We start from the raw sequence: 57671 nt of genomic DNA on the forward strand, positions 1-57671 counted from the left end.
GACCCAATGCCGTGGGCTCCAGACGCCGTCCAATCTGGACCAGCAACGGATCATTGAAATGCTCACGCAAACGTCCGAGCGCCGAACTGGTTGCCGACTGCCCCAGGCACAATCGCTCGGCGGCCCTGCTGACGCTACATTCGCTCAACAAGGCGTCCAAGGCGACCAGCAGGTTCAAGTCAAGACGTCGATAACGCATGTTGTATCCAGTTTAAGTTTTTCGGTATTTGAACTACGCCCTTGATCGCACCCAGGGGCAATGTTTCAGGTGTCGCGGTGAAACGCCCCTACCGCTTCACCAAGGCTGACGCTCAGGCGCTGCAAGTCGCCATTAGCTGTTTCCAGCCGAGCACACTCCTCGGCATTTTGCTCTACTACCCTGTCCACCTGCCCAAGCGCTGCATCGACTCGACAGGCTATGTCATGTTGCGATGCCGCGGCGTGGGCAATTCTCTGTCCGCTGTATTGAACACGCGAGATGGCCTCGGTAGTCGCATCCAGGACCTGACTTGCGCGCACTGTCAGCTCAACGCCTTCGGCGGTCAGTCGCTGACTGTCGAAAAGGCTGGCTGCGGTGTCGCCGGTTACCTTCCAGAGGCGTTGGATCATGCTGTCGATCTCGCCTGTCGATGCTCGCGTTCGGCTGGCGAGCACCCGAACCTCGTCGGCCACTACAGCAAAACCGCGACCCTGCTCACCGGCTCGCGCGGCTTCGATGGCGGCATTCAAGGCCAATAGATTGGTCTGTTCGGCGAGTGCGCTGATCACATCCAGCACACCGGTAATAGCCTGGCTTTCGCTCTGCAACAGTTGCATGGAACCCACACTGCCGGTCATTTCCCGCGATAGCTGCTGAAGGCTTTGACTCGCCTGTCGTACCAGGTCGTCGCCATGATGAATCAGCTTGCAAGCATCGCCCAGGCTTGCCTGGCTTCCCGCGACTTGCTGGTTGACCTGTGCAGCCGCCTGGGTCATATGCTGCATAGCCGCAACCACCTCGGCGGTCTGTTCGCGCTGTGCGCGCACACCCTGCCCTGTGCGATCTACCATTGCACCCAGCGAGACGGCCGCAGCGTCCAGTTGTTGCACGTCGCAGCCGATTCGCCCCACAAGATGGCACAGCGCCTGCAACATCAGGTCAATAGCACTACCGAGCTGGCCCAACTCATCTTGTCGATCAATCAGCGCGGGACGATCCTTCAGATTTCCCGCAGCCACCCGTTGCGCCAGACCCAGCATCATTTTCAGTGGCGAAACAATTGAACGCTGGATCAAAAGGCACGCGCCGATACTGAGCAACACGGCAAGCAGCACCATCACTGCAAGTTGCTGATCCAGACGTTTTTGGAGTAATTCATAAGATTGCGCAGCCCTCGCGCGTTCGCTTTCCAACACCATCGTCACTTGCTCAGCCGACACCGACATGCTCACTTGTTGCGCCATGGCCTGCTCACCGCTGCTGGCGAAACCCAGAAATGCCTCGCGATACTCGGCCAACGCTGCGCTGGCCTCATCCAGTGCACGACGACGATCGCCATCGAGCTGCGAATTCAGGCTACCTAACGCGCTGGCAAGCTCATTGACCCGGTTGACCCAGTCGTCCCGATAACGGTTTTGCGGATCGAGGGAAAAATACAGCTCGCTGTCACGCAGGTTGGCCAAGCGTTCGCGTAATGCAGCCGCCTCTTCCAACTGCTGCATTGACTGCGCTTGGGGCAGACTGTGTTGGTCAAGATTCAGGTTGATATCGTCCAATTGGTCGAGGAACACTTCGCTGAATCGCTGCCCTGTCGTTTCCGCCAGCACTTGCATGCGCAACCTCGCCCGAATCGCCTGCAGGCGCGCCTCGGCATATGCCTGAAATGCCTTCAGGTAACGGTCGGATGACTGGGCGAGCGTCTGCCTGAAGCCCCCTCCTGAAGGAGCAAGCGACGGTCCGACTTGTAGTTGACGTATAGAATCCTCGACCTGCGCAGCCGATTCTCGTGACGGCAGCAAACCAAAATCCCGCTCTGCAAGCCGCGCCTGGGCAAGACTGGCTTTCTGGCGATCCAGCTCCCGTAACTGTGTCGTGCTTGATTGCGTTACCCGCACCGAATACCAAGCGGTGAGCGCCATGCCCATCGTGCAAATCAGAACCAGACCGAAGCCGAGCGACAACTTGCCACCGACACTGAGGCGGTTCAGCGAAGCACCCAATCGATGGATTCTCACTTGCTCGGCCTGTGTGCGGCGATGGAACGATTAGCCATCGAGTGAACCCCATTATTGTTTTAATCGGGGCAGGTTGACGTGACGGAGCAAGACTGACCAATCGCATGTGAGGATGCGACCCATCGGCAATCGCGATACCTGAAAGGTACGCAGGTTTTGAGGTAGTCAGATTCAAGCGTCTTCCGGATCGTACTCGTTCACATTGGCGACCTGGGAATGCAGTCGACCCAACAATTCGACGAGGGTGTCCACTTCCGAGGCAGAGAGCCCGCTGAGCAGCCGCCGCTCACGTTCCAGCGCAACCTTCAGGACTCGCTCATGCAGGGCTTTGCCGCTGTCCGTCAGGCTGACGGTATAGCGCCGCGCATCCTTTGAATCGACCTGACTGCAAATATGTCCGGCACCTTCCAGCGCCTGCAATGAACGGCTGACCGCGCTCTTGTCGAGTCCGATCGTCTGGCAGATTCGGTTGGCGGTGATGTCATTTTCCACAGCAAGCATCGAAAGCATTCGCCATTCGACGACACCGATACCGAAATGCTTGCGATAGCACTGTGATGCCCCTGCGGAGAGCTTATTGGACAAGAAATTCAGCAGTGCCGGGACATAACGCGTGAGGTTCAGTTGGAATTCTGCGGACATTGAGCGAACACCTTGGATCGGCGGGGCCTTGGAATATTAGTTGACACCGCAACCAATTAATCGGAGGATTTCTCAACCGAACGTCACGGGCGATTCGCTGCATGATATGCCGCCGCCCTGCCTCATAAAAATAATTATCAGGTTTTGGTCATGAACCCCTTCAATCTCATCGCCTTCGTCTTCCTCGTGCCAGCACCCGGCTGATCCGTCCCCGGCCAGTGCTCTAACCGACGCTTTTTTTTCAGCAGCCACTTCAGTGTGGAGGGACAAGTCATGCTTCAAGTCAACGTCACCCGCAAAGCAGACGAAGCCGAAGGCATCTGCAGTTTCGAACTATGTGCCGCGGATGGCAGCACGCTGCCAGCGTTCGAGGCCGGCGCCCATATCGACATTCACATTGCCGATGGCCTCACCCGCCAATACTCCTTGTGCAACGACCCCAAGGAACGCCACCGCTACCTGATCAGCGTGCTCAAGGACCCGAGCTCACGGGGCGGCTCCAAAGCCATGCACGAGCAGATCCAGTCTGGGCAAACACTCAGCATCAGCGCTCCGCGCAATCTTTTCCCGCTTGATCGCTCAGCCAGGCGACACCTGCTGTTTGGTGGGGGTATCGGTATCACGCCCATGCTGGCCATGGCCTGGGAGCTGTCACATCAAAGGGCCGATTTCGAATTGCACTACTGCTTCCGTTCGAGAGAGCGCGCAGCGTTCGTCAAGATGCTTGCTCAAACCCCTTTCGCCGACCGCATAAAGCTTCATGACGACAGCGGCCCCCAGATGCAGAAGCTGGATGCGCCAGCCTTGCTCACGCCCTCCCACGCTGACACTCATCTGTATGTGTGCGGGCCGGCCGGTTTCATGAACTACATCCTCGATTCAGCGCAGAACGCCGGGTGGCCGCAGGACCGGGTACACAAAGAATTCTTCGCCGCCGACCCTATCGATCAAAGCGCAAATGCATCGTTCGAAGTTGAACTGGCAAGCAGTGGTCAGGTTTTTCAGATTCCTGCCGAACGTACGGTGTTCGAAGTGCTCGACGAAGCCGGCATAGCGATCGAGTCATCTTGCGAGCAAGGCGTCTGCGGCACGTGCGTCACTCGCGTACTGCAGGGCATACCCGAACATCGGGACAAGTTCCTGACAGTGGCCGAACACGCCGCAAACGACCGATTTACCCCCTGCTGCTCTCGCGCCAAGTCATCACGCCTGGTGCTCGACCTGTGAATTCAAACAACAACATCAACCGTGCCTCCTGGAGAACACCATGAACACCTCCACTCTCCAAACGCTTGCCGAAGAAATTCCGGCGCCTGCCTTGCCCAGCTTTCCCCTCAACCAGTGGTATGTCGCTGCCCTGGGTTGGGAGTTGAAGGACAAACCGGTGGGCCGGACATTACTCAACAAGCCTGTCGTGCTGTTTCGTAAAGCCAACGGCGAGGTCGCGGCATTGGAAGACCGCTGCTGCCACAGAGCATTGCCACTGTCGAACGGAACGCTGGAAGCGACCGGCATTCGTTGCGGTTATCACGGCCTGCTGTTCGATGACCATGGAAAATGCGTCGAAATCCCGGGCCAGGACAAGATCCCGAGCAAAGCCAAAGTGCCTGCGTATCACGTGCGTGAGCAGGACCAGATCGTCTGGATATGGTTTGGCAGCGAGGCTCAACCCGAGCCGATGTGTGAACCGCCGACTTACTCCGTCCACAGCAGCGGCAAATACCTGTTCGACGGCAACGTGTACCACTACGACGCGCCTTATCAATTAATCCACGACAACCTCATGGACTTGAGTCATTTGGGGTATGTCCACCTGCGCACCATCGGTGGCAACGCCAGCATCCATATGAATGCGCGGATGAATGTGGAAAGTGAAGACAACGTCGTACGGGTCGTGCGCCATATGCCGGACTCTGTTCCACCACCGACCTACACCGCCGCCTACCCTTTCAAAGGCAACGTGGACCGTTGGCAGGAAATCGAATTTCACGTCAGTCATCTGCGGATCTGGACCGGTGCAGTGGATGCCGGTACCGATCCACTGGATAACCCTGATCGCGGTGGCTTCCACATGCGCGGGTTCCACGGCGTAACGCCAGAAACCGACACCACCAGTCACTACTTCTGGACCATTGCCACCAACCCGGCGAGTGATCCAGAAACCATCAAGGCCAAGGTCGTTGAGCAAACCATCCTGACCTTCGATGAAGACAAGGAAGTGATCGAGGCCCAGTACCAGAACATGTGCCGGTTCGGTACGCGTCCGATGATCGACATCCACGTCGATGTCGGGGCCAATCGCGCCCGCCGAATCATCGAGCAGCTTCGCCAATCCAGCTCTTGAGTCCTTCAGACCAAACACAAGGCTCCAGGACATTTGCTGCCCCGAAGGCAGCATTTTGCAGCGCTACATAACAACAACTTCCTCGAGGGAAAAAGCATGTCTGGCAATCGTGGTGTGGTGTATCTCGGCTCTGGCAAGGTCGAAGTACAAAAAATCGACTATCCAAAAATGCAGGACCCGCGCGGTCGAAAGATCGAGCACGGGGTCATTCTCAAGGTGATTTCCACCAACATCTGCGGCTCCGACCAGCACATGGTGCGTGGCCGTACCACGGCGCAAACCGGCCTGGTGCTGGGCCACGAAATCACCGGCGAAGTGATCGAAAAAGGCAGTGACGTCGAGCACCTGAAAATCGGCGACCTGGTATCCGTGCCGTTCAACGTGGCCTGCGGACGCTGCCGCTCCTGCAAGGAAATGCACACCGGCGTCTGCCTGACCGTCAACCCGGCCCGTGCCGGCGGTGCTTACGGTTACGTCGACATGGGCGACTGGACCGGCGGCCAGGCCGAATACGTGCTGGTGCCATACGCCGACTTCAACCTGCTGAAACTCCCGGACCGCGACCGGGCCATGGAGAAAATCCGCGACCTGACCTGCCTCTCCGACATCCTGCCGACCGGTTATCACGGCGCAGTGACGGCTGGCGTTGGCCCGGGCAGCACCGTGTACATCGCCGGTGCCGGACCGGTCGGTCTGGCGGCGGCTGCATCCGCTCGCCTTCTGGGTGCGGCGGTGGTGATCATCGGCGACGTCAACACCGTGCGCCTGGCCCACGCCAAGGCCCAGGGTTTTGAAATCGTCGACCTGTCGAAAGACGCGCCGCTGCACGAACAAATCGCCGCGCTGCTCGGCGAACCGGAGGTGGATTGTGCGGTGGACTGCGTCGGTTTCGAAGCCCGCGGCCACGGTCATGACGGCGTCAAACACGAAGCCCCGGCCACCGTCCTCAACTCGCTGATGGGCGTGGTGCGTGTGGCCGGCAAGATCGGCATCCCCGGCCTCTACGTCACTGAAGATCCAGGCGCTGTCGATGCCGCCGCAAAAATGGGCAGCCTGAGCATCCGCTTCGGCCTCGGCTGGGCCAAATCCCACAGTTTCCACACTGGCCAGACGCCGGTGATGAAGTACAACCGGCAGTTGATGCAGGCAATCATGTGGGACCGCATCAATATTGCTGAAGTGGTAGGTGTGCAAGTCATCAGCCTGGATCAGGCGCCGGAAGGTTACGGCGAGTTCGATGCGGGCGTGCCGAAGAAGTTTGTGATTGATCCGCACAAATCCTTCAGTGCGGCCTGAGCCTGAGTTCACGGTCGTCCAGCGCTTCTCGCGCCTGAGCACCGTACCGCCCCGGAGTCGAGCCGCCGGCTCCCAGGCACCTTGCATGCTCCACTGACCAACAAAAACAAGAAGGTATCGACATGTACACACTGCAACCTCTGCATAGCGAGGCGGCTTCGGCTGCCCGTCGTTCAAAGCATTTTTCTACCCACAGCTTCGGAGCCTGACGCCATGAGCCAGTCGATTGGGCAACAGCTGGACGAAAAACCCATGGTCAGCTTCCAGTGGGGCGTGGTTGCGCTCTGCTTTCTGATAAACATGCTGGATGGCTTCGATGTATTGGTGATGGCTTTCACCGCCGCGTCCATTTCCGCCGATTGGGGCCTGAGCGGCATTCACCTCGGCTACCTGCTCAGTGCAGGGCTTGTCGGAATGGCGATCGGCTCGTTGTTCATTGCCCCTTGGGCCGATCGCTTCGGGCGACGTCCGCTCATTCTGCTGTGTGTAGGCATTGCCGGGCTCGGCATGCTGGCGTCATCGAAGGCGACATCCCCCGAGATGCTCGCGGTGCTGCGCCTGATAACCGGACTCGGCATCGGTGGCATCCTGGCCAGCAGCTACGTCATTGCCGGGGAGTACGCCAACAAGAAGTGGCGCAGTCTGGCCATTAGCCTGCAATCCACGGCCTACGCACTGGGCGCGACCATCGGCGGCCTCATCGCGGCGCAGATCATTCCGTCCCTGGGTTGGCGTTCGGTGTTCTTTTACGGTGGCATAACGACGCTGCTGATCCTGCCGATCCTTGCATTCTGGTTGCCCGAGTCCCTGGCTTTCCTACTGTCTCGCCAACCCCGGCGCGCGCTGGAACGTATCAATGTTCTGCTGCAACGAGTCGCGATCACGTCCCTCGAGCGGTTGCCCGAGGCGTTGCGTGAACCCAGGAAACCGCTACGAGCCACCTTCGCCGAGCTCTTCTCGCCAGCGCTGCTGCGTTCAACCTTGCTGGTGTGGAGCGCCTTCTTTCTGGTGATGTTCGGTTTCTATTTCGTCATGAGCTGGACGCCGAGGCTGCTGGTTTCGGCCGGCCTGTCGAATACGCAAGGCATCACGGGCGGTGTGCTACTCAACGTCGGCGGCATTCTTGGCACCTCGCTGATCGGCTTGCTGGCGGCACGTTTTCGTCTGTCCCGAGTACTCATGGCCTACCTTCTGGTCAATGCGGTGCTGCTGGCCGTCTTCGTGCAATTCACTGCCAACCTGAACCTGGCCTTCGCCTTGGTGCTGATGATCGGAATTTTTGTCAACGGCTGCGTCGCCGGGCTCTATGCGCTTACCCCGAGCATTTACAACGCCACCCAGCGCGTCACTGGCCTGGGTTGGGGCATCGGCATCGGTCGCGTCGGAGCGATTCTCTCGCCATTGGTGGCTGGCCGTTTGATTGATGCGCAGTGGCAGCCCGCCGACCTTTACCTGCTGTTTGCCCTGTCCTTCGTCCTTGCGGCTGGCGCCGTCTGGCTTTTGAAGCCGCAACGGCTGCTGCAGCTGAACACCGTCAGCAACGCCTGATTCGACCGTCCATAACAATAAAAGCAGGACCGATCACATGCAAAAAAACACTGAATGCCCTTGGCGCTACAGCCTGGGCATGGCGATAGCCTGCGCCTCTTCCACTGCCTACGCAGGGTTCGTGGATGAGAGCAGCGCGACCCTGACCACGCGCAATTACTACCTGGACCGGGACTACAAAGGCGACAGCCCCTATTCGGCCGCTCGCGAGTGGGCCCAGGGATTCATCCTCAAGGCCAACTCCGGTTTTACCGACGGGACCGTCGGGTTCGGCCTGGACCTCACGGGGATGCTGGGACTCAAACTGGACTCGTCGCCCGATCGGACCGGCACACAACTCCTGCCTTTTGACCCGACGACCCGAGAGGCTGAGGACGAATACTCTGAACTGGGTGTGGCGCTGAAGGCGAAAATCTCAAAGACCCGGCTATCCGTTGGAACGCAGTTCCCTGCCCTGCCGGTCATCACCGCGAGCCCTGCACGTTTGGTTCCGCAATCCTTTCGTGGTGCGTATGCGATTTCCGATGACATCGACAAACTCACGCTGCACACCGGCCGTATGGATCGAGTGAACCTGCGGGACTCCACTGACTATCAGCCAATCTCACTGGCGTCGCCCAATGGCCGCTTCAAAAGGGGCGCCAGCTCGGAGCGTTTTGACTTCATGGGCGGTGACTATCGCTGGTCTGACACGTTGACCCTTCGCTATTTTCACGCCGAGCTGAAGGACATATACACCCAGGACTTTGCGGGAGGCATCCACCAGCTTCCCCTCGGCCCAGGCAAACTCAAAACGGACGTGCGGATCTACAACAGTCGTGAGAACGGTCGCGCAGAAGCCGGCAAGGTCGACAACCTGAACGCCGGTGCCATGTTCAGCTACCAGATCGCGGCCCACACCTTGGGCATGGGCTACATGTACCAGACTGGCGACACAGCAATGGCCTACATTGCTGGCGGGGAGCCAACGGTGCTCAGCGACGGCACCATGAGTGCGGACTTCGTCAACCCGAAGGAGCGGACCTGGGTGGCGCGTTATGACTACAACTTCGCCGCTGTTGGGCTACCGGGCCTGACCGGTATGGCTCGCTATTTGAGAGGTAGCCACATTGACCTGCCCCAATTGGGGGGAACTGACCTGACAGAGTCGTCGAAGGACGTAGAGTTGGCCTACGTCATACAGTCAGGTCCGGCAAAAGGCCTCGCTCTGCGCCTGCGCCATGCCTTGTATCGCAATGAGCAAAGTACAGCCTCGACATTCAGAAGCGACAACGAAACCCGGATTAATGTCGACTACACCATTAAGCTCTGGTAATGGAAGGGATAAGTAACACTCGTCGTCAAGGCCGCCAGTTCATCAACAAGGAAACGAATTAGCTGGCGGGCCCTAAGGCGGGGACTTCTATTACATCGGTTAGCATCTAATGTGTGCTTTCGTCTCTAGTCGTTACGGCCGAAAAGTGTCTGCCCTCACGCATCCAATCGCATGCATGGGGGAAACCTGAAACCAACGCAGCTTTGCGCCGCCAGCTGTGCTGGCGACGGGCTGCAATCGGCCGATTCTGTTGAAAAAGTCGAATTTTCAGATCGCCTGAACTCAGGCACGACTACCACTGGAGAACCTACTCACGACATTGAGTGGTTTTTCGGCCATTCGTTGACCGTTGCTGCTCAGTTAGTGGGTTAGTTTGAGGTTTTTTGCTTAGTGCAGGCGCACCTATCCTGTAACCGGTGGACCTTGAGAGGTAAATTTGCCCAGCCGGCGCAGGTTCTGCACCGCAGCGGCCAGCGTGAACTCATCGGTCGCACCACTCATGCCACGTAGTCGCAAGCGATCCAGTTTCAGGATGCGCTTGAGATGGGCAAACAACATTTCGACCTTTTTACGTTCGTGGCGAGAGCGCTGATGCGCCGGCGTCGCGGCGATTCGCCGAGCCACATCACGAGCGGTTTCATGGACGCTACGAGCGATCTTGCGGAACGCAGTGTTCGGGCAGCACTTGGCTTTCATCGGACACGAGCCGGTGTGGGTTCCACATCCACAATGACGCCGTGCTCGGTATCGATCAGATAATTCGTGGAATAAGCGTAGAACGCGGGGCCACCTGGAGCTGCGGTCCAGCGGGCTTGAGGATCAGTCAGTGACAAACGCTTCGGCAGCGTTTCGGCCAGAGCCTCTTCATCGAGTGCCTCAAAGTATTCACGTACAGCGCGGCTGCTCAGCGAAGGATCGCTCCAGTTAACCTGTTCGTTACCCGGTACGCCGCGCTGCCGACTGGCATCCGCCTTGATGATGCTGGCGTCCACGGCGAAGCCTTCCCCCTTGACCAGACCAGCGTCCATGCAGCGGCGCAGCACCTCATTAAACAACCAACGAAACAGATCGCTGTCCCGGAAACGGCTGTGTCGATTCTTGGAAAAGGTTGAGTGGTTGGGGACTTCATCTTCAAGACTCAACCGGCAGAACCAGCGATACGCCAGGTTCAAATGGGCCTCTTCGCACAACCGCCGCTCGGAGCGAATGCCGTAGCAATAGCCCACGATCAGCATGCGGATCATCAGTTCGGGATCAATCGACGGACGCCCAATCGGGCTATAGAAGTCGGCGAGGTAATGGCGCAGGTCGCTCAGATCGAGACACTGATCAATGCTGCGCAGAAGGTGATTGTCTGGGATGTGATCTTCAAGGTTGAACGAGTAAAACAAGCGCTCCTGCCCACTCGATAACTGTCCCATCATGCTGTGTGATCCCCCGCCGGCCAATGCTGAGATTTTGCCGAAGGTCAGACAGGGGAGCTACTCTTTCAACAGCATTGGTTGGTTTCAGCCGGTCGCGACGGGTAGCAATAGGCTGTGGATTCAACCGGTCGATGAAATACGTGGGTGATTCCAATTTCAAATAAACACCGGGAAATACTCGGTTTGATCTAGGCTTGAATGAAATCACGCGGGAGAAAAACACCATGTCCCTCGCCCCGGGAAATCTATTGGCCCTTACTTTGGGTGTCTTCTTTTGCACCGCCGTGTGCGGACAAGGGGTAGCAGACACCGATTCCCCACCGGCAATACTTCCGTTGGAGTCCGAGACAGCACCAAAACTCATTGCCTACCCGCCGCTTGCCGAGCCACTCGCCCGCGGTGTTGTCATTATCCAGTATCAAGCAGAACACGCCCGGATCATGCCGGTATTTGGCAAAGCGGCTGCTGATGTATCACCACGTCTCGGTCACCTCCACGTGACCGTCGACGACTGGAAAGGTACATGGGCGCACACCAGCGAAGACCCGATTATCCTGGTTGGACTGACGCCCGGCACACACAAGGTTCTTCTTGAAGTGGCCGACCCGACTCACAAAATCCTCACCAGTACGACAGTGAGTTTTATAGTTCCGCAGAAGAAACCAGCGGAGGCTCCCCACATTGACGATGCTCACGCAGTAAAACCATAAATGTTGAGTGATTTCGAAAACACAGCTGACTGACTACTCAGCCAGTTGCGGACATTCGGTATTTCACGAAGTTAAGGGCAGCTCAATCCTCAGTGCAAGACACGTGAAGTTGACGCTTTTAATCACTGGTTTTCAGCAGGACTGCGCCACATCAGCACGGCCAGAATAACTGCAGCGATGATGCTGATTACCTTTTGCCTCCCGGAACAATCCAGGTGCCCGAGTTAATCGAACATCAAGCCGTTTAAATCGACCGGACTCCGAATCTCGAACTGTGATCAGGGGCACTTTACCACCGCTGAAATGAACTGCCCTGCCCTGCCACGAATTAACTCAATGTCGGCTCCACGGTAGCCATAGGAATCGACAAAAATGAGCAGAATCAACGCGAACACCCCGAGGGCGCCGAAGGTCAACCTGATCTGCTCAAATTCTCCTTTCGGCCATTGCATTTCAATTCCTCATTTTTCCCGCAGCGAGCCTGGAACCATCACTGTTCAGGTTAACGTGAAAAACAGATCTGCCCTCGCGCCCTCACTCAAAAATCCAATTATTAATTTCGTGCCACTCAACCCACTTATCTTTAACCGTTTCTTCAACTAGAAAACACATATTGCCCCTTGACTTTTCTCGGTGAAAAAAAAGCCAAATCCGGAAACAACTTCTGGCGAACGTAGAATATATAAGCAAACATTCCGAGAGCGATGGCCGAGCCGACAAACATTATAATGGACCCTGAAGTCAACCCGTCCACGTGCCTCGCTACCGAGCCCATGGATAGAACAATGTATGCATTTTAAGCGCCTGCCAGATGATTGTAGAACCCCCAGGCAAACAAGAGCGGGATAAGTGCGCTCAAACCGCCAACTACCCATCTGGCGTTAGGCCCAATAGTCGAACCTGCAATAAATCCGATGAGAAGAGCGAGTGCAGCCTGGATAAACATGATTGTAATAACGGCATTAACCTTGCGGTCATGTATATCGCAGAGATAGGGATCAGCAGTTGAAGCGATCAATCTGGCAAGCGGACGGTCCCTGACCCCTTGGCCTGAGAGCCGAGTGAATACTTCCGATTTAGGTACTCCGGACGAGATCAGGTCTTTTGCTTTGGCTTTAGCTTCTTTTTTGTTCATGTTAGTAACGACTCCGTGGCACAAGGGCCATTTGTGATGACGCCTGAAGCGAGGTGATCACGTTTTCACGAGCCTGCTGGACGGTGTTCCCCTCCAGCACGTACAGGTACCTGACCAAGCATAGCCACTAATTTGCCATCGTGATTCACGACGGCAGCCAAGGCCGTTTTTGCCCGTCTGGCCTTTGCGCTTTGGGGTGCTTGTGGCTGCTGGCGCCAATTGAGAGTTGATCAGTACCGATAGGTTGCCTGCACTGAAACTCCATTCGCACTATTGTCGTATCTGGCGCTGTATTCAGGCTGAAGACCGGAGTTGTTCGACTGTTTTACCGAAACCTTGGAATCCCAGAGATAACCATAAGCAAAGTCTATCGTCAGATCGGAATTCGGCGAATAAGCACCGCCCAAGGTCACGGCCTGGCGATTCCCAACCGGGACGCGCACGCTGCGATCGGCATTTCTAATGGGCGACGGATCATAGGCGTAGCCTGCGCGCAGTAGCCATTGTTGGTTCAATTGCCAGGAGGCGCCAACTGCAGTGGCCCAAGTGTCACGCCAGTTCATTTCTTCGGTCACACGTCCCAGGCCAGCCGCCTGCCCCAGAGGGGAAAGACCGCTATTGACTGCCTCGACCTTCTGGATCCGGCTCCAGCGTTTCCAGGTGGTCCCCAGGTATCCCGTCCAGCGACTATTGAAATGATGGGTGATGGACGTGTCCACTGATTCGGGCATAGTGAGGTCTATCTTGTTGTCATACTTTCCGTCCAGCGGGATAACGCTCGGGGAACCGGAAACCTCAGTATGCCCTTCGAGTTCATAGTCCACCTTCGAGTGATAGTTAATCCCCCAACGGGTAGCCTCAGTAAAGTCAACCAGGATGCCGACGTTGTAGCCAAGTGCCGTGTCATCGCCTTTGATGGTAACCAGTGTGTCCTCGCCGTTGTTCAGGGCGCCGGTGGCCAGGTAATTCTGAAGCTTTGCATTGAAACGGTTTATGGTCGGTCCGCCACCAATGGACACGTAATCATTGATTCGATAGGCAATGGTGGGCTGCAGGGTTATTTCCTTGGTCGTGCTATAGGAACCATGGTAGCGACCCTGAAAAGAGCCTTCGTAATCATTGATCAAACCACTCGGAGCATAAAGGCCCAGACCAATCGAAAGACGATCATCAAGCGGCGTCGACATATAGGCGAAGGGCACGACCCCCAAAGGGACCGAGTCCCCTTTATTCGTTCCTGACGCACTGCTCTGCGCATCACTAATGTCGTCGCTCACCGAGACGACCGCGGCGCCGCCGGAAATCTCACTACGCTTCAACTTGGTCAAGCCCGCTGGATTTCCAAAGATGGTGCTGGCGTCCAACGCGGAAGATGACCTTCCCGCATAAGCAGTTCCCGCACTGCTTGCGCTTTGTTCGTTAAGGGCAATGCCATTGGCGCCTGCAATAGTAGAGGCGCTGAGTAGTGCCATGGCACTGGTGAACTTAATCCAGACAGCACACTTTCGCTGAGCAGAGAGACACGGGATCACACGGCTATTCAGGTTCATTTTCCACCTCTTGTTTATTGTTTTTGTTGATTGCATGCAGGCAAGGCTTCGCCTTCCTGTGCACTTTTCAGTGCCGGTTGGAGTCGATCGAAGTTGTGTTAAACGCCCTGGCCGAACAGCGCCAGGGCACGACGCTGGACTTACGGATGTGAATCAGAAACTCAATTAAGCCACTCGACTTGAAAGCTATAGCGACCCAAGAGCGGAGCCAGGACTTCTTGGTCAGTTCCGGCCCTAATGCATGCGACATGCCCACGGCGATTGTCCTGTACGACCTCAACAGCAATATCCAAAAGCCCCATGCGTTCCACTTCCTCCTGGACTACCCTGGCAATCTCACGCTGCTGCAAGGCGGGCTTGAATATCTTGCCCACGGCAGTCAAAGGCAGCGCGTCGAGGATTTCAATGCGCTTGGGAACGGCTGCCCGCTCGCTGATGTTGAGTTGAGCGAACGACTCAAGTTCTTCAGCGTTGCTGGTGTGCCCGGGGCGCAGTTGAACATAGGCAACCGGCACCTCGCCCGAATAGGCGTCGGGGCTGCCGATCGCAGCGGCCAGGGCGACGGCGGGATGAGCCTGCAGTGCCTCCTCGATTTGCTTGGGATCGATATTGTGGCCGCCGCGGATGATCAACTCTTTCTTGCGTCCGGTCAGCCAGAAGTAACCCTGTGCATCCTGGCGACCCAAGTCGCCCGTATTCAGCCAGCGCTGGCCGTCGATATCGATCCACAGACCCTGGTTATGACGTTCCTCCAGATAGCCATTGAAGAGGTTCGGACCACTGATCGTGATGAGGCCGATCTCATCGACGTTGGCGTCGCGCAGGTACTCTCCAGAGTCATCGAGCAAGACCGCGCGCATATTCTGGTAGGCAATCCGTATCCCGATGGAGCCGATACGGCGCTCGCCATGGGGTGGATTGATTGAGGAGACGCAGGCGCCCTCGGTAAGACCGTAACCTTCAAGGATCTTTACCCCGGTCCGGCGCTCGAACTCGCGGAAAAGCTCAGCCGGCATGGGTGCGGCGCCACACATTGCAAAGCTAAGACTGGACAGGTCGCGGCCCTGCCATTCATTTTGCAGAAGTGCTGCATAGACAGTTGGCACGCCGGAGAAGAGGTTGATACCGAAGTGCTCGACCATCTCCCAGAATCGTGGAATCACCCCCTCGCCACGATACCCCTGAGGCGTCCCGAGGATCACATGGTCGCCTTGAGTCCAAGGCGTCAGTCCAGTAACCAGTTGTCCGTTGACATGAAATAGCGGCAGGCCACAAAAGATAACCTGACCACCACTGCGTGGCTGCAAATGAGCGGACACAGCCCATGCATTGAATACTTCCGAACCATGGGTACGCGCAGCGATCTTGGGGAGCCCGGTGGTGCCGCCCGTACAGATGTAGGAGGAGCAGTCATCCTGGCGGATTTGTCGACCGCTTTTCAGGTGTGTGTGCGGCTGAGTATTCATCAGCGATTGCCAATCGTGGATCGCAATACCCCTGTGCAAGTCTCGCTCCTTCAGTGCCACGGCCTTTAGAGCCCCACGCACAGGTTCGGCGACATAGGGCTCCATGCTGACCCAAACGACAGACCTGACCGTGGGTAGCTGATCCAGCTGCGAAGCCAGTTTGGGCCACAGATCACTGCCCGCAGTCGGCGCAAGCGTTACCACCACGGATACCTTTGCGGCATTCATCAAGCCGGCCATCTGCCTGGCCTCGAGCAGAGGATTGATCGCCATGACGATACCCGCCGCCTCCCCGCCCCATATCGTGAAATGGGTTTCCGGCAGATTGGGCAAGATAAAGGCAAGCACCTCGCCCGGTTTTATACCCAGGTCATCGAAGGCATTCGCAGCGCGCGTGATATCCCCGAAGAGCTGGGAGTAGTTCCACTTGTAGGTGCGTCTGAAATCCGCGGCATCGGCGAAAAAGCTAAGCGCCGGTGCCAGGGGGGAACACCGGGCCGCCTGTCGCAGTGCTTCATAAGTACTGGAAGCCAGGCCACGGTCCGCCAGGGGGACTTGTTCTAGACTTTCGATGTCACTCAGAGTCTGCACGACCATCAGACTTCCCCTACGACTCGGTTGCGTTGCACGCCGAGGTCGATCACACCATCAGCACTGCGAATGCGCGCCTCGACTACGTCACCTGGCTTGAGATATTGCGTCCGACCTTCCTGCGCCTTGAGGAAAAGCTTCCATTTGGTGGCTTCCGGCATCAGGGCCGCAATGCGCTGTTTGGCAGGCGAAGGAATCGTTAGCGCACAGCCAGCAGGAGTACCGGTGGCGATCAGGTCGCCAACGGCGAGATCTTGCACCGAGGAGAGCTCGGTAAGGGTTTCAGCGGGGCCGTAAACCAGGTTGGCCGTGCTGTCGTTCTGTCGCACCTGTTCGTTGACCGTCAGGCGCAGTTGCAGCTCCCTCAGGTAATGAATGCTCGTGGCATCCAGAAGGCAGAGGTACGGGCCGACCGGACCGAAAGTGCGGAAGCTCTTGCCCTTGTAGAACTGCATCTGAGGAATCTGAATGTCACGAGCCGAGTAGTCATTGACTATGACGACGCCGGCAATGAACTCATGCAGATTGGCGTCGGTGACAGCAACAGCGCCGGTGATCGCGCGCTTCATCACCAGCCCCAGTTCGATCTCGTAGTCGAGGAAGCGCACGGTGCGCGGCTTGATCAAGTCGCTGTCGGCCGCGACCAGGCAACTCGTCGCCTTGGTGAAGATCATGTTGAATTTCTTCGTATCCGGGTCCATGCCCGACTCGATCATATGCTGACGGTAATTGGCGCCCTGGCAGACGAACTGCTGGTTACGGGTCACCGGTGACAGCAGCTTTACTTCGCCCTCCTCCAGCTCAGGGCCTTTCAGTTGAGCGAGGTCGTCGATACTGTTCTGTCGAATGAAGTCACCGGTGGTTTCGAAAGTACCTGGGACAACCGTGATACGGCCTTGGCGTAGCACGCCCCAATGGATACCGTTCTCGAATTCAAAACGGACTACGTGTACAGCAGACATTGAAGGCACTCCTGGAGCGGCGTTTGTCCCGAGCTCGGTGGCACGAGAACTGAGGTGTTGTTCTGAGGGTGGGCTGGCGCTGCTGTAGATCAACGAGCCGCCGGCGATCAAAGCGCCGGCTTTGAGCACGTCTCGCCGGCCGTACCGGGTTGAGTTGCCCAACATGACGGCAGCTCTACCCGAACATCCGCATAAGCGTTATCAACTTGCGAATGGTTAAGTCCGGGCTGCGACGCAGGTTACGGATCAGCGCACGCACACTGCTGAAACTTATCGTGGGCTTTGTAAAACTCTTGGGCATGCGCTGCCCCCACTGGGCCATTGCCTCGGGGCTGACGGGATGAATGCCCGTAGGCTGTGCGGCTGTGAAGACATCCCCGTCGCAGTAATGCTCGTGCTTGTCACCCCAAGGGTCTTGCCAGTAATCGAAGATCTGACTGCCCAGGATGTGCCGACCGATTCCCCATGAATGCTCCCACCCCCGCTCCCGCAGGACGCGCTGCCCCATGCCCACCGCGTCGGCATCGACGACCTCGTAGGCGCTATGGCTATAGGTAGCCATGAACCCTTGCGCTATCGCGAGCGTATGGTGTGCCGCGGGAATGTCACCGAGATCAAGGCGCATGAAAGCGACGATAGGCGTGCCGTCGGGAAGCACCTGCACATCGCTGGGAATAAACCCGAAATGCTGCGTATACCAGGCACAGGTTGCCTGGTAGTCGGCCACTTCGATCACGATATGGCCAAGCCTGAGTACTTCAGGGGGAGCAATCGGCGGGCGCTGCGTGGCGTTGATTCGCGGTTGCTCGTGCGCCAGATTCCAGGCAAGCGGTGCCCGGTGTGCCAGCGTTTTACCTGGGGCCTGGTCACAGACAGCTTCCACCGTGAAACCGGAAGGATCGGTCAGTCTGACGCAGTACCCGCCCCCCGGATGGTCCGATTTCGCTACCGGTGAAGCACCCGGGATTCGGGTGAGCTTTTCCAGGTCCTCACGAGACTGCACTGCCAGCCCGAATCCGATAAAACGTGCCTGTTCTGCAAGATGGATCCGGTAACAGTATGAAGTGGGCTCGGTGGCGCGCAGGTAGAGCGTATCGGCGCCCTGCCGACTTACCGTCAAGCCGAAATCGGTCAGGAAACGCGCTGCCTCTTTCAAGTCCGGTCTCTGAAAGATCAGGTGAGTCAGCGCCTGGGCCTTGACCGTCGGCTGCGGATGCCGGGCGGGTTGTTGTGTCGCTAACCGGTGCAATTCATTTCTGTTGTTCATTGTTCTTGTTTTCCGGATTTTTAGAGCAAAGCCGTCCCCGCACCCCTGAAAATCAGGGGTGTCTGGTTGGGTCAGTTAACTAACTCAGTCGAGAGAAGGAAGTGCTGGCAACTCTGTGGTCGCCAGCGCACGAGCCTCCTCTGGTGACACACCCAATGCCCGCAGCACCAGCTCGGCCGTATCAGAGCCCGACTCTCGCCACGTTCTGTGGCCTTCCAGCACCAGGAAAATCGAGCCAAGAACGCTGCTCGATATCAGCGTCAGTACCGAGAGCAATTGCTCCTGCGCAAACGTGTAGCGCCCAGTGGAAAGTCCGTTCAGAAGATCCGTAGTCGCTTGGCTGCTGAACATTTCGCGCAACGAAGCATTGCTCATGGCGAATTTGTGGATGAACGCCCCCCACTGGGAGTCCTCATGAGCTCGACGAATGAATAACCGAATGCCATTGGCAAGGCGCTGAGCCGGATCGGAGAGGGAATTGAAGCTCTTGTTGACGCGCTCATGCATCTCCTTCGCGAGATGGCTGGCGACCGCCTCGAACAGGCTTTCCATGCTGTCGATGTTGCTATAGACCGTTCCGCGCGCCACGCCTGCCTCTTGCGCGAGGTCAAGGATGTTCACTTGGGAGGTGCCTCTTTCAGCGAACAGGCGAAAGGCGGCTTGATGAATGCGGCGCTGTGTTGGATTCAGGGATTCCACGGTTCTCTCTCCAGGATTACCTCGTGGATCGATTGAACACTCGTGTTCATTTTCAGTCAACAGTATTTTTAAGCGTGTAGGTTGTTCTGTCCAAAAATCGGCCTGAAGCCAAGTCAATTAAAGTCATACGCCATTGACACAATTGAACACGCATGTTCAATTGTGTTGTATTTCAGGCTTGCCTTCTCGGCACATCAAGCCCTGCGCGGGCTGGCCGACTTTTCATTAGCTGAAGGACAGAACATGACCAGCTCAAAGCTCTTCAAACCGCTTCGATTGCCTAACGGCACGGTGATCCCAAACCGAATCGCCAAGGCTGCCATGGAGGAGAACCTTGCCAATGAGGATCACGCTCCTGGGGAAGCACTGGTCAAGCTCTATCGGCGCTGGGCGGAGGGTGGTGCCGGTCTGATCATCACTGGCAACGTCATGGTTGACCGTCACGCCTTGACCGGACCCGCTGGCGTAGTGCTTGAGGATGATCGGAACCTGGGCAAATTCAGGCTGTGGGCCGATGCTTGCCGCAGTCGCGGAGCCCAGGTCTGGATGCAAATCAATCATCCCGGACGGCAGCTATTGGCTTCCATGGGGCAACCGGCAAGAGGCCCCTCCGCCGTTGCGGTCGATATCCCCGGACTGTCAAAAGCTTTTGTACCGCCCAGGGCCTTGAATGAGCAGGAGATCGAAGAGCTGATTGAGCGCTATGCCCAAGCGGCGGTGCTGGCAGAGCGCGCCGGATTCACTGGCGTGGAGATTCATGCCGCGCATGGCTATCTATTCAGCCAATTCCTGTCGCCCTTGACCAACCACCGTAACGACCGCTGGGGCGGCAGCCTGGAAAATCGTGCGCAAATTCTCCTGCGAACCATCGATGCAATACGTCAGCGAGTAGCACCTGTATTTTGCGTTGCTGTGAAGCTCAATTCCGCCGACTTTCAGCGCGGCGGATTCGATGCCGAGGATGCGGCTCGCGTGGTGGAAATGCTTAACGCCAAGGCGGTCGACCTGGTCGAGTTGTCGGGTGGCAGCTACGAAAGCCCGGCAATGCAGGGGCAGACCCGCGATGGCAGCCGCCTGGCTCGAGAAGCGTATTTTCTCGAGTTCGCGGAGAAAATAGGAGAAATAGCGCGCATGCCGCTGATGGTCACCGGCGGCGTGCGTAGAAAAGAGGTGGCGGAACGAGTGGTGAGCGGTTCGGTGTCGATGGTGGGGCTTGCCACCGCGCTGGCAATCGAGCCGACCCTTCCAAGCCAGTGGATGGCAGGTCAGGACACCGAAGTGGAGCCCATCGTCGTCCGCTGGAAGAACAAGGCGCTGGCATCGCTTGCAGTGGCGTCGGTGATCAAGAAGCAGCTCGGCTTGCTGAGTCAAGGGAAACGGACAAAACCCGGGACGTCGCCACTCATGGCATTGATCGGCAATCAGCTGAAGTCTCGTCGCCAGGCGAAGAACTATCGGCAATGGGTTGGCCGGGTTTAGCCGGCCGATGCTAGGGTAGCGGCTTACCGGCGATTCTCTTGGCTCTGGCAGGTGTTACGCCCAGAGCCTTGAGAATCATCTCGGCGACCCGCTGGTCATGTTCCACCACTACACGCCCTTCGACAACCGAGCGCATGGCTCCGGTTGTGCACGACACGACCATGTCCAGGGCGACCCCCTCGTCCTCGTAAGCGAAAGCCCCCGCGCGCAAACCTTCACGCAGATCGCCCAGCACATGAGCAGCCAGGCGCGAGCGCATGGCTTGATCGGAATGGATGATGCGCAGCAGTGCATTGGCCCATTGATGGTCGTACGCGGCCCGGCATACGAACATGCGCACACCAATCGAAAGCCGCTGTGCACCGCAGTGCACGCCCGAACTCAGGGCGGAAATGGCATCGGAAAACTCACTCGCCATGGCGATGCCAACCGCCTCGAGTACTTCGTCGCGCGTTCGAAAATAGTTGTAGATGGTGCCGTTGGATACCGCGGCCTCCGAGGCGACATCGAGCAGTGCAATCTCCCCCACCTCCTTACGTGCGACAAGACGCAATGCCGCATCCACCAGGCCGCGACGGGTGCGTTCACGCTTCTTGTGGCCCCGAGTGAGGGGCTCTTGCTCAGTTGCTTCTGAAGGAACAGTGGGGGAAGGCATCTTCAGGCTCTTAATCGAGGGGGCTCGTTGATGGTAATGGAAACGCTATCGGTTGTGGCGTCGGCGCTAGCCAACAGGCCCATACAGTCTCGAACGAGACTGCCTGCCTCTACGCCTGGGGCGTGGTGCATGATGATACGGTCGGGGCGAACCGCAACCAGTGTGCCTTTGGCAGCCAGCGGCAGGATGCCATGGTTCAGGTCTTCGATGAAGTCGCAACCGCCGCCGGAGCGCTGGCCGCAGGGTCCGATCTGCAAGAAGTGGCCTCCCATTTTGTCCCAGGAAACGACCTGAGCAGCGGTCAGCAGTGACAACGGGTCAACACCGAATCCAACCAGGGTCAGGTTGGCTCCAAGAGCATCGTCGCTCAGTTGGATCTGCTGTTGCATGTTGCGAACCCAGGCTTGGGGAAACAGACTGCCACGAACCAGCTTGTCGCCACGACGATGCTGCACGAACAGCCCCTGTTTGAAGATGTTCTTTGGCTTGATGTCCAGCTGTTCAAAGTACTTTCTGGTAGCGGGAGTCAACGCCAGCGTGCGCATCAGGCCATGGATGAAGAAAGCTGCGACCTTGTTTCTCGGCATCACCAGGCGGCCCATGAGTTTCGCCAGATTGATCATCGCCTGGGCATGGGGGCGACGCTCTACGTCATAGGTTTCGAGTACTGAAGGCGCGGCTTGGCCGCGAAGGACCCAGGCCAGTTTCCAGGCAAGATTGGCTGCATCGCGCAGTCCCGCTACGAGACCTTGCCCGACAAAAGGGGGGGTGATGTGGGCTGCATCTCCCGCAAGAAAGATGCGTCCCTTGCTGAATCTGTTGCAGCAGCGCGCGTGGAACCGATACACCGCCTTTCGCTCGATTTCCAGCTCCTGCGGATTGATCCATGGCGCGATCAGTCGGGCTATGCTCTCGGGGCTTTCCAGCTCTTCCCGGGACTCGCCCGGGTGTAGCATGAACTCCCAACGTTCCCTTCCGCCGGGAGCGGGCATGTGCGGCGTTGGACGCCGTGGATCACAGATAAACTCAACGTGATCGATGGCTGACTCATGCCGGTTTTTGGCATCGACAATCAGCCAATCCTCACCATAGGTCTGTCCTTCGAATTCCTGGCCAATCAGTGCCCTGACCCTGGAGCTTGCGCCATCCACCCCTACCAGGTATTGGGCGCGAACAGAATGCGTCTGACCATCATCGCCCCGTACGGTGGCGACCACACAATCTGATTCCTCGACCAGGTTCTCGAGCTCGAACCCTCCCAGGCTGGTCACTGTCTTCAGCCGGGAAACCTGGCTGCGCATCGCGTGTTCGAGGTCGGGTTGATAGAAAGTCACCAGTTTGGGATGGCCGTCGATGCATCCCGCGGTATTGGCCCGACCGAATTGCCCGAGGACCGGGGAGTGCATCCTCACTTCAGGGATAGCGATCTTCTCGAAAGCGTCTTCCGACAATCCGGCGAGTTGCAGGATGCGAAGCGCCTCGTTATCCAGAGCAATGGCGCGGGGCATCAGCAGGACCTCATGGGTCTTGTCCAGTACCAGTGTCTTTACCCCATAGCGGCCGAGCAGCGCCGCGATTGTCGCCCCTACCGGACCGTTACCGACGACCAGCACATCGACAGCGGTGGGAGGCAGTTCGGTAGCTTTCTTGTTGTTGTTCATCTCGAGCCCTTGTTGTGATTGAAGTGGTGAGACGTAGAGATCTCATCGTCAGGCAAGGTGAAGGTAAGTAATATTGAGGAATATTTCAATATTGATATTTTTGTCACTAATGTTCTGGGATCATTACTGCACCGTGATGAGGCCATGCGAGCTGTGCCGAGGGCCAGTTTCCGACCGGTGAGGCTTGGCTTCTGAGTCGATCAGCGTTGTTATTGGAGTGACCACGTGCCATGCCTCACGAGGGCACACCCATGTTTTAGACTTCAGGAATCCAACGTGGCGCGTCCGCAGCCCCATCCGAACCCAGTCCAGCTCTGTTTCGTCGAGTTCGAGCTCGACGAGGCCAACGCGTGCTTGTTACGTAATGGAGAAGCCGTGCCGTTGGCGCCAACGCCCTTCACTCTGCTGTGCGCACTTGCACGCCAACCTGGATCGCTGGTGACCAAGGATGCCTTGCTTGATGTCGTGTGGGGGCATCGGTTCGTCAGCGATTCGGTGCTGAAGACGGCCATCAGCGATCTGCGCAAGGTGCTGGGCGACGACCCCAAGCAGCCCCGCTATATCGAGACTGTGTCGAGGCGCGGCTATCGTTTCATCGCCGCGCCCTCCCCTGCGCCTTCGATGCCGCCGGCACCCGCGACGGTGCCAGCGACCGGCGCGCACCCGTCACCGCCATTCATCGGTCGCACCGACGAGATCTCAAGACTGCAACGGGCGTGGGAGCGGGCGGATGGCGGCCAGCGTGCCGTGGTCTGGCTCGCTGGAGAACCGGGGATTGGCAAGACCACGTTAATCGAAAATTTCCTCGCCAGCCTTGGCGGCATCACCTGCGCACGCGGCCATTGCGTAGAACACTACGGCACGGGCGAGCCATACCTGCCGGTGCTGGAGGCGTTAGCCGATCTGTGCCGCAGCGACCCCACCCTGCCGGCGCTATTGCGCGCCGTGGCGCCGACCTGGCTGCTGCAACTGCCGTGGCTGAGCACCACGGCGGAGCGAGACGCGTTGCGGCGCGAGCTTGCCGGCGTCGGTCCGGACCGCATGCTCCGGGAAATGGGCGAACTGCTGGACCGCTACACGGAGCAGCGACCGCTGTTGCTGGTGACCGAAGACCTGCATTGGAGCGATCGGGCGACGGTCCAGCTCATCAATTATGTGGCGCGGCGACGTGGCCACACGCGGCTGATGTGGCTGTCGAGCTTCCGCCTCGCCGAGGTGGTTGCGCTCGATCATCCACTCAGCTCATTGCGTCACGAACTACGCCTGCAACGTCTGTGCGAGGAAGTGGTGCTCGATCCATTCTCGGAAACCGAGGTCGCTGACTATGTTGCGCTGAGTTCTGCCTCGCTGGCGCGCGATGAAGCCTTCGTGCGTGCCCTGCATGAGCGCACTGACGGTGTGCCGTTGTTCGTATCGTCAGTCATCAGTGAAGTGATGGACCCAACGGACGACGATGCCACCATCGAGGCTCGGCTTGCAGATCTGGCAGTTCCCGAAAACCTCGCTGCCATCATTGATCACTACATTGCCAAGCTTGGGCCGGAGCAGCGTGCGTTGCTCTCGGTCGCAGCGGTGTGCGGGGCCGAATTCCGAATCGAGACGGTTTCACTGGCCCTCGAGCGCGACCTCGCTTCGGTGGCCCACACCTGTGAGGAGCTGATACGCGAGCAGGTATGGCTCATACGATCGCGGGCCACCGAAGTTGAGGAGACGGCAGAGCAACCCTACTCGTTCCGGCATGCTCTCTTCCGCCAGGTTCTGTACGACCGCACGCCGCGCTCATTGCGCACCCACCTCCATCGCCAGGTTGGCGCTGCCCTCGAACGCGAACGCACGGTCGGCGTACCGGTTGCTGCCTCGGAGCTGGCGATGCACTTTGACCGGGCTCGGCAGCCGATGATTGCGCTGCGTTACTACGCCGAGGCCGCGGAGGCTGCGCTGCTGCACTTCAGCCCGGAGTTGAGCTACGGCCTCACTGAGCGCGCCTTGGTCCTGCTCATGCAGGCACCAGAAGGGATGGAGCGCGATGCGCTCGAAATTACCTTGGCCACGCTGCAAGGCGTATCGGCTTTCCACACGTTCGGTGTCGGCAGCGAAGCCAAAAATGCGTTCGAACGCGCGTACATGCTGCTAGCAGATTTACCCGAGCATCCAATGCGTGGTCGCCTGCTGCATGGATTCGGCTATCTGCTCGGTCTGCGCGGCGATTATGCGCTGGCGCTGGAGGTGGCGGAACACGCCGAAGCCCTCTCCTGCGACACAAACGATCCAGCGCTCATGCTGGTGGCGTGCATCGTGCAGGGCGAGGTGCACCATCTCCAGGGTCGCACGCAGACAACCCGCCGTTGGCTAGAGCGCGCCCTCGCGATCGCCGAGCCGCTGGACATCGGGACGAACGAGATCTTTGCGGTCGATCCTCAAGTCATGCTGCACGGCATGCTGGCTATAGAACTCTTGCGTTCTGGTCTGGTCGAGCAAGCCCGAGTCCACCTGCAGCAGGCGCGGGTACGCGCGCAGGCGTTGCGCCAGCCCATGACCTGGCTGGTCGCCGCCTGGCAGGAGGTATTGATCGAGGTGCGGATGGGAAACCACGTGCGTGTGGCAGCGCTGGCTGACGACATGCAGACGCTGGTGGATGAACATTCGCTCGCACTGGGGCGTACAGCTTGCCGCTGGTGGCGCGGCTGGGCCGACGCACGCAGCGGCTCCCCGAGCGACGGATACCGTCGCATCCGTGAAGCCTACGAAGAACACACCGGGCTCGGCATGCGCTCCGGAGCCAGCGAGGTACTTGGCTACGCCGCCGAAGCGCTGCTACTGGCAGGCGATTGCAACTGCGCGCAAGTCGAGCTACAGGAAGCACTTCGGGTGGGCGAGGAACTGGGCGAGCGCGTATACCTGCCGCAGTTATTGCTGCTAGAGGCAGCGATCGCGCGAGCGCAGGGTCGGCCCGACGCCGGCAGCGTTGCGGTGCGGCGCGCGGTTGAGGAGGCTCGCGCACAGGAAGCACCTTGGCTGGAACTGCTCGCGCTGGTCGAGCTGTGCGAGCACCACGACGCCATGGCCGAGGACCACCAGGCATTGGCGACGCTGGTTGACCAGTTGCCTGAAACTGACGGAACCGAGCTGGTGAAACGTGCGCGCTCGCTGATTCAGGCTGCCAAGTCGGCTTGAAGCGACACGATTTCTGTGCGGTGCGGTTGCTGTCCCGACCGTAGTCTGACCTTTCGCTTACGACTCGACCCAGGGGGGCAGCTTACGCTGTCGTCGAACTTTCTTGCCCCCCTGGTCTGCGATGATCCTGAACCCTGAATCCAAATACCCGAGCCGCCGCTCGTACGTAGTGAAGCTGCGTAGCGACGCCGCGCCGGGGGCCCTGGTGGGCCGCCTCGAAAACCTGGTCACCGGACGACAGCGCGAGTTTTCGTCAGCCGAAGAGCTGCTGGAGTCGATTGCCTCGGACCTCGCGTTGCCAGCCGGCGAGCACGCGGCAGATGCCGACGGCGAGTGACGTCTCCCACATGAATGTGCGCTCGATATGGCGACCGAACGGCGACGCTTCGCTGACGACTTCGTGCACGCCGGGCCATACGCTGATGCCATCTCGAATCCACACGAGTCCAATGCTATGCCGCGACTTCCAGTTTCCTTTCCTCTGCCCCTTCACACCGCTCGGACAACCTTGAAACGGGCCGAGCGCCCGGCCGGGCTCGCCGTTGCGGCCGCCCTTGCCACTTCGATCGCCCTCGCCCTGTCCGGTTGCTCCACACCGGTCGTCAAGCCGTCGGTCGACCTGCCGAGCAACTTCGCTGCGAGCACGGCCTCTGAGATGGAACCCGAAGCGGCGTGGTGGGAGGTCTACCACAACCCGGTGCTGTCGGATTTGGTGCGCCGAGCCGCGCGTGAGAACCGCGACGTCAAGATTGCCGCCGAGCGCTTGCGTGCCGCGCGTGCCGGAGAAACCGTCAGCCAGTCCTGGCTGCTCCCGAGCGTCGGTGCATCTGTCTCCGGCAGCGATCGCAGCAGCGGCTACAACTCGGCCACGAAACAGGGTTATCCGGATACCAAGACCACCAGCGTGGGTCTGGACGTCTCTTGGGAACTCGACCTGAGCGGCCGACTGCGAGCCGGTGCAGCGGCGGCTGACGCCGATGCGCTAGCCGCGGAACACAGCATGCGGGGAGTGCGCCTGCTGGTGATGAGCGACGTCGTCAGCAACTATTTCACACTGGTCGGTGCACAGCGCCAAGTCGCAACGCTACGCGCTATCTCGGCGATGCAGGACGAAACGCTGCGTCTGGTGACCGCACGTCAACAGGTGGGGCTGGCATCCGCCTTTGACGTCGAACGCGCGCAGACCGACGCCTTGTCGGCGCGGGCGCAGATTCCGCCGCTGGAAACCCAAGTGGCGGTGGCACGTCACCGTATCGCAGTGCTGATCGCAGACCAGTCTTTCAACACCACAAATATCCAGCCTTCAAGCGGTGATTTGATCGACGTGCCTGAGGCCAAGCCCGGCCAGCCCGCCGAGTTGCTGCAACGGCGACCTGACGTATTGGCGCTGATGGCACAACTCGACGCCGCCAATGCTCGTCGCCAGCAAGCGAGAGCGGAGTGGTTCCCGCAACTCTTTCTCGGTGCGTCCTTCGGCCGCCAGGGTCTCAACCTGAACGGTGCCGATCTCGGCGCTGCACGCTTCACCAACGTCGCGGGCCTGCTGGCGATGCCGCTCTTCAACGCCGGGCGTACGCAAGCAATCAACGAAGCGGCCGAAAGTGCTCAACAAGAGGCGCTGCTGCGCGCGGAAGACGGCATCGTACGGGCGCTCGAGGATGTGGAAAACGCCCTCGTCACGCTTGCGCAGGAACGCCGCCGCTCGGGGTCGCTGCAATTAGCCGCCGCGTCCGCGGAGGCTGCGCAGAACCGCGCCCAGTCGCTGTATAACCGCGGGCAAATCGACCTGTTGCCACTACTGGATTCGCAGCGGGCGCGCCTGGCGGCACGCCTGAATTCCAATGAAAGCAACACCCGCCTGCTGCTCGATAGCGTACAGCTCTATAAGTCACTGGGCGGGGGCTGGCAGGTGTTCGAACAACCTTCCAACCCGACCGCATCCGCCAAAGCCGACCGGCCACCACTTTCCTAAGAATCTGTCGTTTTCCAAAGAGGAACCGTCTTGAAGAATTCCCTTACTGCGGTCGGCGCCCTGGCCGTCGCCGTCATGCTGTCCGCGTGTAGCCCCGACCAGCCCATCGTGCAGGCACCACGACCGGTACGCACCGTTGAAATCAGCTACGACAATGCCCGCGACATCAGTCGCTACGTGGGTACCGTACAATCGCGACATGAAGTCGAACAAGCCTTCCGCGTGGGCGGCAAGGTCGCCCAGCGCAAGGTCGAGGTAGGCCAGTTCGTGCGCGAAGGCGACATACTGGCTGTGCTGGATGACAGCGACTACCGCCTCGCCGAGGAAGCGTCGCAACAACAGTGGGCGGTTGCCGTCGAGCAGACGCGCCAGGCCGACTCGGACCGCCAGCGCCTGACCGACCTGAAGGCTGACGGCTCGGTCAGTGCGGCCGACGCCGAGCGCGCGCATACCAATGCCCAAACCGCGCATGCAACCGCCGAGGCCGAGGCGCGAAAGCTCGAACTCGCGCGTAACCGGCTCAAGTACACCATGCTGCGCGCCTCCCGTAGCGGCGTCGTCACGGCGGTGCGCTTTGAGGCCGGGCAGGTCGTACCGGAGGGGCAACCGGTTGTCTCGATCGCGAACCCGGATGAAGCCGAGATCGTCATAGACGTGCCCGAGGATCAGCTAGCCGTCTTCAAGGACGCGCGTTTCAAGGCCTCGCTGGCCAGTGCGCCTAACGAGACCTTCGATGTCACGCTGCGCGAGCTATCGCCGCAGGCTGCGGCGCAGACGCGCACCTATCGCGCGCGGCTTAAGCCAATGCAGGCGCTGCCGCTGGGCGCCACCTCCACGGTGATGGCCGAGCGAGTCATGACAAGTGTCTCTGTGGCGGCAGTGCCGGCCACGGCATTGACGCAGAGCGGCGGTCAGCCGGCGTTGTGGGTGGTCACGCCTACGGGCAAGGACCCGGTAGGCATCGTCGATCTGGAGCGTGTGGCAGTTTGGGGTTACCGCAATGACGAGGTGCTCGTCTCCGGGCCGCAGGCTGGCGTATTGGTCATCACCGCCGGTGTCCAGAAGATGACGTCCGGACTGAAGGTCGCGCTCCCCGGTGCGACGATCGCTGACACGAATACCACGCAGCAGGCCGCCCAATGAACAACTTCAACCTCACCGACTGGGCGCTGCGCCATCGCGCCATCGTTCTGTTCATGCTCCTCATTGTCGCGGCGGCCGGCGCCTTCAGCTTCACCCGGCTCGGTCAGCTCGAGGATCCGAACTTTTCCGTGCCTTCCATGACCGCCATGGTCATCTGGCCGGGCGCCACCGCCCAGCAGTTGCAGGACCAGGTCCTCAACCGCATGGAGAAGAAATTCGAGCAGATCGACAACTTCGAGAAAGTGGTCACCTACGCGCGGCAAGGCTACGCTGGCATGACGCTCACCGTGCGCGGCGGCACCTCCAAGGCTGACCAGCGCGAGGCTTGGTACCAGGCGCGCAAAAAACTCAACGACCTGAGCCTCGAGATGCCTGAAGGCGTGATCGGCCCGATCCTGAACGACGAGTACGGCGACGTGTACGGCCTGATGTACGCCGTCAAGGGCGACGGCGTCGGCCACGCCGACCTGTCGGACGCGGCCGAGGACATCAAGCGCCAGATGCTGAAGGTGCCGATGGTCAAAAAGATTGATGTCATCGGCAAGCAGGCCAAGCGTGTCTACGTCGAGTTCTCGCACGAACGTCTGGCAGCGCTGGGCATTACACCGTTGGCCATCGCCGAAAGCCTCAAGAGCCAGAACGCCCTGTTGCCCGCAGGCCAGATCGACACCCGCGGTGACCGCGTCATGGTGCGCGTAAGCGGCCAGTTCACCAGCGACGAGGCTATCCGCAATGTGCCCATCGCCGCGGGCGGCCGGCTGATCAAGCTCGGCGACATTGCGACCGTTACCCGTGGCTTTGAGGATCCGCCGACCTACACGGTGCGCCACAACGGCCAGCCAGTGCTGATGCTCGGCATCACGATGACCAGCGACGGCAACATCGTGGACCTTGGCAAGGCGATGGACACGGCAGTCGCCAAGATCCAGTCGGAACTTGCGCACGGCGTGGAGTTGGAGCTCGTGGCCGACCAACCCACCACGGTGAAGGACGCTATTCACGACTTCGCGCACGCGCTGGCCGAGGCGCTGATCATCGTGATCGCGGTGAGCCTGGCCAGCCTGGGATGGCGCGCCGGTCTCGTTGTCGCGACCACGGTTCCACTGGTGCTGGGCGGCGTGGCGCTGCTGATGCTGGCGATGGGCTGGAACCTCGAGCGCATCTCGCTCGGCTCACTGATTATCGCCTTGGGACTGCTGGTGGATGACGCCATCATCGCCATCGAGATGATGGTGGCGAAGATGGAAACCGGCATGGACCGTGTGAAGGCAGCCGCCTTCTCCTATCAGTCTACTGCCATGCCGCGCCTGACCGGTGCGCTGATCACCGTCGTGGGCTTCCTGCCGATCGGCCTCTCGAAGTCCACCACCGGCGAGTACGCGGGTGGAATCTTCTGGATCGTCGGCGCCGCGGTGCTGTTTTCGTGGATCTGCTCCGGCATCTTCACGCCGTACCTGGCGGTCAAGATGCTGCCCAACGACCTGGGCACGCACCAGCACGCTGATCCGTACGACACCAAGTTCTACCGCAGCCTGCGCCGCCTGATCGACACCGCCATCGAGCGCCGCTGGGTGGTCATCGGTGCGACCGTGGGCGCTCTGGTACTTGCTCTGGCTTGTATCAAGCTGGTGCCGCAGCAATTTTTCCCCAACAGTTCGCGTCCTGAACTGGTCATTGACCTGCGCGTCAAGGAAGGCTCCTCGTTCGCCGCGACGACCGAGCAGGTCAAGCACATGGAGGAGATTCTGGCGAAGGACGAGGACGTGCGTTTCTTTACCGCCTACACCGGCGCCGGCGCACCGCGCTTCTATCTCTCGCTCAACCCCGAGCTGCCGAATCCTGGCTTTGCCCAGTTCGTTGTGATGACCAAGGACCTGGATGCACGCGAGCGAGTACGTGCGCGGCTGGTGGCCTCGGCTGACCAACAATTCCCACAGGCGTGGGTGCGCGTGACCCGCCTCGAGTTGGGGCCACCTGTCGGCTACCCGGTGCAGTTCCGCGTCGTAGGCCCCGATACCCAAGTGGTGCGCAAGATCGCCCGCGACGTGGAGAAGGTGGTTGCGTCCAACCAAAAGGTGCGTGACCTCCAGCTCGACTGGAACGACCCGGTGCGTACGCTGAAAGTGGAACTTGATCAGGACAAGGCAAGCGCACTTGGCCTTACACCGGCCGACGTGTCGTTGGCGACCCAGACCGTGATGAACGGCGCAACCTTGTCGCAGCTGCGTGAGCGCGAGGACCTGATCGACATCGTGGCCCGTGCCGTGCCAGAGGAACGTTTGAACCTCGACACACTGAAAGACATCAACCTCTACACGCGCCAAGGCACAGTGGTGCCGCTGTCGCAGGTCGCACAGGTGCGCTCTGAACTGGAAGAGCCAGTGCTGTGGCGCCGTAACCGCGATATGGCGATCACGGTGCGTGCCGATGTGAGGGATGGAGAGCAAGGTGTATCGGTGACGCAGGAGATCCAGCCGCTGCTCAAGGATATCGAAGCGAAGTTGCCGTCGGGCTACCGCATCGACGTGGGCGGCGCGGTGGAGGAAAGTGACAAGGCCAACAAGGCGCTGCTGGCTGTGGCCCCGCTGATGATGGTCACTATTCTTCTGCTGTTGATGCTGCAACTGCAGAACTTCTCCCGCATGTGGATGGTGGTGCTGACCGCGCCGCTGGGCCTGATCGGCGTGGTGCCGGCGCTTTTGGTGTTCCAGTCGCCACTGGGTTTCGTTGCGATCCTGGGGATCATCGCACTGGGTGGCATGATCATGCGCAACGCGGTGATCCTGATCGATCAGGTTCAAATCGAGATCACCGAAGGGCGCGACCCCTGGAGTGCTGTGCTGGATGCGGCCATTCACCGGGCTCGTCCGGTGATGCTGACGGCGCTGGCTACCGTCCTCGCCATGATCCCGCTAACGCGCAGTGTGTTCTGGGGGCCTATGGCAATAGCGATCATGGGCGGCCTGACCGTCGCGACGCTGCTGACGATTTTCTTCGTCCCGGCGTTATACGCCGCGTGGTTCAAGGTGGGTCGCCAGACGGCCACTGGCACCCAACAGGTGATGGGGGACGCCGCGCTCGCTTCTGGGGGATGAGTGCCGTGGCACTGTGCTCCCGACCTCACCGCTATTGGAAAGGCTTGCTCAGCGCCGTTTATGAAAACAACCGAGGTCTGCCGCGAGGCTCTGCGAACGTTACGCTCTTTCGCCCCCTCGCGGCTCACAGGAAATGCTGATGGCCAAAGGAGCTGCTTAGGACAGACTGCTATCGGCCAAAAATAGCCGGTGGTCGTTGCATTACGATTGTCGCCGGCGTTTGGCTAAGCTTAAGAAATCAGGGCGAACCGAAACCTTAAGTGATATAGGCCATCAACGGTTCTGGATTGGCATCAAGGCAGGCGGCACTCCCAAGGGAGACGACTATGTATGCGGTGATAAGAACTTACCTGGGTACTGGAGCAAAGCAGCTTTTCGAGCTGATGGAAGAGCGCAAGGTCGACATCGAAGCTACCTTGCGGACAGTGCCAGGCCTCGTAAGCTACACGCTGTTGAATACGGGTGATGGTGGCACGGCGGTGACTGTTTGCACGGACAAGGCCGGCAGCGATGCGAGTCTGAAAGTCGCTCGTGAATGGGTTCATAAAAATGCATCGAATATCCACGCGAACCCGCCAATCGTGACGGAAGGTCCGGTCATTGTGCAGATCAACTAGCGACCGGTATGCAGGATGGCGAGTGCTATACTTTTTTCAAATTGCACCGGGTGTGCAACGTTCCCCAGAGTACAACTACCAACTGCTGCCGGACAGAGGAGGTCTACAGCTAACCCGAGACGGGAGGTGTGGCATGAACCGGCACTATTACATCAGTGACAATCTCAACGATCTTGAAAACGTTGAATATGAATTGGAAGCCAGCGGCATCAATTCCGAACAGATTCATGTACTCAGTGAAAAAGTTGCTGATGTAGAAGAACATCACCTCCACGAGATCAGTTCACTAATGGAACAGGATGCTGTTCACTCTGGTGAGATTGGAGCGGTGATCGGTGTGCCACTCGCGGCGTTGGTCCTGCTTGGCGCCTATTGGATGGGTTGGACCGAATCCCCCGCAGGCTGGATGCCCTTTATCTTCCTCGCCATTGTTGTATTGGGCTTCTGCATCTGGGAAGGCGGGTTTTTCGGGTTCCAGGTGCCGAACACTCACTTCCGCAATTTCAAACAAGCAGTAAAAGAAGGCAAACATATCTTCTTCGTGGATGTTGAACCGAATCAGGAATCGGTACTGGACCAGGTAATCAATCAGCATCCGAAGCTGAAGATCGCCGGCACAGGAGCGGCAGCCCCGCACTGGACAGTGGCCTGGCAGCACAAATGGCATCAGTTCAAGCGAGTGATATCGGGTTAGCGCCTGGAGACTCAAGGCCATCCGAAAAGCTGCTTAATGGCCAAAGAAAATGACCCGACTGAGGAAGACATAGTCTGCCTCGGTGGCCATCAGCCCGATGAGCACCAGTAAACACAAAGGTGGCACCAATATGGCGTAGACCATGGCCAGGCGCTCCCATGCCATATGCATGAAGATGGAGACAATCAAACCTGCCTTCAACAACATGAAAGTGATAATCAGGGACCAGCGAAGATAGCCATGGAAGTGGAAATAGTCGACAAGGTACGACAGCGTGCTGAGGACGAATAACAGCCCCCAGATCTTAAGGTACAAACTGATTGGATGTTGCTGACCCTGAGCATGTGCCATCACCCGTGCTCCTCTACCATAAATAGAAGAATGCAAAAATAAATACCCACACCAGATCCACGAAGTGCCAGTAAAGCCCGGCTATCTCGACGTTCTGATAGTTTCCGGAGCGCTCATAATCTCCGCGCCTTACTTTCAGCGCCACAATGCTGAGGTAAAGGGCGCCGATTGACACATGCAGTCCGTGAAAACCGGTAATCATGAAAAAGCAGGCGCCAAATTGCGCCGCCCCCATGGGGTTCCCCCACGGACGCACCCCTTCTGCGATGAGCTTGCTCCATTCGAATGCCTGCATGCTGACGAAAGTCACCCCCAGGGCAGCGGTCGCCAGCATCAGGGCCGTGGTTTTCGCGCGATCACGGCGATAGGCGAAATTGACGGCCATGGCCATGGTGCCGCTGCTGCTGATCAGCACAAAGGTCATGATGGCGATAAGGATAAGGGGGATTTCCCTGCCGCCGATCGTCAATGCGAACACTTCACTGGGGTTCGGCCAGGCGCTGGTGATGGTCATGCGTACCGACATGTAGCCGGTCAGAAAACAGGTGAATATAAACGTATCGCTGAGCAGGAAAATCCACATCATCGCCTTGCCCCAAGGCACCTGCTTGAAGGCCTCTTTATCCGAGGACCAATCGCTGGCGATACCCTGCCATCCCGGTGCTGGCGGCAAGCCTGGTGAATTGGATGAACTGATCTCGGCTTGGGCTTGGGCTTGGACTTGTGGGTGCAATGCCATGGCTGTTCACCTCAGGCCGCAGAATCTGGCGATGGCTTCATAGGTTTGTGGTGTGCTGGCCAGTAGCGCGAACAGCACGAACCAAAGGCCCAGCAAGTAATGCCAATAGATGGCACAGAGCTCTACGCTGGCGCTGAGTTGCGGCAGTGGCACATGACGCAGGAACTTAGCGACGATCCAGCACCACGCGATCAGCCCGCCCAACAGGTGGAGCCCATGCAGGCCGGTCAACAGGTAGAAGAAACTGTTGGCCGGATTGCTGGCGACAAAGTAGCCCCAGGCGACAAACTGCTGCCAGACCCAGAATTGCCCCGCCAGAAAGGCAATGGCAAAGACACCCCCCAATGCAAAACCAATGACCGTTGCGCCCAGCCGAGCCTTTCGGGCGGCCATGCGCGAGCACTGCAGTGCGATGCAACTCAATACCAGAAAAGCCGAATTCAACCAGAGCGGCCGGAGATTGCCTAACGGCGCCAAAGGCTCTGTCAGGGGTAGCCAGTCGGCCATCTGTGAACGGGCGACAAAGGCGATCAGGAAGAGGAAAAACAGCGAACTCACCACCACCAGAAACAAGCGCAGGCCTAGCCTTGCGGTTTGCCTTCTGACGGCATCCTCGGCGGCCCGAACACCCTCAGGGTCGCGACTCCAGCTGCCGCCGGGGTCAGCGCCGTCGACGTTTCTCAATAGCAGCCTGTTCATGTCTTGACGTCCGCTATTTTAGTTCCGGCACCGAGTTGCCGCATCTGCTCCAGCTCCTCGGCGGAGACCGTTTGCGGCACGAAATCCTGCTCGATCCCCGGCACACTGTAGTCATAGGCCCAGCGATGCACGACCGGCAACTTCTCTCCCCAGTTACCGTGTTTCGGCGGGGTGTCCGGCGTTTGCCACTCCAGGCTGGCCGCGCCCCAGGGATTGCTGCCTGCCGGCTTGCCCTTGAATACACTCCAGGACAGGTTGAACAGGAACAGCAACTGGGAAACGCCGACCGTCAATGCGACCACCGTAATGAAGGCATTCAAGTCCTGCGCGGATTGCGGGATGAACGCGTAGTTTTCGTAGGCGTAGTAGCGACGAGGCATGCCCTGGAAACCCAGGTAGTGCATGGGGAAGAAGATGGCGTAGGTGCCCAGAAAGGTAATCCAGAAATGCAGCTTGCCCAGGGTGTCGTTCCACATGCGCCCGGTGATTTTCGGGAACCAGTGATAAATGCCGCCGAACACTACCAGTACCGGGGCGACCCCCATGACCATGTGAAAATGGGCCACGACGAAATAGGTGTCCGAGAGCGGAATATCCACGATCACATTGCCGAGAAACAACCCGGTCAGACCGCCGACCAGGAAGGTGACGATAAAGGCCAGGGCAAACAGCATCGGCACGGTCAGGTGGATGTCGCCCTGCCACAGGGTCAGCACCCAGTTGTAGACTTTCAGCGCGGTCGGCACCGCGATGATCAAGGTGGTGACGGCGAAGAAAAAGCCGAAGTACGGGTTCATTCCGCTGACATACATATGGTGCGCCCAGACCACAAAGCTGAGTACGCCAATCGCAATAATGGCCCACACCATCATTCGGTAGCCGAAGATGTTTTTACGCGCATGGGTACTGATCAAGTCGGAGACCAGGCCAAACGCAGGGAGAGCAACGATGTAGACCTCCGGGTGACCGAAGAACCAGAACAGGTGCTGGAACAATATCGGGCTGCCGCCCTGGTGATCGAGCTGCTGCCCCAGCGAGATCATCGCCGGCATGAAGAAGCTGGTGCCCAACAGCTTGTCGAACAGCATCATCACCGCACTGACAAACAACGCCGGGAAGGCCAGCAGGGCCATGATCGAGGCCATAAAGATGCCCCATACCGAGAGTGGCATGCGAAACAGGGTCATGCCGTGCGTGCGCGCCTGCAACACCGTGGTGACGTAGTTCAACCCGCCCATGGTGGCCGCGACAATGAAAATCGCCAGTGAGACGAGCATCAGGACAATGCCCCACTCGACCCCCGGTGTCCCCTGGGAAATGGACTGTGGTGGATAGAGCGTCCAGCCGGAACCTGTGGGGCCGCCTGGGACAAAAAAACTGCTGAGCAACACCAGTACCGCGACCAGGTAAAACCAGTAGCTGAGCATGTTGACGTAGGGGAAGACCATGTCGCGGGCGCCCACCATCAGCGGGATCAGATAGTTGCCGAAGCCGCCCAGAAACAAGGCCGTGAGCAAGTAAATGACCATGATCATGCCGTGCATGGTCATCGCCTGATAGTAAGTACTGGCGTCCATGAACGCCAAACTGCCGGGGAAGCCTATCTGCATGCGCATCAAGCCGGACAACACCAAAGCGATAAGACCCACGAAGATGGCCGTCAACGAATATTGAATGGCTATGACCTTGTGGTCCTGACTCCAGATGTATTTGGTCAGGAAACTTTTGGGCTCGTGCAGTGCTTCTGTTTCGGCTTGCTCCGCATAGGCCATCACGTCATCCTCCTGCCGAAGTTTCAGTGTCTTCCTGGCTGCTTTACGGCTACTTCCCTGGCTCCGCCTTGTTCGCGTCAGCGTCAGCATTCGCTTTGGACTTGATGAAAGCGATCAGTGCATCCAGCTCCTTGTCACTCGGGGCCAGGGTCGGCATGACGGCGGCATAGCCCTTGACGATTTTGGCATTGGGATGAAGAACCGAATCTCTGATATAGCTCTCATCGACCTTTACGCTCGTATCGTCGGCAAAGGTTTCCGTCTTGCCATACAGGCCCAGCCAGCTGGGGCCGACGCCCTTGTTGCCATCGACACTGTGGCAGGCCAGACAGCCGAGCGACCCGGCCAGTCGCTGTCCCTGCGCCACCAGATCTTCACCCGGGCTCGACGCTTCGCCGGTCGAAGGTTCATCGACTTGCCCCGCAGCACCCAGTGATTTGATCAAGGCGATGACAGCGCCCAGTTCATCGTCCTTGAGAGTATAGGCCACCATGACCGGCGGGTAGCCCTGTACCAGTCGGGCCTTCGGATCGAGAATCGACTCTTTCAGGTAGGCCTCGTCGACCTGCACACGGGTGCCATCGGCAAGCTGTTCAGTGCGGCCGTACAGCCCCTTCCATCCCGGGCCAAGACTGGCACCGCCATCCTGGCTATGGCAGGCCTTGCAGCCGAGTTGTTCGACCAACTGGCGGCCTTTTTCCAGCACGCTGTCTCGACCGGGTTTGGCAGCCGTCGTCAATGTCTGCGCAAAAGTCGGCTGTTCTTTGAGCCATTGATCGAAGACGCCCTGCTCTTCCACGATCATATGGCCGCGCATGTTGTAATGCCCTACGCCACAATACTCAGCGCAAAGGACTTCGTATTTTCCGGTTTTAGTCGGCGTAAACCAGAAGTACGACACCATTCCCGGCACCATATCCATCTTGCTGCGAATTTGCGGTACATAGAAATCGTGCAGGACATCTTTAGCGCGCAGCAAGACTTTCACCGGCCGATCGAGCGGAAGGCGAACTTCATTATTCATGACAAGCACATCGTCCTGCCCTGCAGGATCCTTGGGATCAACACCGAGGGGATTGGCGGAATCGACAAACCTGATATCCGACTTGCCCAACTTCCCGTCCTGGCCGGGAAAACGAAAGGCCCACTGCCACTGCTGGGCGATGACTTCAAGTTCGTAAGCCTCTTTCGGCACCCGGACGAAGTCGTTGTAGACAACCAGGCCTGGCGCCAACATCCCGGCAATGCCTATCGAGGTAACGATAATCAACCACAGTTCCAGCTTTTTGTTTTCTGGCTGGTAGGCCGCCCTGGAACCCTCCTTGTGACGATACCGCATCACCGCGACTGCCATGAATACCGTGATGGCAATGAAGAATATTCCGCTGATGATCAAGGTGATGAACAGGGTGGTGTCTATGGACCCCCAGTTGGATGCTGCCGGTGTCGCATGCCAAGGCGCTAGTATGTCGAATAGCACTGATGCAATAACGATTAGTATCAGGACAATTGCTATTGCCATTTCCTCTTCATCCTATTCCTGTTGTTCATTGGTTATGCAAAAGCATCGCCACTGACGTCCAAGCAGGGCAGACAAATACCACCCGTCCGGGCGGCAAAGTCAGTAAGGAGTATAGAGCCATCGGTTTGTACCGTGAGGTTGGCAAAGGAGGTCCGGTTGCCGGCTATACTGAATTTTTGATGACGGACGGCAGAGATCGACCGGAAGCGGTCCCAAAGGACGAACCCTGCCCTTGTTTAGTCGTCAAACGTAAGTGATGACCTTGAGCAGGGACGATAGCTACACAGTCCAGCAATCCACATGGGAGGTTTCGTCATGAGTGCCCTGACGATCGAAGGCTGGTGCAAACCCAGCAGCGCCCAAAAGTCCACCCCGATGGGGGAAGTCCATTTCTATGTCGATGGACCTCTCCATGTCCGCCTGGAGCAGGCCGAAGAGCGCTTGCAGAAGACCCACGAGCCGGAAGCCATGGTCGATGTCGACATGGACTCGATGGATTTGATCATGCCCGAGGGATACGCCCCCTTGTCCGACTGCCAGATGCGCGTCTACCTGCAGCACGAACGCGGTCAGTTCCATCTGGTTGGACACCGAGCGAGTGACGGCAGTTTGATCTACACCAACGCGGTGTTGATTGATCAACTGCTTGAGTAACGGTTACGCAATTCCCGGCATCGGAGTTTCTCCGCGGGATAATGTGCGGTGCCGGAAACTCACCGGTCTTTTAAACAGAATTCACTGTGTTACTTCGACCGGTTGAAACTACAGACAGAAGCGGCCCTTCCCGTCCTGTTAAAACCACCGCGCCTCAGGGACAAGTAACCCCAACCAAAAGCGATCGGTGAAACAGGGCCGCTACTCTCTCCATAAATGGGGTACTACACCCACCCAACCAGGTGTTTGCCACCAAATTTGAGGAATATTCCCCCCTCCCCCTTTCTCTCGCTTGAAACCCTCGCAAACAGCTTGTTAATTCATTTGAGTTTTTTCTTCGCCCTATTGAAATGGCTCATTAGTTGCACCACCCCTGGTACCCGCAATAGCTGTCGTCCCCGACATCATGGAGACGGCGGGGCTCGCCAGATTCGGCATGACGCGAGGGGTGAAAAATGAAACGAGCGACACCACCCTGCAGCTCCATCGCCTTGTTGCCCAGGTCAAGCCTGTGGTGCGTGTTCCACGCAAAAGTGAGGATGGGTGATGGCTTCCACTAATAAATCAATTGCTCGAATCACCAAGCGACCGATGCCCCTTTATAAGCAGCTCGCTGAGTTGGGCCTGTTGTTTATCGCGTTGGTGATGACGCTGGTGTTGTCCGTTGTACTGGCGATGGAGTTCACCCTTGGAGTGTTTTGACGGATGCGTCTTTCACTCAAATGGCTTGATGATTGCGTGTTGTTCATGGGAGCGCCCGTTTTACCAGGCCCCATGTAAAGAAAGCGGTTATGGGAGGTGTGTCATGTGGAATCAGCCCCTGATGATTGTGGCGATCTACCTTGCCGTCACCCTCTGCATCGGCTGGATGTGGTCCGCAGCTATCCTGTATTGGCTGTGATCCAATGGAAGAAGTGAATCACCACCTGATTTTATAAACACACGCGAGCGGCAGCCATGTGTCGGTCAGGTGGGAACCGATGCTCAGCCTGTCAAATGGCCCATGGAGGCGTTGACGCCTGCAATCTCTTGCTCAAGCCAGACCTCGCCCAGGCCTGGCGTTTGCTCGCTCAGTGTCTCCAGGATCAATACTTCAGGGTTGCCGAACTGGTTAAACCGGATCGCAGATACCAGGGTCATTTCTCCATCAGTCAGAAGCCGTTATCAAATGAGTGGCCTCAGTGTGAGAACTGATCTGGCAATGAACAAGACAGATTGGTTGCAGGACATTAATGCACCGATTGCAGCAATTTAATCGCGAATAACAGGCGTTACTCTGTGGAGCCTGCGGGGTTCATTGTGATTATGGAGAAACCAAGGGTTGTAGCCGTGAGTCTGCCCTGGGTTGGTGGCTGCCTTTTGCGTGAGGCAACAGTCGGCCAATAGCGACCGTTCACAAATTACCGCTTTCGCCCCCTAACTGCGGTTCCCGGCAGGAAGATACCGGCCAGAAGCAATGGGATGGACTCCTCCTCACTTCGGCATCTTGAGTGCCAGACTGAAGGTGCAAACCACAGTCAACCGTGAGAAGGAGTCCACACATGAAGCTTATGCGCATTGGGGTCGACCTGGCCAAGAACGTGTTTCAGATCCACGGAGTGGATTGTCATGAACAACCAATCTGGCGGCAGTGCCTGCCGCGCGATCGCTGGCTGCAAACGGTGCTGGAGAAAATCGAACCCGGCTGTGAAATCGGTATGGAGAGTTGCGGTGGAGCCCATCATTGGGCGCGACAACTACAGGCACGCGGATTTCGGGTGAGGCTGATCGCGCCTCAGTTCGTCAAACCGTACGTCAAGAGCAACAAGAACGACGCCAACGATGCCGAAGCAATCTGTGAAGCCATGAGCCGCCCCAGCATGCGCTTCGTCGCCATCAAGACGATTGAGCAACAGGATATCCAGGCGACGCATCGCATCCGAGCCGGCTTGATCGAACAGCGGACGGCCAAAGCCAATCAGATCCGTGGGCTGGTTGCCGAGTACGGCCTCGTCGCTCCGAAAGAGTTACTGATGCTACGTCGTGCCATACCGTGCTGGTTGGAAGAGGCGGATAACGGTTTGACCGTACGCTTTCGTCATTTACTGGATGGCTTGTGGGGCGACCTTCGCACACTGGATGAACGCGTGGGCGAACTCGACAGCGAGATCTCGGCAATCGCGGCAAGTGAACCAACGGCCGTCCGCTTGCAGCAGCTACGCGGGGTCGGCCCGATGATAGCCACCGCACTCGTTGCTGCCATTGGTGATGCTCGACAGTTTGCCAATGGCCGGCAGTTAGCCGCCTCGCTAGGCCTGACGCCGAGGCAACACAGCTCCGGCGGTAAAGATCGACTGCTGGGCATCAGCAAACGTGGCGATGCTTATCTGCGAACGCTGATGATCCACGGTGCACGATCGGCACTACGCACGGCCAAATTCAAAGACGACCGGCTCAGCCAATGGGCCGTTCGTTTAGCCGAGCGCTCACATCCCAATGTGGCGGCTATTGCGCTCGCCAACAAAACTGCACGCATGGCTTGGGCGATGCTACGCAACGGCACTGATTACCAACCGGATCGGGCAGCGGCCTGACCCATTTATCCAAGGAGAAGCACCTCTACACCACGATTGCGAAGCAACCCGAACAATGGCAAACCGGTCGAACCGGCGTTGGCAAAACCCTCTAATGACCAGGTGCGTAAAGCACGTAGAAGCAATTGGGAGCCGACGCGCGAATAGCCCATCATGGCCCTGCATCGAATCGATGCTGAAATCAGAGGCCGAATATACGTGTGCAGTCGGCACGGGCGCCAAAGCGAAGGGGGCTTGCAATGAGGAGGAGTCCATATACGGTCATTCAGAGCGCAAACTGCTGTAGACCAGGCTGGAAATTTTTGCAAAGAAAAAAGACTCCTCAGCCAATTTCCTCTTTACCTGTCTATAACTTCATAGTTTATGGTTTACGCCATGGAACGAGGAAAGGTCATGTATCGCATTTCCGAACTGGCACTAAAGGTGGGTTTGAGCCGTTCAACGCTGCTCTACTACGAGAAGTTAGGACTGATCTCATCCAGGCGGCAGGCCAATGGTTATCGGGCGTACTCGGAGCATGATCTGCAGCAGCTAAAGTTACTGCAGCAACTGCAAGCCGGCGGGCTGACTTTGAAAGAGTGCCAAGCGTGCCTGGATACGCGCATAGACAGGTCATTGTTGCTTGAGCGTTTGCAGGCCTTGGAGCAAGAGATTGCGGAAAAACAACAATCCAGAGATCTGCTCGCCGCAATGCTGGGGAAGGCCTCCATGCGTGGCTGGCACCAAGCTTTGGAGAGCCAGGCACCAGGGGCGCATTTGGCCTGGTTGCTGAAGCAAGGCTTCAATGAAAAGCAGGCATTACGCTTGAAGTGGTTATCAAGGGACATGAATGAACATGATCACTATATGGCCGATTTCGAGCGAATTTTTGATGGCCTGGATCGCCTGGGGCCGGGCTCTGCTGAAGATACACTGGAGGCCCTCAGTGCGTTACCCGTCGTGCCGCAGAACCTGCTGGACATCGGCTGCGGCCGAGGTTTGAGCACGTTGTTGTTGGCAACACATACCCAAGGGCTGGTCACCGCTCTGGACAATGATGAGTACAGCCTGGCCCGCCTGAGGGAAGCGGTCACTACCAATGCGTTGGATCATTGCGTCCGGCTACTGTGCGCCAGCATGACCGAACTGCCGTTTGAACGAAGTTCATTCGATGCCGTGTGGGCCGAGGGCAGTGCCTACATCATGGGCTTCGGCAACGCCCTGAAAAGCTGGAGACGGTTTATCAAGCCGGAAGGGTTTCTGGTGGTGAGTGATTTGATCTGGTTCACCGACCAGCCCCATCCTGAGGCGTCTTCGTTCTGGCAGAAAAACTACCCTGACATGACAACTCTTGAGAGTCGAGTGTCCGGTATTAACTCATTGGGCTATCAAGTCCTGCACAGTTTTCCATTGAGTCTCCACGCTTGGGAAAACTACTTGGCGCCGTTGCGTGAAAAGATTGCCGAGCTGTCCGTAGAAGGCTTTTCCTCAAAAGCTCTGACAGACATCAAGGACGAGATTGATATCCACGATCGTTTCTTGGATGACTACGGCTATCAGTTTTTCATCTTGCAGAAAAACAGTGCCTAGCGTCGGCGCAGTACTCACTGCTCCCTGACATTTTTGGGTCGAAACCATGAATATTTCCAAACCGGAACAACGGACGTTGCACGTCCTCGCAAAAGGCGGCCGCATCTCGCACCAACGCGATGCGTCAGGTCGGATCAGAACAGTCGAACGCTATACCCGAGAAGGTCATGTACTTTCCGGCTGCACGCTTAGCGTGTTCAACAAGCTCAAGGCCAAGCGTTTACTCAGATCTACAAACGGTCAGCCCTACCGAGTCAACAAGTCAGGGTTGCAGGCAGTGCGTCCGCAACTGGACAACCGCTAATAATCGAGACTTCTTATGAACATTAAAACGGTACACGGACGCCTGGAGTTCCGGCGCGAATCGGAGCGACTCAAAAGCGTTCTTAGAAGTGCCCACACCTCCTCGGGCCGCCAGGAAAGTACCGCTGAGCATAGTTGGCGATTGAGTCTGATGGCTATGGTTTTCGCTGACGAACTCAAAGGCCTCGATCTCTTGAAAGTGCTCAAACTCTGCCTCGTTCATGACTTGGGGGAAGCCATAAGCGGAGATATCCCCGCCGTGAACAAGTACGACTTCCCAGATAAAAGTGAGCAAGAGCGTGCTGACCTCTTACATCTGACTCGCACCTTGGATAAAGGCTTGCAAGCGGAAATATTGTCACTCTGGGAAGACTACGAAAATGCAGCGTCCGCAGAGGCCCTCGCGGTCAAGGCACTCGACAAGCTAGAGACGATTCTGCAACACAACCAGGGTATCAACCCACCCGACTTCGATTACGCCTTTAACCTGACTTACGGGATTCAATACACCAAGGCAACTGCGCTGTTTGACACATTGCGCGGTCTGATCGATCAAGACACTAGAGAAAAACTCAATATGAATCTGAAAATCCAAAACGAGCAACCAGAAAACATCGAGCGCATTGCCGCCCTTACCGTCGCGGCGTTTGAACAGGAAGAGCATTCCAGCCACACCGAGCACTTGATTGTCGATGCGCTACGCCGCGCCGGAAAATTAACCGTTTCGCTAGTCGCACTAGAGCATGATGAAATCGTTGGGCATGTCGCTTTTTCACCGGTCACGGTGTCGTCCGGCGCAACAGGCTGGTACGGGCTCGGGCCAATATCCGTGTGGCCGAACCGGCAGGGCCAAGGTATTGGTTCAACCCTGATGAAAGCCGCTCTGGCGGAATTGAAAGGCCAAGGGGCAACTGGCTGCGTAGTGTTGGGCGATCCTGGCTACTATGGTCGTTTTGGCTTCAAAGCTCACATTGGTTTGGAGTTGCCCGGGGTTCCCCACGAGTATTTCCAAGCACTGTCCTTCAGCGGTGATTTGCCAGCAGGCACTGTGCAATACCACGAGTCCTTCGACGCCACGGAGTGTAACGTCTGCTTTTGGCTGTGGATTCAACTGGCCAACAACGGCCATTCAATGTCTACAAAACCAGGGGCGAATCAAAGGATGTCCCGACCAGACTCGCTCCCCCTGCAGCCCTGCCATACTGTTCAACATGACCAGTGCAACTTTCCGCTTCTTTGATGAGCTCAACGATTTCCTGCCGGCCGAACGACGGCGGCAGCCCTTCACTTGCCAGTGCGCGCAAGGGGCGACGGTCAAGCACATGATCGAGGCGCTCGGGGTGCCGCACACCGAGGTCGAACTGGTGCTGCTCAACGGCGAGTCGGTGGGCCTGGAGCGGGTGATCCTCGACAGTGACCGGCTGGCGGTGTATCCCAAGTTCGAAGCGCTGGACATCAGCCCCCTGCTGAAGGTTCGTGCGCAACCTTCACGGGTGCTGCGTTTCGTCGCCGATGCGCACCTTGGCGGGCTGGCCAGCCTGCTGCGCATGAGCGGCTTCGACACCCTCTACGACAATGGCTTCGAGGATGGCGAGATCGCCGAGATCGCTGCGCAGCAAGGGCGAATCGTGCTGACCCGCGACCGCGAACTGCTCAAGCGGCGAATCATCAGTCACGGCTGTTATGTGCATGCCCTGAAACCGTCGCTGCAACTGCGCGAACTGTACGAGCGCCTCGACCTGGCGCGCAGTGCGCGGCCATTCAGCCTGTGCCTTCATTGCAACCTGCCGCTGCACGAGATCAGCCCGGAACTGGCCCGGACGCAGGTGCCGCCGCGCATTGGCGCCCTCTATTCGCACTTCCTGCGCTGCGACGCCTGCCAACGGATTTACTGGGAAGGTTCGCACTGGCGCGGCATGTGTGCATTGCTGGCACCGCTGCTGAACCGATAGCCGCCAGCCCTTGGCGGACAACAAATAACAAAATTGCCATGTGCTCCCTTCGTTCCTTCTTGCGTCGCACTGTTCATTGCCCGTTTCCGTACGTCTGGAGTTTTCCCAATGCCCTCGCCTCATTCCTTGCCCGCTGCGTTGCTGGGCCTGGCCCTTGTTTGTCCGGCCATGACCGAGGCTCAGGGCCTGGAGCTGGGACAAGTGCTGATCGGCGCCGAGGACCAGAGCGACGAAGACCAGGGGATCGAGGACGCCAGGGCGCGGCTGGCCCTGGTGCCCGGCGGCACCAATGTGGTCGACATGCGCCGTCCGTTGCAAGGTCGCGTGGCCAGTAATCAGGATGTGCTGGCTTACCAGCCAGGGGTCTATGCCCAGTCGGCGGGTAACGAAGGGGTGAAGATCTCGATCCGTGGATCAGGCATCAACCGCGCACCGGGCGCCCATGCCTCGGGGCTGTACACCCTGCTCGACGGTCTGCCGCTGACCGGCCCCGGCGGCACGCCCTACGAATTGCTGGAACCGCTGTGGCTCGACCATGTGGAAGTGCTGCGCGGCGCCAACGGGTTCGACCGGGGCGCCCTGGCGCTGGGCGGGGCCATCGATTACGTCAGCCATACCGGCTACGACTCGCCGAAGTTGCAGGTACGCTACGCAACGGGCAGCCACGGCTATCAGCAGCGTCAGGTCAGCTCCGGACAGGTGCTCGGTGCCTTCGATTACTACGTGGCCATGACCGACGCCAACGCCGACGGCTACCAGGACCACACGGCCAGCGAGAGCCAGGGGGTCATCGCCAACTTCGGTTACCGCTTCAACCCCAACCTGGAAACACGCTTCTACCTGCGCCACCGCCAGACCGACAACGACCTCGCGGGACGGGTGACCAAGCACTCCATCGAGCATGACCCACGGGCGGCGAACCCGGCCTACGTCGCGCGGGACGACCACCGCGACGAGCCGGGCAGCACCTTTATCGGCAACAAGACCACCTGGTACATCGATGACGATTCGAGCATCCAGACCGGCCTTGTCTACCACGACTACCCCATGGACTTGAGCGAGGGCCCCAACCGCCTGAAGGTGGCGTACACCGACGTCAGCGGCACGTTCGACTACAAGCGTCGCGACACGCTCTGGGGGCTGGAAAGCCAAAGCACCCTGGGCCTGCGAATGACCAAACACCTGCCCAATGCCGGTGCCAGCGAGTTCGTGCGCATCCCCACCGGCAACACCGCCGGTTACGCACCGGGCACGCTGATTCGCAACTTCACCTATCAGGGCTCGGACACGGTCCTGCATGTGGGCAATGACCTGGAGATCGCCGACGACCTGTGGTTGACCACCGGCCTCGCCGCGATCTACACCCGCCGTGAAAGCGACGTCACCTACCCGCAGGAAGGTGGCAAGACCAGCCTGCACGACTGGGACTACGCCCCGCGCGTGGGCCTGCGCTACCAGCTGACACCGGACCTGCAACTGTTCGGCAACCTCAGCCGCTCGGTCGAGGCACCGCACCCGTGGTCGCTGATCTATAGCTCGAACATTCGATTCCCCAAGGGCAGCGGCGTTGCCACGGGCGCCCAGCGCGAACCGGTCACGCTGCAAAACCAGACCGCCACCACCCTGGAAATCGGCGGTCGCGGTGACAGCACGCTGGGGCAGTGGAGCCTGGCCTGGTACTACGCCCAGGTGCGCCACGAACTGCTGTCGGTGCTGCCGGACGCCAACGCCACCACGCCCTACGAGCTCAACGCCAGCCCCACCGTGCACCAGGGCGTGGAAGCCAGCCTGCTGAGCCCCCTCTGGTCGCCGGACGATGGCGGCCAGTTGAGCCTGCGCCAGAGCTATACCTTCAGTGACTTCCATTACCGCGACGATGAGCGCTTCGGCGACAACCGCCTGCCGGGCCTGCCGATGCACTATTACCAGGGCGAACTGCGCTACGACTGGCCACAAGGCTTTTTCGCCGCGGTCAACACACAATGGGTGTCCAAGGTGGCGGTCGATTACGCCAACAGCTACTACGCCGATCCCTACGCCCTATTCGGCGCCACACTGGGCTACAACGCCCCCAAGGGCGACTGGCAGACCTGGCTGGACCTGCGCAACCTGACCGACAAACACTATGCCGCCACGGTCACGCCGGGCTACGACGACAAAGGGCTGGACGCGGCACGCTCCACCCCCGGCGAGGGCATGGCGATGTACGTCGGGGTGTCGTGGAGCCTGCTTTGAGGCCGGGTTAACCGGCCGAAAGGCACCTCGAAAAACAGGTTCACGGGGAGAATCGATTCACCTGAATTATTTCGCAAATATAGATAGCTGACTAATTACAAGCTCAACTATGATGAGCTAACTCCTCCGCAGCAGATTTCACCATGACCGACATATTGACCCTTGGTTTTGCCCTGCATGACAGCGCCCGGCTGATGCGCAAGCGGTTTGAGCAACGCGCGCGGCATGTCGGCCTCACCCGCTCGCAGTGGCAAGTGCTGGCCATGCTGTCGACCCATGAGGGCATCCATCAAAAAGGGCTCGCGGACTTACTGGAGCTCGAATCAATCACCCTCGTGCGTCTGCTGGACAAGATGGCCGAGCGCGGTTTGGTCGAGCGCCGTCGCCACCCTACGGATCGACGCCTGTCCCTGCTGTTTTTGACCGAGCAGGCCCATCCGCTGCTGCAACTCATGCGTGACATGGGCCGGGTGACCCGCCAGGAAGCCACGCACGGATTCTCTGCCGAAGAGGAACAGTTGCTGCTGCAGATGATGAAACGGATGAGGTCCAACCTGATCGAAGCCTGCAGTCTTCCCGTTGAAGAACAGGAGCATCGTCATGACTGAGAGACGGCAACTCGTGCGCACCACGCTCTTTGCCTTGCTACCCATCATGCTGGTGGTCGGCGGTTACCTGTATGTCACGGGCGGGCAGATCATTTCCACCGACAATGCCTACATCCAGGCCGATCATGTCGGCGTCTCCACCGATGTCTCGGGCCTGGTCGCCTCGGTTGAGGTCAAGGACAACCAGCGGGTGGTCAAGGGCCAGGTCTTGTTCACCCTCAAGCCCGAACCCTTTGAGATTGCGTTGGCCAGTGCCAGGGCGCAACTGAGCAATGTGCGCAACCAGATCCTCAATCTCCAGGCCAATTACAGGCAAGCGCAGGCCGAAATCGACCAGGCGCAAATCGACCTCGCCTACTACCAGGCCAGCTTCCAGCGCCAGCAAACCCTGCTCAGCGTCTCTGCGGTTTCCAGAACCAACTACGACGATGCCAAGCATGCGCTGGACAGCACCCGGCAAAAAATCACCGTGGCCAGGGCCACTGCGCAAATGGTGCTGGCGCAGCTGGGCGGAAGTATCGAAACCCCGGTCGAACAACAGTCCACGTACCTGATCGCCCAGGCCGCCGTCGACGAAGCACAGCGCAACCTGGACAACTCGGTGGTCAGGGCTGCGTTTGACGGTGTCGTGACCAACGTTGATTCGCTGCAAGTCGGCTCTTACCTGCAACCACCCCAATCGGGCATCAGCCTGGTGTCCGCCGACCACCTGTGGGTCGCGGCGTCGCCGAAGGAAACCGAACTGACCCACATGAAACCCGGTCAGTCCGTCGAGATCAGCGTCGACAGCTACCCCGGCGTGCAGTGGCACGGCACCGTCGACAGCATCAGCCCGGCGTCGGGTTCGAGCTTCTCGTTGCTGCCCGCGCAAAACACCACGGGCAACTGGGTCAAGGTCGTACAACGGATTCCCGTGCGCATCAGCATCAATGATGCCGGGGAAAAACCGCCACTGCGCACCGGCATGAGCGTGCAGGCCGAGATCGACACCGGCTCGGCCCGTGGCCTGCCGCACCTGTTCTCGGGGCTGCTGGCGAGCAAGGCCCCGGCCCCGGCTCTGGCCCATGAATAACCCGGCACCGACCGAAGCGGTGGCCCATCGCGGGATGATCACCGCTTGCGTCGTGCTGGCGGTGATCATGCAAGCGCTCGACACCACCATCGCCAACGTCGCCCTGCCCTACATGCAAGGCAGCATCTCGGCCAGTTCGGACCAGATCAACTGGGTGCTGACGTCCTACATCGTCGCCGCGGCAATCATGACGCCGCCGTCCGCCTTTCTGGCCAGGCGCTTCGGGCGCAAACGCGTGCTGCTGTGGGCGATTGTCGGCTTTGTGATCTCGTCGATCCTTTGCGGCCTGGCGCAGTCGCTGGAAGAAATCATCCTCGCCCGCCTGCTGCAGGGCCTGGCGGGCGCGGCGCTGGTGCCCCTGTCCCAGGGCATTCTGCTGGACATCTACAGCCTCAAGGAACGCGGCTCAGCCATGGCGCTGTTTGGTGTGTCGGTCATGGTCGGCCCCGTGCTGGGGCCGATGCTCGGCGGCTGGCTGACCGAGAATTTCAGCTGGCGCTGGGTGTTCTTCATCAATTTGCCCATCGGTTTGCTTGCACTGGCCGGGATCGTCTATTACGTCAGCGAAACGCCCACCGACACCTCGACCCGCCTGGACTGGCTCGGCTTCGGTTCGCTGAGCGTGACGATCATGGCCCTGCAACTGTTTCTGGATCGGGGTGAGCAACTGGGCTGGTTCGCTTCCGGTGAAATCCTCGTCGAAGCAATCGTGGCCGCTGTCGCCCTGTACGTGTTCCTGGTCCACACCTTCACCACCGACAGCCCCTTCATCAGCCCGAAGCTGTTCAAGGATCGCAACTTTGCGATCAGCGTTGTCTTTATCTTCATCGTCGGCATCACCTACCTGGCTTCACTGGCGCTGATGACCCCTTACCTGCAAACCCTGATGGGCTATCCGGTGCTGACCGCCGGCATGGTGATGGGCCCCCGTGGCCTGGGCACGATGCTGACCATGTTCCTCGCCGGCCGACTGTTGGGCAAAGTCGATACCCGTCTTTTATTGTTGTCGGGCCTGGGTTTGTCGGCGCTGTCGATGGGGCTGATGACCGGCTGGACGCCTGACGTTTCGATGCAGACCGTCATCTGGGTCGGTTTCATCCAGGGCACCAGCCTGGGCATGCTGTTTGTGCCACTGACCACGGTTGCCTTCGCGACCCTGCCCGCCTCCTTGCGCGCCGAAGGCACCGGCCTTTACAGCCTGTCGCGAAATGTCGGTTCCAGCGTCGGGATCTCCATCGTGACCGTGCTGCTCACCCAGAACATCCAGGCCAACCACGAACAGATAGGCGCCTACATCACGCCCTTCAACCGGGCCTTCGACGCAGGGTCGATCAAGAGCTACCTGGACCCGATGGCCGCCTCCGGCCGCGCCACCCTGGACGCATTGGTCAACGTGCAAGCCAGCTGGATCGCCTACGTGGACGACTTCAAGCTGCTGATGCTGTTGTCACTGGCGGTCATGCCGTTGTTGCTGATTATCAAGACCCCAAAAGTCCAGGCACATGAAGAGCCGGCAGCGGTCATGGAGTAATCCCGGATCAACACGCAACCGCGCGCGACGACTAAGCTTTTGTAACGCCACTTCGTCCCTCAAGGAGATATCCATGAGCGCCGCCGACCTGTCCGAACTCGATGCCGCCCTGCCCGGCCTGACCCGCAAGATCCGCGTGCTCGATGCCCTGTCCTGGCCGGACGGCGTCGAGGAGGACTTCCTGGCGAAATGGCGCAGCGGGCGGGCCGAGTTACCCAGGGTCGAGTTGCAGCCTCGCGACCACCGCGCCGACATCGCCGCCCTGGAAACCTTTATCAGCCAGTGCGATGTGGGGCATCCGGCCGGGAATTACCTGGCCATGACCGCCCGTAGCTATGCCACGGCCGGGCACATGCTGGGGGCCATCGGCACTCCCGCCTTTACCCAATATTCGTCAGCGCTGTACCGGCGCCCGGATTTCTATTACACACGCCTGCAACTGAGCATGCTCGACGCCGCCCGGTTCTTCCTCAAGACCACCGACGCCCTGCTCGGCGGTGCGCGGATTCCACCCTGCCCGGCCGAGATCCCGGCCAGGGCGTTCGCCGCCTGGATTCAACCGGAACTGGACCGCTTCTTCGGCGCCGGACAGATCACGGTCGTGCTCGATCCGAACCTGGCCGCCAAGGCCATCGCCGGATCGAGCCGCATTCGCCTGCGGGCCAGCGCGTTGTTCTCGGAACTGGACAAGCATCAGCTGTTGCAACACGAGGCGTTCGTGCATGTCGCCACGGCACAGAACGGCGCGCGCCAGCCCAACCTCACAAGCCTGGGCCTGGGGGCGCCCCGTACGACCCAGACCCAGGAAGGCATTGCCACCCTGGCCGAACTGTTCACCGGCAGCATGGACATCAACCGCCTGCGGCGCCTGGCCCTGCGCGTGCTCGCCGTCCAGCAGGCACTGGAGGGTGCCGACTTCATCCAGGTGTTCGAAGGTTTTCTGGCGGCCGGGCAGACAGAAGAGGAATCCTTCCGCTCGACCCAACGGGTGTTCCGCGGCGCCGACCTGCGGGGCGGTTCGGCGTTCACCAAGGACGCCGCTTACCTGACCGGGTTGCTCGGCGTCCACACCCTGCTGCGTATCGCAATCCGCGATAACCGGCCGGAACTGGTGGGGCATTTGTTTGCAGGACGCCTCAGCCTGGCTGACACCGTGCGCCTGGCGCCCTTGTTCGAGTCCGGCTGGCTCAAGGGGCCGGTCTATCTTCCGGCCTGGGCCAGCGACCTGCGCCTGCTGGCCGCCAACCTGGCCTTCTCGGCGTTCATCGCCCGGATCAAGCTGGATGTGCTGGACCTGGATGTGTTCATGGCATTCGCCGAAGAACACGAAAGCGATGCCAGCGCGCAGTGATCGGCGTTGAGTTTTTCAGCCGGCCTTGATTCTTCGAATCAACTGCTACCATTAGAAAGCGGTGGCGAGGCCGGGCTCTGTGGCTTGCAAAGACGGCTTTCACTGCCAAGGATTGATCCACTCATTTCAAGCCTGCCTGACCCCATGGGGGGTGCAATGCACAATCCATTACTTTACGCGTTGTCGGCTGTACTGCTCTTGAGCGGATCGTCCTGCCTGGCACTGGGTACGGAAGGGACCGCTGCCGCGCCGGCCCCGGCACCCGCCGCAGCTCCCGCACCGGCAAGCGCGGCCAGTACCGCGCCCGCCGCCCCGGTGACCAAGGATCCGGTGTTTACCCAGGAACAGCTGGACCAGATGCTGGCGCCCATTGCGCTGTACCCGGACCCACTGTTTGCACAGGTGCTGATGGCCACCACCTACCCCGGAGAAGTCGGCGAGGCAGTCAACTGGTCCAAAGCGCACCCAGACGCCAAGGGTGACGATGCGGTCAAGCAGGTGGCGAATCAGCCCTGGGATCCGAGCGTGCAGGCACTGGTCGCCTTCCCGCAGGTTCTGGCATTGCTGGGGCAGGACCCCGTCTGGGTCCAGCGCCTGGGTGATGCCTTCCTGGCGCAGCCCGACGATCTCATGGAAAGCGCGCAACGCTTGCGTCGCCAGGCGCAGGCAGCCGGCAATCTGCAGAGCAACCAGTATCAGAACGTGACGATCCAGAATGTCGCGCCGCCGGCACCGGCGACCACGAACGCGGCTCCAGCCCCTGAAGCGGCCCCGGCCAGCAACTCCACCATCATCATTCAGCCTGCCGATCCACAGGTGGTGTACGTCCCCACCTATAACCCCACTACCACCTACGGCACCTGGCCCTACCCGGCGTCGCCGCCCGCGTACTATCCACCGCCACCGGCCTATTACCCCGGTCAGGCGCTGATGGCCGGGCTCGCGTTTGGTGCCGGTGTGGCGATCGTTGGATCGTTGTGGGGTGAATGTGACTGGGGCAATAACGACGTCGACATCGACGTCAATCGCTACAACAACATCAACGGCAACAACCGGATCACCAACAACAAATGGCAGCACAACCCGGTGCATCGCAATGGCGTGCCCTATCGGGACAATGCGAGCCGCGCACAGTACGGCCGCCAACTCAACGGGGCCAATCAGCGTGAAGCCTATCGCGGGGACAATGCCCAACGCTCCCAGGCCCGTGAAAATGCCCGCAGCTCAATGGACAAGCACGGTATCGAACGACCTGCCACCAGCAACCGCGAAGCCCGTGATCAAACGCGCAAACTCCAGTCAGGAACCGCAGGCGGCGATCGGCTACAGACCGGTGCAGACAGACCCAAGGCGGCTGACAGAAGCCAGGGCACGGCCAGAAACACCCGTGAGAACCAGCAGCCCAGGAGGGATGCCAATCAGGCCAATCAGCAGGCCAGGAATCAGAGTTCCCAGTTGAATCAGCGCAGAGAAGGCTCCACGCAGACGCGGCAAGCGACGAATACACGGCCCGCCGCCAGTGCCGGCAGTGCCCGCAACAATGCGTTCGCCGGCGCACGCTCGCCGTCCCAGGCCAACGTCCAGGCCAATCGTGGCCGGGCCAGCCAGGCATCCGCCCAACGCCCCAGTGCCTCGCGATCAGCCGGTCACCAGGTCAGCCGGCCGTCCAATCCACCAGCGCGTCAAAGGGGGGGCCGCCGTTGAAAAACCATCCTCGATTGAAGGGACTCACGGGCTTGCTCCCTCATGTCCTGGTTATAGCCGCCGGCTTGTTGTGGTCGTGCATGGCGACGGCACAGCAGGCCTTTCCAACGCCAGAAAAGGCAGCAGAAGCCTTTGTCGAAGCACTGGGTACCGAACACTCCGACCAGGCACGCCTGACCGAACTATTGGGCAGCGACTGGCACAGCTACATCCCCCGCGAAGGCGTGCAGCGCGAAGATGTGGATGCGTTCTTGCAGCAATACCGCGAGCAACACCACATTGAAAACACCAGCGACCGCAAGGCCATCCTGGCGGTTGGCAGCAGTAACTGGACACTGCCCATCCCCATGACCGAAGCCGCGGACGGTTGGCGCTTCGACATGAAGGCCGGCAGTGCCGAGATCCGTGCCCGTCAAATCGGCCGCGATGAACTTGCCGCGGTGCAATCGGTGCTGGCCTATCACGATGCCCAGATGGACTATGCGTCGGTGGATCGGGACGATGACGGCGCACTCGAGTATGCGCAGAAAATCGTCAGCAGCCCCGGCAAGCACGACGGACTCTACTGGGCCGAGGATGACAGCGGTCAGATCAGCCCGCTGGGGCCTTCGTTCGGCAAAGCCATTGCCGACGAAGAGTGGCACGGCTACCGCTTCCGCATCCTGCATGGCCAGGGTCCTTCAGCACCGGGTGGCGCCTACAGCTACCTCATCGGTGACAAGATGAGCCGCGGCTTTGCGCTGATCGCCTGGCCGGCGAAGTACAACGACACTGGCGTGATGAGTTTCATGATCAGCCATGAAGGCCAGGTGTTCGAGAAAGACCTCGGGCCCGAGAGTGAAAAACTGGCGCTGGCGATGAAGCGCTTTGATCCGGATGACAGTTGGAAAGAGGTGCCTGAAGATCAGGAGTAGCAGGCCTGACCTGCTACAAACCTTCAGAACGGTTGAGCGCAGTTATCTGATCGACAGGACGAATCGCTCTTCGCCCCCGGTGTTGTCGATGCAGGAGGATTGCTCAAGCTTGAATCCGCAGCGATCCAGTACTTTTCTGGAACCGGCGTTCTCCTTGAAGGCATACGCAACCAGTTGCGCAAGCCCCCAACGCACCCGTGCCTCCTGGATCAGGTGCCTCAGCGCCAGAGTCGCCAGCCCCTGGCCACACGCGCACTCAGCAATCCGATAGCCGACTTCAGCAGAACGGGTCGATGAATCGATGCTTTTCAGATTGGCTCGACCGACGATTCTCTGGCTGCAATCTTCGATGACAAAGGGGTGCCAGGCGCCGATGGCGAAATCGGACAAATAGCTTTCGATATGATTGGCGACACCCTGCAACGAGTAAAAAGCAGGGTCGCGCGCATCGATATGGGATTCGAACCATTCACGGTTCTGGATTTCGAAAGCCAGCAACGCTTGAGCGTCAGTCACTTTCAGCTCGCGTACGCTAAATGATTCCATTCATCACCTCTCCTGTGTCTTGTGCCGACTCGAGTCTATCCCATACCTGAACATCCTGGCCGAGCCTTGCCCTCTCGAGTCCGAGCGGCTTGCACAATACATATGGAAAATCGTATATTCGAATAACCATATGTATCGAGCCACGCCAATGCTCAATCCTGCCGCTGTATTCAAATGCCTGTCCGACGAAACCCGCGCCCGGGCCACCTTGCTCATCACCCGTGAAGGCGAGTTATGCGTGTGTGAACTGGTCTGCGCCTTGGACGACAGCCAGCCGAAAATTTCCCGCCATCTTGCCCAGCTTCGCGGCTGCGGCCTGCTTCTCGACCGCCGTCAGGGACAGTGGGTGTATTACCGGCTCAACCCCGATCTGCCTGCGTGGGTTCGCGACGTTCTCGAGACAACCTTGCTGGCAAACGCCGACTGGCTTGCGAACGACAGCACTCGCCTTGCCGCGATGGGCGACCGTCCGCTCAACACTTCCGCCTGCTGCTGACCCTTCACTCATCGAGACTCCGCATGCTTACTGCGTTTAGCATTTTCCTGCTGACCATGGTGTTGGTCATCTGGCAACCCAAGGGCCTGGGCGTCGGCTGGAGCGCCTCCCTGGGCGCCGTCCTGGCCCTGCTGGCAGGCGTCGTGACACTGAACGATATTCCACTGGTGTGGCACATTGTCTGGAACGCCACCGCGACCTTCATCTCGCTGATCATCATCAGTCTGCTGCTCGATGAGGCCGGGTTTTTCCAGTGGGCCGCACTGCATGTGGCGCGCTGGGCCAAGGGTGACGGTCGTCGCCTGTTCGTATTCACGATACTGCTGGGGGCCGGCGTATCCGCTCTGTTTGCCAACGACGGTGCAGCCCTGATCCTGACCCCCATCGTCGTTTCAATACTGCTCGCACTGCGTTTTTCGCCAGCCTCTACCCTGGCGTTCGTCATGGCGGCCGGTTTCATTGCCGACACGGCGAGCCTGCCCCTGGTGGTGTCCAACCTCGTCAACATCGTTTCGGCCGACTACTTCGACCTAGGCTTCAGCGAGTACGCCGCCATCATGGTGCCGGTCAACTTCGTTGCCGTGGCGACCACGCTCGTGGTGCTGTACTGGTTTTTCCGGCGCGACATTCCCAGGCACTACTCCCTCGATGACGTGATGGATCCGCGACGTGCCGTGCGTGATCCCCTGACCTTCCGCGTCGGCTGGGTTGTCCTGGCGCTGCTGCTGATCGGGCTGTTTGCCCTGGAACCCTTGGGCATTCCCATCAGCGCCATCTCAGCGGTCTGTGCCGCGTTGCTGTTCGCCGTGGCGGCGCGTGGGCATGTGATTTCAACGCGTCGGGTGCTGCGTGAGGCGCCCTGGCAGGTCGTGATCTTTTCGCTGGGCATGTACCTGGTGGTGTACGGGCTGAAAAACGCCGGGCTGACCACCTACATGACCATGGCCCTGAACCGCATGGCCGAATTCGGCATCTGGGGCGCCGCGTTGGGTACTGGGCTGCTCACGGCCTTGCTGTCATCGGGCATGAACAACATGCCCACGGTGCTGGTGGGTGCCCTGTCGATTCAGGCCAGCGACGCCACCGGTGTGGTGCGTGAAGCCATGATCTACGCCAATGTCATCGGCTCTGACCTGGGCCCCAAGATCACCCCCATCGGCAGCCTGGCCACCCTGCTCTGGCTGCATGTGCTGGAGCGCAAGGGCATCCGCATTACCTGGGGTTACTACTTCAAGGTCGGCGTGGTCCTGACCCTGCCGATTCTGTTCATCACCTTGTCTGCCCTGGCCCTGCGCCTGAGCGTTTAGCCCTGTGCGACTGCAAAGAGGAGTCACCATGCGCGTTCTGTTTATGTGTACCGCCAATAGCTGTCGCAGCATCCTGTCCGAAGCCATGTTCAACCATCTCGCCCCCGAAGGTTTTGAGGC

The 57671-nt window shown here is 59.1% G+C and carries 48 protein-coding genes and 4 pseudogenes (2 of these 52 cut by a window edge); 32 read left to right on the plus strand and 20 right to left on the minus strand.

What is annotated here, in order from left to right; translation table 11 throughout:
* The 3 genes from AABM52_RS17545 to AABM52_RS17555 form a co-directional block, all read right to left on the minus strand.
* A protein-coding gene (locus AABM52_RS17545; RefSeq protein WP_347907178.1) for a LysR family transcriptional regulator crosses the window boundary here: on the minus strand, nt 1–199 show its start. 737 nt of this gene lie to the left of the window's left edge; only the first 199 of its 936 coding nucleotides appear in the window; it begins with the start codon at nt 197–199; its stop codon lies off the left edge, out of view.
* A gap of 65 nt (nt 200–264) precedes the next feature.
* Nucleotides 265–2199, minus strand: a complete 1935-nt coding sequence (locus AABM52_RS17550; protein ID WP_347907179.1) for a methyl-accepting chemotaxis protein — start codon at nt 2197–2199, stop codon at nt 265–267.
* 186 nt (nt 2200–2385) lie between these two features.
* Nucleotides 2386–2856, minus strand: coding sequence for a MarR family winged helix-turn-helix transcriptional regulator (locus AABM52_RS17555; RefSeq protein ID WP_347907180.1), 471 nt, complete (start codon nt 2854–2856; stop codon nt 2386–2388).
* Between the two features lie 273 nt (nt 2857–3129).
* On the opposite strand from AABM52_RS17555, the gene AABM52_RS17560 reads away from it, so the two are divergent.
* The 5 genes from AABM52_RS17560 (at nt 3130) to AABM52_RS17580 (ending at nt 9359) form a co-directional block, all read left to right on the plus strand.
* Nucleotides 3130–4083, plus strand: a complete 954-nt coding sequence (locus tag AABM52_RS17560; protein ID WP_347907181.1) for a PDR/VanB family oxidoreductase — start codon at nt 3130–3132, stop codon at nt 4081–4083.
* 40 nt (nt 4084–4123) lie between these two features.
* Entirely contained in the window at nt 4124–5200 is a 1077-nt protein-coding gene (locus tag AABM52_RS17565) for an aromatic ring-hydroxylating dioxygenase subunit alpha (RefSeq protein ID WP_347907182.1), read from the plus strand.
* 96 nt (nt 5201–5296) lie between these two features.
* A complete protein-coding gene (gene fdhA, locus AABM52_RS17570) occupies nt 5297–6496 on the plus strand; it encodes a formaldehyde dehydrogenase, glutathione-independent (protein WP_347907183.1) in 1200 nt (399 codons plus the stop codon).
* Nucleotides 6497–6709: 213 nt separating this feature from the next.
* Nucleotides 6710–8044, plus strand: a complete 1335-nt coding sequence (locus tag AABM52_RS17575; protein WP_347907184.1) for an MFS transporter — start codon at nt 6710–6712, stop codon at nt 8042–8044.
* Nucleotides 8045–8081: 37 nt separating this feature from the next.
* Nucleotides 8082–9359 (plus strand): OprD family porin, encoded by a 1278-nt coding sequence (locus AABM52_RS17580; RefSeq protein WP_347907185.1) that lies wholly within the window; start codon nt 8082–8084, stop codon nt 9357–9359.
* 402 nt (nt 9360–9761) lie between these two features.
* On the opposite strand, the pseudogene AABM52_RS17585 reads toward AABM52_RS17580, so the two are convergent.
* Nucleotides 9762–10783, minus strand: a pseudogene (locus tag AABM52_RS17585) (transposase).
* A 224-nt stretch (nt 10784–11007) separates the two neighbouring features.
* Between AABM52_RS17585 and AABM52_RS17590 the strand changes: the two are divergent.
* On the plus strand, nt 11008–11493 hold the full coding sequence (locus AABM52_RS17590; RefSeq protein ID WP_347912647.1) for a DUF6130 family protein: 486 nt from the start codon (nt 11008–11010) through the stop codon (nt 11491–11493).
* A 278-nt stretch (nt 11494–11771) separates the two neighbouring features.
* Here AABM52_RS17590 and AABM52_RS17595 read toward each other — a convergent pair whose 3' ends face one another.
* The 7 genes from AABM52_RS17595 to AABM52_RS17625 all read right to left on the minus strand — a co-directional run bounded on the left by AABM52_RS17595 (nt 11772) and on the right by AABM52_RS17625 (nt 19163).
* Nucleotides 11772–11945, minus strand: a complete 174-nt coding sequence (locus AABM52_RS17595) for a hypothetical protein (protein WP_347907186.1) — start codon at nt 11943–11945, stop codon at nt 11772–11774.
* Between the two features lie 344 nt (nt 11946–12289).
* Entirely contained in the window at nt 12290–12628 is a 339-nt protein-coding gene (locus AABM52_RS17600; protein WP_347907187.1) for a hypothetical protein, read from the minus strand.
* Nucleotides 12629–12858: 230 nt separating this feature from the next.
* Entirely contained in the window at nt 12859–14178 is a 1320-nt protein-coding gene (locus AABM52_RS17605) for an outer membrane protein transport protein (protein WP_347907188.1), read from the minus strand.
* Between the two features lie 161 nt (nt 14179–14339).
* On the minus strand, nt 14340–16241 hold the full coding sequence (locus tag AABM52_RS17610) for an acyl-CoA synthetase (protein WP_347907189.1): 1902 nt from the start codon (nt 16239–16241) through the stop codon (nt 14340–14342).
* The gene (locus tag AABM52_RS17615; protein WP_347907190.1) at nt 16241–17197 is read right to left on the minus strand and encodes a fumarylacetoacetate hydrolase family protein; all 957 of its coding nucleotides are present in this window, start codon (nt 17195–17197) and stop codon (nt 16241–16243) included. Before AABM52_RS17615 ends, AABM52_RS17610 begins: the two co-directional genes overlap by 1 nt.
* A gap of 175 nt (nt 17198–17372) precedes the next feature.
* Entirely contained in the window at nt 17373–18464 is a 1092-nt protein-coding gene (locus tag AABM52_RS17620; protein ID WP_347907191.1) for a VOC family protein, read from the minus strand.
* Nucleotides 18465–18548: 84 nt separating this feature from the next.
* On the minus strand, nt 18549–19163 hold the full coding sequence (locus AABM52_RS17625; RefSeq protein ID WP_347907192.1) for a TetR/AcrR family transcriptional regulator: 615 nt from the start codon (nt 19161–19163) through the stop codon (nt 18549–18551).
* Nucleotides 19164–19406: 243 nt separating this feature from the next.
* Between AABM52_RS17625 and AABM52_RS17630 the strand changes: the two genes are divergently transcribed.
* The gene (locus AABM52_RS17630) at nt 19407–20642 is read left to right on the plus strand and encodes an NADH:flavin oxidoreductase/NADH oxidase family protein (RefSeq protein ID WP_347907193.1); all 1236 of its coding nucleotides are present in this window, start codon (nt 19407–19409) and stop codon (nt 20640–20642) included.
* A gap of 10 nt (nt 20643–20652) precedes the next feature.
* On the opposite strand, the gene AABM52_RS17635 is transcribed toward AABM52_RS17630, so the two are convergent.
* Entirely contained in the window at nt 20653–21297 is a 645-nt protein-coding gene (locus AABM52_RS17635) for a TetR/AcrR family transcriptional regulator (protein WP_347907194.1), read from the minus strand.
* A gap of 2 nt (nt 21298–21299) precedes the next feature.
* Nucleotides 21300–22958, minus strand: coding sequence for a bifunctional 3-(3-hydroxy-phenyl)propionate/3-hydroxycinnamic acid hydroxylase (locus AABM52_RS17640; protein ID WP_347907196.1), 1659 nt, complete (start codon nt 22956–22958; stop codon nt 21300–21302).
* 276 nt (nt 22959–23234) lie between these two features.
* Between AABM52_RS17640 and AABM52_RS17645 the strand changes: the two genes are divergently transcribed.
* The 7 genes from AABM52_RS17645 to AABM52_RS17675 all read left to right on the plus strand — a co-directional run bounded on the left by AABM52_RS17645 (nt 23235) and on the right by AABM52_RS17675 (nt 33653).
* Nucleotides 23235–26132, plus strand: coding sequence for an AAA family ATPase (locus tag AABM52_RS17645; RefSeq protein ID WP_347907197.1), 2898 nt, complete (start codon nt 23235–23237; stop codon nt 26130–26132).
* A gap of 121 nt (nt 26133–26253) precedes the next feature.
* Nucleotides 26254–26469, plus strand: coding sequence for a hypothetical protein (locus AABM52_RS17650; protein WP_347912648.1), 216 nt, complete (start codon nt 26254–26256; stop codon nt 26467–26469).
* 117 nt (nt 26470–26586) lie between these two features.
* Nucleotides 26587–28104, plus strand: coding sequence for a TolC family protein (locus AABM52_RS17655; RefSeq protein ID WP_347912649.1), 1518 nt, complete (start codon nt 26587–26589; stop codon nt 28102–28104).
* A gap of 30 nt (nt 28105–28134) precedes the next feature.
* Complete coding sequence (locus tag AABM52_RS17660; RefSeq protein ID WP_347907198.1) at nt 28135–29247, plus strand: efflux RND transporter periplasmic adaptor subunit; 1113 nt, start codon at nt 28135–28137, stop codon at nt 29245–29247.
* On the plus strand, nt 29244–32342 hold the full coding sequence (locus AABM52_RS17665) for an efflux RND transporter permease subunit (RefSeq protein ID WP_347907199.1): 3099 nt from the start codon (nt 29244–29246) through the stop codon (nt 32340–32342). The genes AABM52_RS17660 and AABM52_RS17665 overlap by 4 nt, the downstream gene beginning before the upstream one ends.
* 326 nt (nt 32343–32668) lie before the next feature.
* Nucleotides 32669–32959 carry a hypothetical protein gene (locus AABM52_RS17670; RefSeq protein ID WP_347907200.1) on the plus strand — a complete coding sequence of 97 codons (291 nt, stop codon included), beginning with the start codon at nt 32669–32671 and terminating at the stop codon, nt 32957–32959.
* Nucleotides 32960–33092: 133 nt separating this feature from the next.
* Nucleotides 33093–33653 carry a magnesium transporter gene (locus AABM52_RS17675; protein ID WP_347907201.1) on the plus strand — a complete coding sequence of 187 codons (561 nt, stop codon included), beginning with the start codon at nt 33093–33095 and terminating at the stop codon, nt 33651–33653.
* A 33-nt stretch (nt 33654–33686) separates the two neighbouring features.
* Here the strand turns inward: AABM52_RS17675 and AABM52_RS17680 are convergent, their stop codons facing one another.
* Genes AABM52_RS17680 through AABM52_RS17700 form a run of 5 tightly spaced genes read right to left on the minus strand, consistent with a single transcriptional unit; the run spans nt 33687 to nt 38736 of the window.
* Nucleotides 33687–34004 (minus strand): cytochrome C oxidase subunit IV family protein, encoded by a 318-nt coding sequence (locus tag AABM52_RS17680; protein WP_347907202.1) that lies wholly within the window; start codon nt 34002–34004, stop codon nt 33687–33689.
* Between the two features lie 13 nt (nt 34005–34017).
* The gene (locus AABM52_RS17685) at nt 34018–34743 is read right to left on the minus strand and encodes a heme-copper oxidase subunit III family protein (protein WP_347907204.1); all 726 of its coding nucleotides are present in this window, start codon (nt 34741–34743) and stop codon (nt 34018–34020) included.
* Nucleotides 34744–34749: 6 nt separating this feature from the next.
* Nucleotides 34750–35442 (minus strand): cytochrome c oxidase subunit 3, encoded by a 693-nt coding sequence (locus AABM52_RS17690; protein ID WP_347907205.1) that lies wholly within the window; start codon nt 35440–35442, stop codon nt 34750–34752.
* Complete coding sequence (ctaD, locus tag AABM52_RS17695; protein WP_347912650.1) at nt 35439–37214, minus strand: cytochrome c oxidase subunit I; 1776 nt, start codon at nt 37212–37214, stop codon at nt 35439–35441. Before ctaD ends, AABM52_RS17690 begins: the two co-directional genes overlap by 4 nt.
* A gap of 49 nt (nt 37215–37263) precedes the next feature.
* Complete coding sequence (locus AABM52_RS17700) at nt 37264–38736, minus strand: cytochrome c oxidase subunit II (RefSeq protein ID WP_347907206.1); 1473 nt, start codon at nt 38734–38736, stop codon at nt 37264–37266.
* A 315-nt stretch (nt 38737–39051) separates the two neighbouring features.
* On the opposite strand from AABM52_RS17700, the gene AABM52_RS17705 reads away from it, so the two are divergent.
* A complete protein-coding gene (locus AABM52_RS17705) occupies nt 39052–39390 on the plus strand; it encodes a hypothetical protein (protein ID WP_347907207.1) in 339 nt (112 codons plus the stop codon).
* Between the two features lie 546 nt (nt 39391–39936).
* Nucleotides 39937–40092: a hypothetical protein gene (locus AABM52_RS17710; RefSeq protein ID WP_347907208.1), complete on the plus strand. Its 156-nt coding sequence runs from the start codon at nt 39937–39939 to the stop codon at nt 40090–40092.
* Nucleotides 40093–40401: 309 nt separating this feature from the next.
* Here the strand turns inward: AABM52_RS17710 and AABM52_RS17715 are convergent.
* A pseudogene (locus AABM52_RS17715) lies at nt 40402–40524 on the minus strand (quinone oxidoreductase); the annotation flags it as partial.
* A gap of 407 nt (nt 40525–40931) precedes the next feature.
* Between AABM52_RS17715 and AABM52_RS17720 the strand changes: the two are divergent.
* The 13 genes and pseudogenes from AABM52_RS17720 to AABM52_RS17780 all read left to right on the plus strand — a co-directional run bounded on the left by AABM52_RS17720 (nt 40932) and on the right by AABM52_RS17780 (nt 55202).
* Nucleotides 40932–41963 (plus strand): IS110 family transposase, encoded by a 1032-nt coding sequence (locus tag AABM52_RS17720; RefSeq protein ID WP_347907140.1) that lies wholly within the window; start codon nt 40932–40934, stop codon nt 41961–41963.
* 393 nt (nt 41964–42356) lie between these two features.
* Complete coding sequence (locus tag AABM52_RS17725; protein ID WP_347907209.1) at nt 42357–43532, plus strand: MerR family transcriptional regulator; 1176 nt, start codon at nt 42357–42359, stop codon at nt 43530–43532.
* 46 nt (nt 43533–43578) lie between these two features.
* Nucleotides 43579–43836, plus strand: a complete 258-nt coding sequence (locus AABM52_RS17730) for a YjhX family toxin (protein WP_347907210.1) — start codon at nt 43579–43581, stop codon at nt 43834–43836.
* A 15-nt stretch (nt 43837–43851) separates the two neighbouring features.
* A pseudogene (locus AABM52_RS17735) lies at nt 43852–44409 on the plus strand (HD family hydrolase); the annotation flags it as partial.
* Nucleotides 44410–44412: 3 nt separating this feature from the next.
* Nucleotides 44413–44913: pseudogene (locus AABM52_RS17740) on the plus strand (GNAT family N-acetyltransferase); the annotation flags it as partial.
* A 133-nt stretch (nt 44914–45046) separates the two neighbouring features.
* Nucleotides 45047–45787 carry a Mut7-C RNAse domain-containing protein gene (locus AABM52_RS17745; RefSeq protein ID WP_347907211.1) on the plus strand — a complete coding sequence of 247 codons (741 nt, stop codon included), beginning with the start codon at nt 45047–45049 and terminating at the stop codon, nt 45785–45787.
* A 108-nt stretch (nt 45788–45895) separates the two neighbouring features.
* Entirely contained in the window at nt 45896–48022 is a 2127-nt protein-coding gene (locus AABM52_RS17750; RefSeq protein WP_347907212.1) for a TonB-dependent receptor, read from the plus strand.
* A 143-nt stretch (nt 48023–48165) separates the two neighbouring features.
* Nucleotides 48166–48630, plus strand: coding sequence for a MarR family transcriptional regulator (locus tag AABM52_RS17755; RefSeq protein ID WP_347907215.1), 465 nt, complete (start codon nt 48166–48168; stop codon nt 48628–48630).
* Nucleotides 48623–49702, plus strand: coding sequence for an HlyD family secretion protein (locus tag AABM52_RS17760; protein ID WP_347907217.1), 1080 nt, complete (start codon nt 48623–48625; stop codon nt 49700–49702). Before AABM52_RS17755 ends, AABM52_RS17760 begins: the two co-directional genes overlap by 8 nt.
* A complete protein-coding gene (locus AABM52_RS17765; protein ID WP_347907218.1) occupies nt 49695–51233 on the plus strand; it encodes a DHA2 family efflux MFS transporter permease subunit in 1539 nt (512 codons plus the stop codon). The genes AABM52_RS17760 and AABM52_RS17765 overlap by 8 nt, the downstream gene beginning before the upstream one ends.
* A gap of 73 nt (nt 51234–51306) precedes the next feature.
* Complete coding sequence (locus AABM52_RS17770; protein WP_347907220.1) at nt 51307–52584, plus strand: flavohemoglobin expression-modulating QEGLA motif protein; 1278 nt, start codon at nt 51307–51309, stop codon at nt 52582–52584.
* A 156-nt stretch (nt 52585–52740) separates the two neighbouring features.
* The gene (locus AABM52_RS17775; protein ID WP_347907222.1) at nt 52741–54288 is read left to right on the plus strand and encodes a DUF3300 domain-containing protein; all 1548 of its coding nucleotides are present in this window, start codon (nt 52741–52743) and stop codon (nt 54286–54288) included.
* An 80-nt stretch (nt 54289–54368) separates the two neighbouring features.
* Nucleotides 54369–55202 (plus strand): DUF2950 domain-containing protein, encoded by an 834-nt coding sequence (locus AABM52_RS17780; protein ID WP_347912651.1) that lies wholly within the window; start codon nt 54369–54371, stop codon nt 55200–55202.
* A gap of 42 nt (nt 55203–55244) precedes the next feature.
* Here AABM52_RS17780 and AABM52_RS17785 read toward each other — a convergent pair whose 3' ends face one another.
* A complete protein-coding gene (locus AABM52_RS17785) occupies nt 55245–55748 on the minus strand; it encodes a GNAT family N-acetyltransferase (RefSeq protein WP_347907224.1) in 504 nt (167 codons plus the stop codon).
* Nucleotides 55749–55896: 148 nt separating this feature from the next.
* Between AABM52_RS17785 and AABM52_RS17790 the strand changes: the two genes are divergently transcribed.
* The 3 genes in view from AABM52_RS17790 to AABM52_RS17800 are tightly spaced (at most 28 nt apart) and all read left to right on the plus strand, a layout consistent with a single transcriptional unit that may run on beyond the window.
* Nucleotides 55897–56244, plus strand: coding sequence for a metalloregulator ArsR/SmtB family transcription factor (locus tag AABM52_RS17790; RefSeq protein WP_095941756.1), 348 nt, complete (start codon nt 55897–55899; stop codon nt 56242–56244).
* Between the two features lie 23 nt (nt 56245–56267).
* Complete coding sequence (locus AABM52_RS17795) at nt 56268–57551, plus strand: arsenic transporter (protein WP_347907226.1); 1284 nt, start codon at nt 56268–56270, stop codon at nt 57549–57551.
* A gap of 28 nt (nt 57552–57579) precedes the next feature.
* A protein-coding gene (locus AABM52_RS17800) for an arsenate reductase ArsC (RefSeq protein ID WP_347907228.1) crosses the window boundary here: on the plus strand, nt 57580–57671 show its start. Its footprint extends 379 nt past the window's final position; only the first 92 of its 471 coding nucleotides appear in the window; it begins with the start codon at nt 57580–57582; its stop codon lies off the right edge, out of view.

It is taken from the genome of Pseudomonas grandcourensis, assembly GCF_039909015.1.
In the GTDB taxonomy this organism is placed as follows: domain Bacteria; phylum Pseudomonadota; class Gammaproteobacteria; order Pseudomonadales; family Pseudomonadaceae; genus Aquipseudomonas; species Aquipseudomonas grandcourensis.

What these genes read in the sequence shown, in the direction of transcription:
- AABM52_RS17555 (WP_347907180.1), bottom strand. Translation starts at nt 2,856, where the DNA reads ATGTCCGCAGAATTCCAACTGAACCTCACGCGTTATGTCCCGGCACTG.
- AABM52_RS17560 (WP_347907181.1), top strand. Translation starts at nt 3,130, where the DNA reads ATGCTTCAAGTCAACGTCACCCGCAAAGCAGACGAAGCCGAAGGCATC.
- AABM52_RS17565 (WP_347907182.1), top strand. Translation starts at nt 4,124, where the DNA reads ATGAACACCTCCACTCTCCAAACGCTTGCCGAAGAAATTCCGGCGCCT.
- fdhA (WP_347907183.1), top strand. Translation starts at nt 5,297, where the DNA reads ATGTCTGGCAATCGTGGTGTGGTGTATCTCGGCTCTGGCAAGGTCGAA.
- AABM52_RS17575 (WP_347907184.1), top strand. Translation starts at nt 6,710, where the DNA reads ATGAGCCAGTCGATTGGGCAACAGCTGGACGAAAAACCCATGGTCAGC.
- AABM52_RS17580 (WP_347907185.1), top strand. Translation starts at nt 8,082, where the DNA reads ATGCAAAAAAACACTGAATGCCCTTGGCGCTACAGCCTGGGCATGGCG.
- AABM52_RS17590 (WP_347912647.1), top strand. Translation starts at nt 11,008, where the DNA reads ATGTCCCTCGCCCCGGGAAATCTATTGGCCCTTACTTTGGGTGTCTTC.
- AABM52_RS17595 (WP_347907186.1), bottom strand. Translation starts at nt 11,945, where the DNA reads ATGCAATGGCCGAAAGGAGAATTTGAGCAGATCAGGTTGACCTTCGGC.
- AABM52_RS17600 (WP_347907187.1), bottom strand. Translation starts at nt 12,628, where the DNA reads ATGAACAAAAAAGAAGCTAAAGCCAAAGCAAAAGACCTGATCTCGTCC.
- AABM52_RS17605 (WP_347907188.1), bottom strand. Translation starts at nt 14,178, where the DNA reads ATGAACCTGAATAGCCGTGTGATCCCGTGTCTCTCTGCTCAGCGAAAG.
- AABM52_RS17610 (WP_347907189.1), bottom strand. Translation starts at nt 16,241, where the DNA reads ATGGTCGTGCAGACTCTGAGTGACATCGAAAGTCTAGAACAAGTCCCC.
- AABM52_RS17615 (WP_347907190.1), bottom strand. Translation starts at nt 17,197, where the DNA reads ATGTCTGCTGTACACGTAGTCCGTTTTGAATTCGAGAACGGTATCCAT.
- AABM52_RS17620 (WP_347907191.1), bottom strand. Translation starts at nt 18,464, where the DNA reads ATGAACAACAGAAATGAATTGCACCGGTTAGCGACACAACAACCCGCC.
- AABM52_RS17630 (WP_347907193.1), top strand. Translation starts at nt 19,407, where the DNA reads ATGACCAGCTCAAAGCTCTTCAAACCGCTTCGATTGCCTAACGGCACG.
- AABM52_RS17635 (WP_347907194.1), bottom strand. Translation starts at nt 21,297, where the DNA reads ATGCCTTCCCCCACTGTTCCTTCAGAAGCAACTGAGCAAGAGCCCCTC.
- AABM52_RS17640 (WP_347907196.1), bottom strand. Translation starts at nt 22,958, where the DNA reads ATGAACAACAACAAGAAAGCTACCGAACTGCCTCCCACCGCTGTCGAT.
- AABM52_RS17650 (WP_347912648.1), top strand. Translation starts at nt 26,254, where the DNA reads ATGATCCTGAACCCTGAATCCAAATACCCGAGCCGCCGCTCGTACGTA.
- AABM52_RS17655 (WP_347912649.1), top strand. Translation starts at nt 26,587, where the DNA reads ATGCCGCGACTTCCAGTTTCCTTTCCTCTGCCCCTTCACACCGCTCGG.
- AABM52_RS17665 (WP_347907199.1), top strand. Translation starts at nt 29,244, where the DNA reads ATGAACAACTTCAACCTCACCGACTGGGCGCTGCGCCATCGCGCCATC.
- AABM52_RS17670 (WP_347907200.1), top strand. Translation starts at nt 32,669, where the DNA reads ATGTATGCGGTGATAAGAACTTACCTGGGTACTGGAGCAAAGCAGCTT.
- AABM52_RS17675 (WP_347907201.1), top strand. Translation starts at nt 33,093, where the DNA reads ATGAACCGGCACTATTACATCAGTGACAATCTCAACGATCTTGAAAAC.
- AABM52_RS17680 (WP_347907202.1), bottom strand. Translation starts at nt 34,004, where the DNA reads ATGGCACATGCTCAGGGTCAGCAACATCCAATCAGTTTGTACCTTAAG.
- AABM52_RS17685 (WP_347907204.1), bottom strand. Translation starts at nt 34,743, where the DNA reads ATGGCATTGCACCCACAAGTCCAAGCCCAAGCCCAAGCCGAGATCAGT.
- AABM52_RS17690 (WP_347907205.1), bottom strand. Translation starts at nt 35,442, where the DNA reads ATGAACAGGCTGCTATTGAGAAACGTCGACGGCGCTGACCCCGGCGGC.
- ctaD (WP_347912650.1), bottom strand. Translation starts at nt 37,214, where the DNA reads ATGGCCTATGCGGAGCAAGCCGAAACAGAAGCACTGCACGAGCCCAAA.
- AABM52_RS17700 (WP_347907206.1), bottom strand. Translation starts at nt 38,736, where the DNA reads ATGGCAATAGCAATTGTCCTGATACTAATCGTTATTGCATCAGTGCTA.
- AABM52_RS17705 (WP_347907207.1), top strand. Translation starts at nt 39,052, where the DNA reads ATGAGTGCCCTGACGATCGAAGGCTGGTGCAAACCCAGCAGCGCCCAA.
- AABM52_RS17710 (WP_347907208.1), top strand. Translation starts at nt 39,937, where the DNA reads ATGGCTTCCACTAATAAATCAATTGCTCGAATCACCAAGCGACCGATG.
- AABM52_RS17720 (WP_347907140.1), top strand. Translation starts at nt 40,932, where the DNA reads ATGAAGCTTATGCGCATTGGGGTCGACCTGGCCAAGAACGTGTTTCAG.
- AABM52_RS17725 (WP_347907209.1), top strand. Translation starts at nt 42,357, where the DNA reads ATGTATCGCATTTCCGAACTGGCACTAAAGGTGGGTTTGAGCCGTTCA.
- AABM52_RS17730 (WP_347907210.1), top strand. Translation starts at nt 43,579, where the DNA reads ATGAATATTTCCAAACCGGAACAACGGACGTTGCACGTCCTCGCAAAA.
- AABM52_RS17745 (WP_347907211.1), top strand. Translation starts at nt 45,047, where the DNA reads ATGACCAGTGCAACTTTCCGCTTCTTTGATGAGCTCAACGATTTCCTG.
- AABM52_RS17750 (WP_347907212.1), top strand. Translation starts at nt 45,896, where the DNA reads ATGCCCTCGCCTCATTCCTTGCCCGCTGCGTTGCTGGGCCTGGCCCTT.
- AABM52_RS17755 (WP_347907215.1), top strand. Translation starts at nt 48,166, where the DNA reads ATGACCGACATATTGACCCTTGGTTTTGCCCTGCATGACAGCGCCCGG.
- AABM52_RS17760 (WP_347907217.1), top strand. Translation starts at nt 48,623, where the DNA reads ATGACTGAGAGACGGCAACTCGTGCGCACCACGCTCTTTGCCTTGCTA.
- AABM52_RS17765 (WP_347907218.1), top strand. Translation starts at nt 49,695, where the DNA reads ATGAATAACCCGGCACCGACCGAAGCGGTGGCCCATCGCGGGATGATC.
- AABM52_RS17770 (WP_347907220.1), top strand. Translation starts at nt 51,307, where the DNA reads ATGAGCGCCGCCGACCTGTCCGAACTCGATGCCGCCCTGCCCGGCCTG.
- AABM52_RS17775 (WP_347907222.1), top strand. Translation starts at nt 52,741, where the DNA reads ATGCACAATCCATTACTTTACGCGTTGTCGGCTGTACTGCTCTTGAGC.
- AABM52_RS17780 (WP_347912651.1), top strand. Translation starts at nt 54,369, where the DNA reads ATGGCGACGGCACAGCAGGCCTTTCCAACGCCAGAAAAGGCAGCAGAA.
- AABM52_RS17785 (WP_347907224.1), bottom strand. Translation starts at nt 55,748, where the DNA reads ATGGAATCATTTAGCGTACGCGAGCTGAAAGTGACTGACGCTCAAGCG.
- AABM52_RS17790 (WP_095941756.1), top strand. Translation starts at nt 55,897, where the DNA reads ATGCTCAATCCTGCCGCTGTATTCAAATGCCTGTCCGACGAAACCCGC.
- AABM52_RS17795 (WP_347907226.1), top strand. Translation starts at nt 56,268, where the DNA reads ATGCTTACTGCGTTTAGCATTTTCCTGCTGACCATGGTGTTGGTCATC.